Source organism: Pseudomonas sp. BIGb0381 (assembly GCF_024809815.1).
Lineage (GTDB): Bacteria > Pseudomonadota > Gammaproteobacteria > Pseudomonadales > Pseudomonadaceae > Aquipseudomonas.
In genome coordinates this window covers 346,030-396,671 of record NZ_JANUEN010000004.1, presented here as the reverse complement: position 1 = coordinate 396,671, position 50,642 = coordinate 346,030, and the positions used below count along the sequence as shown (strand labels likewise).

Here is a 50,642-nt window from a genome sequence, read left to right as displayed (position 1 = left end):
TACTTTGATCAGGAAAGCGGACTGCACTACAACCGTCATCGCTACTACAATCCGGATGTCGGTCGCTACCTGACGCCTGATCCGGTGAAGTTGGCAGGTGGGATCAACACGTACCAGTACGTGCCCAATCCGACGGGGTGGGTGGATCCGTTAGGGTTAAGCTGTAAGATTGGAAATTGCCCGGATTCAAAAAACGATTTAACAAAAAAAGCACCTCCTGGAGTATTAACTACTCACGAGAAGGCTGGAGGACACCTGATTGAAAAACATGTCGGTCGAACAGACGAACAGTTAGCGGCAAGATTTGAATCTGAACCGCACATTCCAGCCTCATCCACCTTCAAAACTCTAGAAGAGGCTGAGGCTATAGTGTCCAAAAGCTTGACTGCACACCAGCAAGAAATAACTACATTTTTAAGTGGAAACAAGGAAAAACTCCTAATTAAAGACAGCTCAAGTCAACCCGTAGGGGTAAGCATTCTAAATGGAGCAACAAAATCCGTACCTGTTTATAAGTTCCTATTAGTCATAAAACGAGATCCTAAAATGCCAGATGGCTATCTATTGCTAACAGGATACCCAGAAAAATGAATGAACCATTAACAGAGCTACAACAATTTTTTGGTGCTTACTTTAATCAGGATTGGGCGGAAGATCATTCATCGGCCGATGATGTCATCGATACATTTCTACTAGACTCGCCTAGAGAAATAATCATGACAGTAAAACAGGAAATTTTAGAGCTGATAAGTTCGTATACCAACGAGCCAGACCTTCAAGAAAATTTACTGCATATACAGCATTGCTATTACTACTATCCATACCAATGGGCCTCAGGCCCGTTATGGCTAAATCACATAGTTCGAAAGTTTGATGAACACCTACAAAAAAACCAATATTCAACTTAAAAATCAGCCGTATAACGATCTTTGCTATTAATATTTTGGCCTGCTGCGCAGTCCACGCAGGGCAAGCCTGCTCACCACAAGGAATGAAGGCTCAGCCAAGTTGAATGGGTGAGCCTCCCAGGCTGATCAGCGTTTACTCAGCTCCATAATCATCCGACTCAGCAAGTAGATCCGTGGCGCCACGCTCTCCACCTCCGCATACTCCTGCGCCGTATGAATATTCCCCCCTACAATCCCAAACCCATCCAACGTCGGCGTGCCCACTCCGGCTGACAAACTGGCATCCGCCGCGCCGCCGCTGCCTTCAATGGTCAACTTTTTACCCAGCTCCCCATAAATGCCCTGGGCAATCGCCACCAGCTTGTCCGACTCCGGCGTCTGCGGCATGGGCGGCAGGCCGCGTTTGAGGGTGGTGGTCACTTCGGTTTCCGGGATCAATTTGTTGGCGGAGACCCGCACCAAGTCCTTCTCGATCCGATCGAACTCTTCCGGCAACGCTGCACGCACGTCGGCTTTGGCGGTGGCTTGGTCGGGGATGACGTTGGTGCGGTCGCCCGCGTTGATCACGGTGAAGTTAATCGTGGTTTTCTTTTCTTCATCGCCGAGTTTGCCCAACTGCAGAATCTGGTGTGCGGCTTCCATGGCGGCGTTGCGCCCCAGTTCCGGGGCGACGCCGGCGTGGGCGGCTTTGCCTTTGACTTCGACCACGGCGGTGGCACTGCCTTTGCGCCACACCACCAGGCCGTCGGCTGGGCGGCCGGGTTCGAGGTTCAGGGTGACGTCGTGGGCCTTGGCGGTGTTGCGGATCAAGTCAGAGGCGATGTCCGTGCCGGTTTCTTCGCTGGCATCGAGCAGGAAGGTAATCTGTGCGTAATCCTTGAACCCTTGGTTCTTCAGGACTTTGAGCGCGTAGATCCCGGCGACGATGCCACCTTTGTCATCCATCACGCCGGGGCCATAGGCGCGGCCATCCTTGATGTGAAACGGACGTTCGGCAGCAGAGCCTTCCTTGAAGACCGTGTCCATGTGGGCCATCAGCAGGATTTTGGCCTTGCCGTTGCCCTTGAGGGTGGCGATCACATGGCTGCTGTTGGCGGCGGCATCCGGCACCCGTTCAATGGTGAAGCCCAGCTGCTTGAGTTCATCGACGGCGATGTCACTCACCTGGGTCAGGCCTGGCCCATAGCCCGAACCCGAGTCGATATTCACCAGGCGTTCCAGCAGTTGCAGGGCAGGGGCCTTGTACTGCTCGGCGTCCGCCTGGATCTGCTTGTGGGGTTCGGCGCTGTAGGCCGGAAGTGCGAAGGACAAGGCCAGCGTGGCGGCCAGGAGGGAACGCGGGAACGTGAAGAGCATGAACCGATCCTTGTTGTTTGTTGGGGTGCGGCCTCACCCTACCCCACTGAACCGATCGCAACCAAGTGCCTTGCACCGAACTGACCCGGTTGGGCCCGCTGCTCTTGGCTTCATACAGCGCCAGGTCTGCATCGTTGAGCCAACGGGTGGAATCGGCGTGTCCCGGTTGATACGGCGCCAAGCCGATGCTCAAGCTGGAAAGCCCCGGGCCAGCATCCACGCCACCCCCAGCAACAGCACCGCCATGACCCGCTGCAACAACACGCGGCGCCTGGGGTTTTCCAGCACTTGCTTGATGCGCTGGCCGAAGTAGCAATACAGGCAACCGCTGGCAAATTGCAGCACCAGGAAGGTCGCCCCGAGGATGGTGATATCCGCCGCCGAACTGTGCTCCCCTGCCCCGGTGAACTGTGGGAAAACGGCGCTGAACATGATGAGGGTCTTGGGATTGGAAAACCCGGTGAGCAGCCCTTTGCCGAACAGGCTCCGTGTGCCCTCCACGGCAGCCGCCTTGCCGATCGACGCGCCGCTGCTGGTCCACTGCTTGTAGGCCAGGTAAAGGATGTAGGCCACGCCGACACACTGAATGGCCTGGGTAATGGCGAGATTGCCCTTGATCAGTTCCGAAAAACCCACGGCAAAGATCAGGATCGAAATCAGGTACGACACACTGGCACCGAGTTGCGCCGGAATCGAACTGCGCAAGCCGCTCTTCAAGCCCAGGCTCAACAACAGAAGGGTCATGGGGCCGGGGCTGAAGGTCATGGTGGCGCAAAACAGCAGGAAGTAGAGAAACGAAGAGTGCGTCAATGCGCTGGTCATGGCCTTGGACCCGGGGTGAGAAGGCCTGCAGTGTAGGCATGCGACGTTGCACAAGGCAGGTAAAGTAATGCCTAATCCGGCCGAACTTCACCGGTAAAATCACCGGCGAACACAAGGAAGGTTCATGCTTGTATCCGTCATCGCCTTTGTAGACGGCACGCCCAAGGTGCAGCAGATCGTCGAGGCGTTCAGCCAGTTCATCGAGAGCGGCGAATGGGCACCCGGCAGCAAGTTGCCGTCGGTGCGGGAGTTGACCCAGACCCTGGGCGTCAGCAAGTTCACCCTCAACGAAGCCCTCGACCGCCTGCGCGGGCGCAACCTGCTCACCTCCAGCCAGGGGCGTGGCTACTTCGTGGCGATGGACAGCGCGCGCCCGGCCTCGGTGGCGTGGGTCGACCTGCTGCCCCAGGACCTGCTCAGCGTCTTGCGTCGCCCGCTGGTCACCGCCGGCGGCGAGCTGCGCCCCGGCGGCGGCCACCTGCCGGAAGCATGGCTGAGCACCGAGGCTATCCGCCAAGCCATGCGCAGCGTGGTGCGCGCGCCGTCGTTACGCATCGCCGGGCTCGGCACGCCGGCTGGCTTATTGCCGCTGCGCCAGGCCTTGCAACAAAAGCTGCACGGCGAAGGCCTGTCGGTGCCGGTGGAACAGATCATCACCACACCCAACACCGTGCAAGGCCTGGACATGCTGATGCGCCTGCTCGCACGCCCCGGCGACACCGTGCTGCTCGACGCACCGTGCTATTTCAACTTCCACGCCAACCTGGCGCTGCACGGCGTCAAGGTGGTGACCATCCAACGCCGCCCCGACGGTTTCGATTTCGCCGCCCTCGAACAGCTGCTGGCCGAACACCGCCCCAGCCTGTACCTGACCACCAGCGTGCTGCATAACCCCACCGGCCATTCCTTCAGCCCCAGCCAAGCATTTCGCCTGTTGCAACTGACCCAGCAGTACCACTGCCATATCGTCGAGGACGATCTTTACGGCGACCTGCACCCCAACCCGCCGCCGCGCCTGGCCGCTGTCGCCGGCCTGGACCAGGTTACCTACCTGTCGGGCTTCTCGAAGATCCTCAGCGCCAACACCCGGGTCAGCTTCGTGGTGGCCGCGCCGCAACTGGCCGCCAACCTGACCAATATGAAGTTGATGAGCGGTGGCGTGACCTCGGAGCTGTTCGAGCAGATCGTCTATCGCATGCTCAGCGAAGGCAGCTATACCAAGCACCGCAAGCGCATGGTCCAACGCCTGATGGAGGCCGGTGGGCGCGTGGAGCAATGGCTCCGACGCTGCGGGTGCGATTTGACGATGGCCTACGAAGGCGGGATGTTCATCTGGGCACGCCTGCCACCGGGTGTGAACGGCGAGTGGTTGGCCCAGGAAGCGTTGAAACACAGCATGGTATTGGCGCCGGGCACGCTCTTCGGCTACGACCCGGCCCATCGCGATTCGATGCGTTTCAACGTGGCCCACAGTGATGAGCCACGGGTGCAGCAGGTGTTTGAAGCGCTGTTACTGAAGGCCGTGCGCGGGTCCTGAACCGCAGCGGCGGCTCTGCCGTCCCTGCGACGTTCGATCCCTTCTTCTGCGTTGACCAGCTTTGTTACACACCATATAGTGTGCCCACAAACAGAACAGACCACTACATAGTGTGCAGTATCGGTATTGACCGACCACACTCTGCGCAGTATTTCAATGCCTGGCAGCCTGCAAATCAGATTTTTTTGGACGGGTTCACACGCCGTCAAAACAGAACAGAACAGAAGGGAGTATTTCAATGCTGAGTTGGGATGAAGTCGACAACGAGGACACCGGTGCAGCTGTAATCAAGGGCGCCAACGCCGGCCACGCCAGCGAAGCCAACATGGACCGTCTCGACGGTGCCGGCGCCGCCGCCGCCCTGGAAGCACGCAACGTGACCGCCAACGACTCCGCCGCGATCATCCGTGCCAAGGCTGCCCTGGACAAACTCGACGTCGCCGAAGGCCTCGCCGAACTCGAAGGCGCCTCCGCCCGCGTCGCTGTTGACGAAAAGCGCATGATCAACTGCCGCGCCGACCTCAACCAACTCGTGCCCTTCAAGTACGACTGGGCCTGGCAGAAGTACCTCGACGGCTGCGCCAACCACTGGATGCCGCAAGAGGTCAACATGACCGCCGACATCGCCCTGTGGAAAAACCCCGAAGGCCTGACCGACGACGAACGCCGCATCGTCATGCGCAACCTCGGCTTCTTCTCCACTGCGGATTCGTTGGTCGCGAACAACCTGGTCCTGGCCGTGTACCGCCTGATCACCAACCCGGAGTGCCGCCAGTACATCCTGCGCCAGGCCTTCGAAGAAGCGATCCACACCCACGCCTACCAGTACTGCATCGAATCGTTGGCCATGGATGAAGGCGAGATCTTCAACATGTACCACGAGATTCCATCGGTGGCCAAAAAGGCAGCCTGGGGCCTGAAATACACCCGCTCGATCTCCGATCCGAAGTTCGAAACCGGCACCGTCGACACCGACAAGGAACTGCTGCGCAACCTGGTCGCCTACTACTGCGTGCTGGAAGGCATCTTCTTCTACTGCGGCTTCACCCAGATCCTCTCCATGGGCCGCCGCAACAAAATGACCGGCGTGGCGGAACAGTTCCAGTACATCCTGCGCGATGAGTCGATGCACCTGAACTTCGGCATCGACGTGATCAACCAGATCAAGATCGAAAACCCACACCTGTGGGATGCCGAGATGAAGGAAGAAGCGACCCAGATGATCCTGCAGGGGACTCAGCTGGAGATTGAATATGCGCGGGATACCATGCCGCGTGGGGTGCTGGGCATGAACGCGGCGATGATGGAGGATTACCTCAAGTTCATCGCTAACCGTCGTCTGTCGCAGATCGGCTTGAAGGAAGAGTATCCAGGCACGACTAACCCGTTCCCTTGGATGAGTGAAATCATGGACTTGAAGAAAGAGAAGAATTTCTTTGAGACCCGTGTGATCGAGTATCAGACCGGCGGTGCGCTGAGCTGGGATTGATTAAAAACGGCCCCTTTCTGGGGCCGTGTTGTTTCACTTGTCGATGTTTTTTATGCCCAATCAAACCATCAAGACGCCGTGCATAGGCCTGTGTTCCACCGTTTACGGGGACCTGGTCTGCCGGGGTTGCAAGCGTTATCACCATGAAGTGATCCAGTGGAATGGCTACAACGCCGAGGAAAAGCAGGCGGTATGGCTGCGCCTTGAGCAGTTGCTGGTGCAGGTGATGGCCAGCAAGCTGGAAGTGTTCGACCCACAGCGCCTGCGCCAGCAATTGGAAGACCGCAAGATTCGCTTTATGCCGCACCAGTCGCCGTATTGCTGGGCCTACCAGCTGATTGCCCGGGGCGCGCGGGTGATTTCCAAGTTGGATGCCTATGGGTTGGCGTTGTTACCGGAGTTTCGCGAGCGCAGCCTGGCGGATTTGCGCGATGCAATTGACCGGGAGTTTTTCCTGCTGTCCGAGGCGCATTACGAACGGTATATCGCGCCGGGGTTTATCAGGGACGCCTTCGGGCCCGCCCTGATCGCCACGCTTTAAAACTCAGCGCAACACTAAAATGTGGGAGGTCCCACTGCCTCTTCAACGTAGCGCTGTCGCGCAGCAAACTGGAACTTCTGCGGCGAGCGGTCGCCCGACATTGTTCAGGCAAGACTCAAGACTTCAGGGTGAAATTTTAACCTCTTAAAATCAGTCAGTTATTTTAAGGTTGATAAGAGGGAGCTTGCCCCCTCCCACATTCAGACCCAGGAAGCTGCGCGATCCACCTGCACGCCATACCGTTCAATTGCCTGCTGGCATACCTGCCGTTCAAGACTGCCCTGCTCTACCAACGCGGTAAGCGCCGCCAACACGATGTGATGCCGATCCACCTCAAAGAAATCCCGCAGCGCCGCCCGTGTATCACTGCGACCAAACCCGTCGGTGCCGAGCACGGTGTAGCTTGAGTCCAGATAGGACGCAATCATCTGCGGGACCGCGCGTACGTAGTCGGACACGGCAACCACCGGCGCACCCGCCGGTAAGCAATCATGCAGATGACTGAAGCGCTTGCCGGCCTGTGGATGCAAGCGGTTCCAGCGCTCCACTTCCCGTGCCTCCCGTGCCAGTTCGCTGAAACTGGTGACGCTGTACACCTCGCTCGCCACGTGCCAATCCTCAGCCAGTAACCGCGCGGCAGCCTGGGCTTCACGCAGCAAGGTCCCCGAACCGAGCAGGCGTACCTTAGCCTCGGCGGCGCGCTCCAGGCGATACATACCCTTGATAATCGCCGCCTCCACGCCTTCGGGCAGGCTCGGCTGCGGGTAGTTTTCGTTCATCAGGGTCACGTAGTAGAACTCGTCCACGTCATGCTCCAGCATCTGGCGCATGCCGTGGTCGAGAATCACCGCAAACTCCCCGGCAAACGCCGGATCGTAGGCGCGGCAATTGGGCACGGTGGCGGCGGTGAGATGGCTGCTGCCGTCCTGGTGCTGCAAGCCCTCGCCGCCGAGGGTGGTGCGCCCGGCAGTGGCGCCGAGCAGGAAACCACGGGCACGCTGGTCGGCGGCGGCCCAGATCAGGTCGCCGACGCGCTGGAAGCCGAACATCGAGTAGTAGATGTAGAACGGCAACATACGCAGGCCATGCACCGAGTAGCTGGTGGCCGCCGCCACCCAGGAACTGATGGCACTGGCTTCACTGATGCCTTCTTCAAGAATCTGCCCGTCGGTGGCCTCGCGGTAGCTGAGGATCGAGCCGATGTCTTCCGGCTCATAGCGCTGGCCGACGCTGGAATAGATGCCGATCTGCTTGAACAGGTTGGCCATGCCGAAAGTACGCGCCTCATCCGCCACGATGGGCACGATGCGTGGCCCGAGCGCCTTGTCCTTGAGCAGGTTGGTCAGCATGCGCACGAAGGCCATGGTGGTGGACATTTCCTTGCCGTCGGCCGCCGTGGCGAAGCCGGCGTAACCGCTCACGGGCGGTACGTTCACCGGTGCTGCGGCCTGGCTACGGCTGGGCACATAACCGCCCAGGGCCGTGCGCCGCTGATGCAGGTAGCGCAACTCGAGGCTGTCATCCGTGGGTTTGAAGAAACTCAGCGATTCGGCCTGCTCATCGCTCAGCGGCAACTGGAAGCGGTTGCGGAACGCGAGCAACGCCTCGCGATCAAGCTTCTTCTGCTGATGAGTGGTCATCTTGCCCTGCCCGGCCTCGCCCATGCCGAAGCCTTTTTTGGTCTGGGCCAGGATCACCGTAGGCTTGCCCTTGACCCGGCGCGCCGCATGATAGGCGGCGTGGATCTTGACCATGTCGTGGCCACCACGCTTGAGGCGGTCGATTTGCTCATCGCTCAGGCCCTCGACCAGCTTGGCCAGCGCCTCGCTCTGTCCAAAGAAGTGTTCGCGGTTGTAGGCCCCGTCCTTCGCGGCGAAGGTCTGGAATTGGCCGTCCACGGTGTTCGACAACGTGTTGACCAGTAAACCGTCGGCGTCCTTGGCGAGCAAAGCGTCCCAGTCCGAACCCCAGACCAGCTTGATCACGTTCCAGCCAGCGCCTGCGAACAACGCCTCCAGTTCATCGATGATCCGCCCATTGCCACGCACCGGGCCGTCGAGGCGTTGCAGGTTGCAGTTGACCACCCAGGTCAGGTTGTCGAGGCCTTCACGGGCGGCCAGGGTCAGGGCCGACATGCTTTCCGGCTCGTCCATCTCGCCGTCGCCGAAGACACCCCACACGTGGCGCTCAGCAGTGTCCTGCAGGCCGCGATGCTGCAGATAGCGCATGAAGCGCGCCTGGAAAATCGAACTGATGGGGCCAATGCCCATGGAACCGGTGGGGAACTGCCAGAAGTCCGGCATCAACCACGGGTGCGGGTAGCTGGACAGACCGCGGGCGCCGGCCTTGGCGCCGCCGAGTTCCTGGCGATAGTGGGCTAGGTCGTCCGCGCTCAAGCGCCCCTCAAGGAAGGCGCGCGCATAAATGCCGGGGGCCGAATGCGGCTGGTAGAACACCAGGTCGCCGCCAAAGTCGTGGTTGCGAGCGCGGAAAAAGTGGTTGAAGCCCACCTCGAACAAATCCGCAGCACTGGCGTAGCTGGCAATGTGGCCACCGAGTTCGCCATAGGCCTGGTTGGCCCCCACCACCATGGCCAGGGCGTTCCAGCGCACCAGCGAGGCCAGGCGCTCTTCGGTGGCCAGGTCGCCGGGAAACGCCGGCTGCTGCTCGACGCTGATGCTATTGATGTAGGGCGTGCCGTGGCGGGGCTTCCAGTCGATGTGCGGAGCGCTGGCGTCGCGAGCCAGCAGGTCGAGGATCTGGCGTGCGCGCTCAGGGCCCGCATTGGCTACCAGCGAAGCTAACGCGTCACGCCATTCGTCGAGCTCTTGTTGATCCTGGGCTGTGTGATTCACTGCAGTCGCGAAACCGTTCATGGGCACCTCCGGGCTTTTTTTTCCAGTTTATGTCGGTGCCTGAGGATTTTTTGCCTGTTATCAGGCGCAGCTTGCAGCATTTTGAGCATGAATCACTGCCCACAGGCGTTTTCCCAGCACGTTGTGCTCAATCAACCCGAAACCTCACCATTGTGTTTAAAATGCCGCCCGCTCAACGAACGACGCTCAACGATGAACCCAGACGCACTCGCCACCCTGCACGCTCACCTGCTCACCGCCCTGGCCAGCGCCCCGGCTGAAACCCGGCGCCTGTTCCACGGCCGTGGTCGCTGCTGGCCGGGCCTTGAGCAGTTGACCGTGGACTGGCTGCAAGGCGTGGTGCTGGTCGCGCTGTTCAAGGCGCCCGAAGCGACACACCTGGATGCGTTGAAACAACTGTTGATCGACTTCGACTGGGCCCCATTCGGCGCCCACACCGTCGCCCTGCAACACCGCTACCTGCCGCAAAGCACCACCGAATGGCTGGTGGGCGCAGCCGTCGACGAGTTGATCATCACCGAAGGCGGCCTGCGTTACCTGATCGACCTGGGCAAAAAGCAGAACAGCGGGCTGTTCCTCGATATGCGTTACGGGCGCAACTGGGTGCGCGAACAGGCCAAGGGCCAGCGCGTGCTCAACCTGTTTGCCTACACCTGCGGGTTCTCGGTCGCGGCCATCGAGGGCGGCGCCAGCCACGTGGTGAACCTGGACATGGCCCGTGGCGCCCTGAGCCGGGGCCGCGATAACCACCGCCTCAACGGTCATGACCTGAGCAAGGTCACCTTCCTGGGCCACGACCTGTTCAAATCCTGGGCCAAGGTCACCCACAGCGGCCCCTACGACCTGGTGATCATCGACCCGCCGTCCTTCCAGAAAGGCAGCTTCCTGCTGACCAAGGACTACCAGCGCGTGTTGCGCCGCCTGCCGGATTTGCTCACGGCCCAGGGCACTGTCCTGGCGTGCATGAACGATCCGGCCTTTGGCGAAGACTTCCTGATCGACGGCGTCACCCGCGAAGCACCGGGCCTGCGCTTTATTGAACGACTGCAAAACCCGCCGGAATTTCCGGATATCGACGCCCAAAGCGGCCTCAAGGCACTGGTGTTTCGCCAAGGCTGATGCTGAAACTTCCTACGCTTGCTACGCTATGTGATGCGCCGGGTGGTGAACCTTATGCCCCCCTTCCCGGTCGATACCTGCATTCCCCGGCCAGACTCGACAGCGTCACGTTGTCGGCTGCCCCGTTTCACCTTTTGGAGAACCGCCCGTGATATCGACCCTGCATGTAGCCAGAATCAAAGCCTGGGGCGCCCACGGCTTCACCGCCACCGGTGTGGTATTGGCCTTCCTGGCCACCCTGGCGCTGCTGGAAAACTCACCCAAGGCCTGCCTGCTCTGGCTGGGCCTGGCCTTGGTAGTAGACGGCGTCGATGGTTCCCTGGCGCGGCGGGTGAATGTCAGCACGGTATTGCCTAGCTTTGACGGCTCGGTACTGGACCTGGTGATCGATTACCTCACCTATGTGTTTATCCCGGCACTGTTTATCTACCGCTATATCGACCTGCCGGATTTTACCCACCTGTTCACGGTGTCGGTGATCCTGGTGTCATCGCTGTTCTGCTTCTGCAACGTGAACATGAAGAGCAAGGACAACTACTTCGTCGGTTTCCCCGCCGCCTGGAACGTAGTGGCCTTGTGCGTGTACATCATCCAGCCGGCCGCCTGGGTCACCTTGCTGACGGTGATCGGCCTGGCCCTGCTGACCGTGACGCCGATGAAGTTCTTGCACCCATTTCGGGTCAAGCGCTTCATGCCGATCAATATCGCAGTGACCACCATCTGGTTGCTGTGCAGCTTTTTGATGGTGGTGGATTATCCCAACACCAACCCGTGGACGTTTGGGTTGTGGTCAGTGATGTCGGCGTATTTCCTCGGGATTTGCGTGTGGCGCACGGCGCTGGAGTGGATGGGAACCCACAAATAGCCAGATGAACACAGTTCAACTGTGGGAGGGGGCTTGCTTCCGATTGCGGTGTGTCAGTCAGCTTATCTGTCACTGATACACCGCAATCGGGGGCAAGCCACCTCCCACATTTGGTTCTGCGTACATCAGGCAGGTAAGATGGCAGCCCTTCGCACAGCGCTTTGCTGCGCACTGCCAACCATAAGCCCTGCCCAATGCCCTTCGAACTCAGCGTAGACCTCACCACCCTCGCCATTCTCGCCGTCGTGGCCTTTATTGCCGGCTTTATCGATGCCATCGCCGGCGGCGGCGGCCTGCTTACCACCCCGGCGCTGCTCACCGCCGGGATGCCGCCCCATCTGGTACTGGGCACCAACAAGCTCAGCTCCACCTTCGGCTCGGCCACGGCCAGCTTCACCTTCTATCGCCGCAAGCTGTTCCACCCGCGCCAGTGGGTGCATGCGATCGTCGGCACGCTGATCGGTGCGTTGGCCGGTGCGGTGGTTGCCCACTACCTGCCCGCCGAAACCCTGAACAAGATGCTCCCGGTGATCGTATTCGGTTGCGGCGTGTATTTGCTGTTCGGTGGCACGCCCAAGGCGCCGCTGGACGCCGACGCGCCGATCAAGAAGAAATGGCAAGGCGCCCAGGGTTTTGGCCTGGGCTTTTACGACGGCGTGGCCGGCCCCGGTACTGGTGCGTTCTGGACCGTGAGCACGATGCTGCTGCACCCCATCGACCTGGTGAAGGCCAGCGGCGTGGCGCGCAGCATGAACTTCGTCAGCAACGCGGCGGCGCTGTCGGTGTTTATCATCAACGGCTCGGTGGATTGGATTGTCGGCCTGGCAATGGGGATTTCGGTGATGTGTGGCGCATTCTTTGGCGCCCGCAGCGCGATCAGCGGCGGCGCCAAGTTCATTCGCCCGGTGTTCATCACCGTGGTCCTCGGCCTGACCGTGCGCCTAGCCTGGCAGCACTGGTTCAGCGTGGCCTAGGCGACGGGCCAGGTAGAGGTCGATCAGGTAACGCGCAATCGAGCGTGATGCCGGCAACGGCGGCAGGTCGTGGATGCTGAACCACTGCGCGTCCTCGATCTCGTCAGCCTGGGGCACGATGTCGCCACCGGCGTACTCGGCATGGAAGCCCAGCATCATCGAATGGGGGAACGGCCAGCACTGGCTGCCCATGTACTGGATGTTCTTGACCTCCACCTGCACTTCTTCGCGCACCTCGCGGATCAGGCAGTCTTCGGCCGACTCACCCGGCTCGGCAAAGCCGGCCAAGGTACTGTAGACCCCGGTGACAAAACGCGGCGAGCGCGCCAGCAGGATCTCGTCGCCACGGGTCACCAGCACGATCATGCTCGGCGAAATCCGTGGGTAGCTGCGCAGGTCGCAGGCCTGGCAGTACATCGCCCGCTCCCGCGGCACCTGGACCATCGCCTGGCCGCAACTGCCGCAGAACCGATGCTCGCGCGCCCAGGTGCCGATCTGCGCGGCGTAGCCCAGCACTTTGTACAGGGTGTGATCACCTTGCAGCATGAAGCCGCGCAGGCCCTGCCAACTGCAACCTTGCACCTCGCCCGCCGAGTCGAGTTCCAGCAGGTACACCGGCTCACCGTCGAGGTGGCCGATGCCGTGCTCGGCAAACACCGAAAGGTCCTGGCGCTTGAGCCATTCCCGAGGGAACAGCGGGCCATTGGCGTCATGCAAAAAGCCGTCGCGGCTGCGGGCGACAGCCCAGCCGCCGGGGGCGTCGTTGTCCAGCAGCGTTGTGGTAATCCAGCCTGGGGTCATGTCAGTCAATCCACGAATTCGGGTTTCTGCTTACTCATATGGGCCGCGATGGCCACGCGCAGGTCGTTGGATTGCAACATAGCCGAGTTCCAGGTGGCAACGTATTCCAGACCGTCATTGACCGTATGGTCACGCATATAGCTGATCATGGCTTTGGTGCCGGTGACCGCAATCGGCGACTTGGCGGCGATTTCATGGGCGATTTCAAACACGCCGGCCAACAGGCTTTCCTGGTCGGCATACACGCGATTGACCAGGCCGATGCTGCGCGCTTCCTCGGCACCGAACTGTCGGCCGGTGTAGGCCAGCTCACGCAGCATGCCGTCGCCGATGATGCGTGGCAGGCGTTGCAGGGTGCCGACGTCGGCGGCCATGCCGATGTCGATTTCCTTGATCGAGAATTGCGCGTCTTCAGCGGCGTAGCGCATGTCGCAGGCGCTGATCAGGTCGATGGCGCCACCGATGCAGTACCCCTGGATCGCCGCCAGTACCGGCTTGCGGCAGTTGTCGACGGCATTGAACGAGGCTTGCAGCTCGAGGATCTTGCGGCGCAGCAAGCGTGCATTGCGGCCCACGTCCTTGCCGAAGTCATTGGCCACCGAGGCCAGCATCATCAGGTCGATGCCGGAGGAAAAATGCTTGCCGGCACCGCTGAGCACCACGGCGCGTACGGCATCGGTGTCTTCGACCCATTGGAAGATGTCGATGATCTCGGTCCAGAACGCAGCGTTCATCGCGTTGATCTTTTCCGGGCGGTTGATCTGCACATGGGCAACGTTGCCGGTGAGTTCGACGACGAAAGCTTGGTATTCGGACATGGCAGTGATCCCTGGCTGGCGAGTGATGAGGCCCGAACTATAACAAGGCTACGTGACGGCGCATCGGCCAAAAGCGGGACTGGCAACGGCGATGGAAAAGACGCTGGATAAAAGCCCCGGCACACGCCATCCTTCGCGCTTTGAGCCGCCCCATCAGCGGCGTTCGACGTTTAAAGGATATGCCCATGCACGCCCAACCCCTCGCCCCCGCCGATTTCGAATTCATCGAAGAAACCCTGTTGAAGTACGGCGACGACCATTCGGTGCTGAACCTGGCCGAGCTCGACGGCTACTTCACCGCATTGGTGTCCAGCCCCGCACAGGTGGATATTGCAGAGTGGTTCCCGGCGATCTGGGGTGGGCAGAACCCGGAATGGGAAAGCGCCGAAGAGGCCAAGCAGTTCCTGGACCTGTGCGTGCGTCATATCAACCTGCTCGCCGGGCAACTGGCGACTGACGCCGAGGGCTTCAAGGCGCGCTTCGATGAAATCGAACACCAGGGCCAGGACGTGACCCTCGCCGAAGAATGGTGCTTTGGCTATATCCGTGGCGCGGCGATCGGCAACTGGCCGGAACTGCCGGCCGAGCAGGCCGCACAGCTGGAGAAAATCTCCTGGTGCGCCGAACAGGACAACTTCGAGTTGCCCGCCGACCTGGATGTGAAGCTGCATCAGCAACGGGTCAGCGCTATCGAACCGGCGGCACGGGCACTGCACGATTACTGGTTGAGCAAGCGCTAGACCTCGACAAGCACCGCACCTTTGGCCGATTATTCGGGTCCGCCCGTCGGCCACTCCGTACCACCTTGCCTTGATCAGGAGCCTTGTACCTTGAGTTCGCAGAAAACCGTGACCGTTACACCGCCCAACTTCCCCCTGAATGGCAAGGTCGCGCCCCCCGGCTCCAAATCCATTACCAACCGCGCCCTGCTGCTGGCCGCCCTGGCCAAGGGCACCAGCCGCCTGAGCGGCGCCTTGAAGAGCGATGACACCCGGCATATGTCGGTGGCCCTGCGCCAGATGGGCGTGACCATCGACGAGCCGGACGACACTACCTTCGTGGTCACCGGCACCGGCAAGCTGCAATTGCCGACGCAGCCACTGTTCCTCGGCAATGCCGGCACCGCGATGCGCTTCCTGACAGCCGCTGTGGCTACCGTGCAAGGTACCGTGGTATTGGACGGCGACGACTATATGCAAAAACGCCCGATCGGCCCGCTGCTGGCCACCCTCGGCCAGAACGGTATCCAGGTCGACAGCCCGACCGGTTGCCCACCGGTGACGGTGCACGGCGTGGGCAAGGTCCAGGCCAAGCGCTTTGAGATCGACGGTGGCTTGTCCAGCCAGTATGTCTCGGCCCTGTTGATGCTGGCCGCGTGCGGCGAAGCGCCGATTGAAGTGGCCCTGACCGGCAAGGACATCGGCGCCCGTGGCTACGTGGACCTGACCCTGGACTGCATGCGTGCCTTCGGCGCCCAGGTCGATGTGGTCGACGACACCACCTGGCGCGTGGCTCCCACCGGCTACACCGCCCATGATTACCTGATCGAACCCGACGCTTCCGCCGCCACCTACTTGTGGGCTGCCGAAGTGTTGACCGGTGGCCGCATCGACATCGGCGTCGCCGCGCAGGCCTTCACCCAACCGGACGCCAAGGCGCAGGCCGTGATCGCCCAGTTCCCGAACATGCAGGCCACCGTGGTGGGTTCGCAGATGCAGGACGCGATCCCGACCCTCGCCGTGCTGGCCGCGTTCAACAACACCCCGGTGCGTTTTACCGAACTGGCCAACCTGCGGGTCAAGGAATGTGATCGCGTACAGGCACTGCATGACGGTCTCAATGAGATCCGTCCGGGCCTCGCCAGCATTGAAGGCGATGATCTGCTGGTCGCGGCCGACCCTGCGCTGGCCGGCACGTCGTGCAACGCCCTGATCGATACCCACGCCGACCACCGCATCGCCATGTGCTTTGCGCTGGCGGGCTTGAAAGTCGCAGGGATCCGCATTCAGGACCCCGACTGCGTGGCCAAGACCTATCCTGGGTACTGGAAGGCCTTGGGCAGCCTCGGGGTCGCGTTGAGCTACTGACTCACCGGCGTCGGAATGGGGAGGTAAGGATCATGATAATTCGCCAACCCTGCCCACCCGGCGCCTGTGTCTGCGACCGTGAACAACTGCTGGACGCCCCCGGCGCCGACCTGCGTATCCTCAGCCTGACGCGTCAGGAAGAGAAACGCCTGATCGAGCGCCTGGAAAACCTGCAAAGCCTGCAAGACCTGGAGCGCATGCAACAGCGGATGCATGAGCTATTGGGCATTCGCGTGCATGTCGCACCGGGGCACACCGAGGTCAAAAGCATGCGCGGCATCCAGATCGTCATCGACGAACTGCCGGGCATGTGCCGCAAGACCCGGCAAGCGATCCCGGCGGCGATTCGTCGGGGCCTGGAAAAAAAACCGGAAATTGCCTATCGCCTGCTGGACGCCCACGACCTGTTTCGCGAAGGTTGAATCAACCGGCGACCGTCTCGGCCTCGAACAGTCTCTGGCCTACCGCCCTGGCCGTCTTCAGATGCGCCGGGGCTGCGCCGCCTTCAGAGTCCAGCAACAACTCGGACGTGACCACCTTCGCCCCGCAGTAATCGAAGATGCCGTAGTCGATCTGCGTGCGCATCGCCTTGGCATAGCCATGACGGTCAAATGCACTGTCATCCGCACCGCCGAGGGCCAGCACGTGCACCTGCAAGTGCCGCAGTTTTTTCACCACGGGCGTGTCCGGGCCGTAATCGATCGCCCAGCCGTTGACGAACACGCGGTCGACCCAGCCCTTGAGCAGGCCTGGCAGCGACCACCAGTAGATCGGGAACGCCAGCACCAGGGCATCGGCGCGATCCAGCCGCGCCTGTTCGGCCAGCACGTCGGCCGGGGGCGTGGCGTGGGTGCGGTGTACCCGATGGTCGGCGGCGGTGTAGCGCGGGTCGAAGCCTTCGGCCGCAAGGTCGGCGATTTCGAAAGTGTGGCCCGCAGCCGTAAGGCCGGCAGCCACCTGCGCGGCCACGGCGTGGGTGAGGGATTGTGGGTCGTGATGGGCAACGACGATGAGTGCGTGCATGACTTTGACTCCCTTTGGGCTTAAGCTACGTTTAGTAAGTTACGCCCATTAAGTTACTTTTGGTATATAAGCATGTCAAGCAGTGAGTCCCCTGCCCCGCGTCGGCGCTTGTCCCGTGAAGACCGACTGCGTCAATTACTCGATGCGGCCTGGCAACTGGTACGTGATGAGGGCACCGAAGCCCTGACCCTCGGCCGCCTGGCGGAACTGGCCGGTGTCACCAAGCCGGTGGTCTATGACCATTTCGTCACCCGTGCCGGGTTGCTCGCCGCGCTGTATGAAGACTTCGACGGACGTCAGAACCAGGTGTTTGCCGAGGCCCTCGACGCCAGCAGCGCGACGCTGGAAGAGCGCGCAGGCGTGATCGCCTCGTGCTATGTCGATTGCGTGTTATTGCAGGGCCGGGAAATTCCGGGCGTGATAGCGGCACTGAGCAGCTCGCCGGAACTGGAAACGCTCAAGCGCAAGTACGAGGCGATCTTCCTCGACAAATGCCGCGACGCATTGGCGCCCTTTGGCCAGGTATCACAGGCAGGATTAAGGGCGATGCTGGGTGCAGCGGAAGCGTTGTCCTACGCCGCAGCCAGTGACGAGATCAGCCGTGAAGAGGCGCAAGAGGAACTATTGGCAACCATCCTGGCAATGGTCAACCGCGCACGGCGCTGAAGACTGAAGACTGAAGAAGCTTCTGTGGCGAGCGGGCTTGCCCCGCGTTGGAGTGCGCAGCGCTCCCGTTTTTTTTGGGGCCGCTACGCAGCCCAACGCGGGGCAAGCCCGCTCACCACAAAAAACCCACCTACCAGGCCCAGGCTAACGCCCTGCCACGAACAGCTGCACCTTGCGCGCCAGTTGATCGAGGTGCCGGTCCCGCTGTTTCTCGGCATCCACCATCGCCCGCTTGCCGTGCTTTTGCAGCAGGTAGGTGTGGATCTGGCGTACCTCCAGCGAGCTGTAGATCGCCGCCACGTCCAACACCCCCATCAAGCCGTCGGTACCGTAGTCCCGCGTATTCATCAGCACTTGGGTGCCCCGCGCACCCCGCACTTGAAAGCCCATGGCCTCGAAGGCCGGTACCTTCTCCACGGCACACGCCAACTCGGCATGGGGATAGCGCACCAGCACGTCCGCCATCATCCCGCGCGCCACGCCCTGGCGCCTGAAGCCGGCCTGCACCGCCATAAAAGCGATGCCACAGGCTTCGGGATCATCTTTCACCGGCAGATACAGGCAAAAGCCAATCACCTGTTCCTCAACCATCGCCACGATCAGCTCAACGGCAATCCCCTTCGACCCGCCCACCGCCTCCAGGTACAGGTGCACCTCAAAACCGACGGCGTATTGGTAGATGTTGTAGAGCAAGTTGCTCGGCGGCAGCGCGACGCTGCTGATGTCGGTGAGGTTATCCACCACCATCTGCAGGATCTGGGCATTGATGGGCTCGGGGCACGGTGTGGTGTAGCGGGTAAGGCTGAACATGCAGATTCCTGGGGTTTCGCGTCAAGGCAGTGGCGATTGTACCTGTTGCAGGCCGTTCAGTGCCCGCACACCTCACGCACACACCCGCGTAACCAGCGGTGGGCCAGGTCGGCATCCAGCCTCGGATGCCAGAGCATCGCCACGGTGAACGGTGCCAGCGTCAACGGCAACGCAAAGCTGTGCAGGCCTTCGCGCTGATGGGTGGTGTAGCGTTCGGGCACGCTGGCAATCAGGTCGGTGTCGCGGGCCAAGGCGATGGCCGTGGCGAATCCGGCGACGATAGTGCTGATCTGCCGGGTGAGGCCCAACGCTTGCAAGGCATCGTCGACCTGGCCGCGCGCCTGTCCACGGCGGGACACGTAGACGTGCCGACCTTCGGCGAATCGCTGGGCACTGACCTCGCCCTGGCTCAGCTGATGGCCGCTGCGCACCACACCCACCAGGCGGTCACGGAACAGCGCCTGGGTCAGCACTTCGGGGCTGGCGGTGGGATCAACCACGCCGGTTTCCAGGTCGACGCTGCCTTCGCGCAGCAACGTGCTGTCCTTGTCGGTCTTGCTGACGAAACGCAGGCGTACACCGGGAGCCTCCCGTGCGATGCGCGCCAGCAACGCGGGACCGAAGTTTTCGACGAACTCTTCGCTGGTGCGCAAGGTGAAGGTGCGCTCCACCTGGGCCAGGTCCAGGGAGCAGGCCGGGCGCAGCACCGCGTGGGCGTCCTGCACCAGGCGGCTGACCTGCTCACGCAACGCCAGCGCCCGCGGCGTCGGCACCAGCCCGCGCCCCGCGCGCACCAGCAGCGGGTCGCCGGTGGTTTCGCGCAGGCGCGCCAGCGCACGGCTCATGGCCGAGGGGCTTAACTGCAAGCGTTTGGCCGCTCGGGCGACACTGCCTTCGGCCAGCAAGACATCCAGGGTGATCAGCAAATTGAGATCGGGCATCGGCGCTCCTCATCAGGCGTTTGACGCACGTATTAACTGCAAACCCTGCGTCTTCCGCCATGTTAGGCGACGTCGTAGATTTATGACAGTTGCGTCCACTCAAGGAATCTCCCATGCACACCTCTTCACGCGGCGGCCTTGCCAGCCTGTCGCTGTCCATGTTGCTCGCCTCCCTCGGCACCAGCATTGCCAATGTCGGCCTGCCCAGCCTGGTCCAGGCGTTCGATGCGTCGTTTCACGCAGTGCAGTGGGTGGTGCTCGCTTACCTGATGGCGATCACGGCGGTGATTGTCATGGCGGGCCGACTGGGGGATCGCCTGGGCCGTCGCCGGCTGCTGCTCGGCGGGCTGCTGTTGTTTGCGCTGGGCAGTGGGTTGTGTGCGGGCGCGCCCTCGCTGGGCTGGCTGATTGCTGCACGCCTCCTGCAGGGCTTGGGTGCGGCGAGCATGATGGCGATGGCGCTGGGGATGGTCGGCGATACGGTGCCCAAGGAGCGCACCGGCCGGGTGATGGGTCTGCTGGGCACGATGTCAGCCGTCGGTACCGCCATGGGCCCCGCCGCTGGCGGGTTATTGCTCAGTGTGTGGGGCTGGCGCGCGCTGTTTCTGGTGGGCATGCCCTTGGGGGTACTCACGGCCTGCCTCGCGTGGCGCTATTTGCCGGTTGATCGTCGCCCAGTGGGATTACCTTCCAGCTTCTGGTTGCCCTTGAAGGACGCGCCATTGCGCACGGGGCTGGCGATGAGTGCCTTGGTGGCGGCGGTGATCATGGCGACCTTTGTGGTCGGCCCGTTCTACCTGTCCCAGGGGCTGGGGCTTGACCCGCAATGGATGGGCCTGGCCATGGCCGTCGGGCCGTGTGTGGCGGCGCTCAGCGGTGTACCGGCGGGTCGCCTCACCGACCGCCAGGGCTGGCGACCGATGACGTTCGCCGGGTTGGGCATCCTGTTTTGCGGTGCCTTGCTGTTGTCGGTGGCCTCGGGGTTGATCGCCTACCTGGCGGGGCTGGTGATTCTGACGACGGGCTATAGCCTGTTCCAGGCCGCCAACAACACGGCGGTGATGTGCGACGTAGACAGTGCGCGCCGAGGCACGGTCGCAGGCTTGCTCAACCTGTCACGCAATATCGGGCTGATCTTCGGTACCTCGGCCCTGGGGGCGGTGTTTGCCTGGGCAACCCCGGATGTCACCCACGCCACCGCGCAATCCGTGGCGGGCGGCCTGCATGCAACGTTCGCCGTCGCCGTGGGCCTGATCCTGCTGGCTATCGCGATGGCAACGGGCCGCATCCGCGCCTGGAATGCCCCGCAGAATACCCGTTGAGGCAAAAAAACAAAAAAGGCGTTGCGCCAGACGGGGTTACATCGCGCATCATGGGCACTTTCAAGCTCAAGGGTAACGTCCATGCGCGTTCTGTCATTGATGATGGGCCTCACGACGCTGGCCGCCAGTACGGTGTTCTGCGCCAGCGCGATGGCGAATGAAGAAAGTCAGTTGGTGCAACAGATCAACGAGTACCGCAGCCAGGTGCAGCGCTGCGGCGACCAGGGTTCCCAGGAACTGCCACCGTTGGCCAGCGATACACGGCTGGTGCTGCCGGCCAATAACGTCGGCGACCTGCAGCAGGCGCTGGCCCGCGCGGCCTACCCGATGGTCAACGTGCAGGCCATCAGTCTGTCCGGCCCCAAGGACGCCCAGGCGGCCATGAAAGCCGTGCGCGAGAGTTTCTGCCGCGTGGTGCTGGACCCGCAGTTCGTCGACATCGGTGTAAGCAACAACGGCCAGGACTGGCGCATCGTGCTTGCTCGCCCGTTGCTGTCCAGCGGCCTGGGCGATTGGCAAACCGAGGGCCGCAAACTGCTCGACCTGATCAATGCTGCCCGTACCCAACCGCGCCAGTGCGGTACCCAGGCGTTTACCGCAACCACGCCATTGTCGTGGAACGAGGAGCTGGCCGGAGCCGCCAACAGCCACACGCGCAACATGGCGAACGGCAATTTCTTCGACCATCTGGACCACGACGGCCGCACGCCTGGCGACCGCGCCGAACTGGCCGGGTATATCGCGAAGAACATCGGCGAAAATATCGCCGCCGGCCTGGACACCCCGCGCAAGGTGGTCGACGGCTGGCTCGCGAGCCCAGGCCATTGTGCGAACCTGATGAACCCGCAGTTTCGCGAATTGGGCGCGGCTTATGCCATGGACCCGAAGAGTGATGCGGGCATTTACTGGACCGGTTTATTCGGCACGCAATAAGGATTGGGCCACCGGCCAATGGCGCTGAATTCTACCGCTTCAAACGAATGAAGCATCAAATTGCCATCTAGCCGATAATTACGCTGAACTGGCAGCGTTCAACCGGGTCTGTAGCTCTGCGCCACACACTGGAATACGCGCTGAGACTCTGGAAAACAAGGTGTTCCCTCAATGATGAATTGGCTGCAAAGCAGCAGCGACATGGCTGAACGGGTGCGCCAGCATCACTGGGCCGATACACCTCTCGGTCCGTTGGAGCAGTGGCCGGACGTTTTGAAGACCACGGTCGCGCTGTGTTTCGCCTCAAGCTTTCCCCAAGCCATTGTCTGGGGGCCGCAGTTGATCACGATCTACAACGACGCGTTCATTCCGATCCTGGGCAATAAGCCCTATGCCCTCGGACGCCCCTTCAGCGACATATGGAGCGAGGTGTGGCCCCAGGTCAGCCCCATCGCCGATGCGGCTTTCCAAGGGCACGCCACCTATATTGAAAACTTCCCCCTGGTGATTGAACGCGGCCAGGCACGGGAACAGGCGTACTTCACCTTCTGCTACAGCCCGATTCGCGACCCCCAAGGCAAGGTGGTCGGTATGCTCGACACCGTCACCGAGACCACCGCGACGGTGTTCCTGGCACGCCGCCTGGCGGTGCTGGACACCATCGGCAACGCGGTGGTCAACGCCGCCGATGCCGAAGCCGTCATGACCGGCACCACCCGGTTGCTGGCCGAGCACCTGCAGGTGAGCAATTGCGCCTACGCCGACATGGACGCCGATGAAGACGGCTTTACCATCCGCGACAATTGGACCGCACCCGGTTCTCCCAGCATCATCGGCCGCTACAGCCTGGCGGCGTTCGGAGCGATGGCCGTCAAATGCCTGCGGGCCGGCGAGCCCCTGGTAATTCATGACAATGTGCGTGAGCTGCCGCCAGAAGAATCCGCCACCTTCCAGGCCCTGGGGGTGACGGCGACGATCTGCATGCCACTGATCAAGAACGGTCGCCTGACCGCCCTGATGGCCGTACATGACAAAAATCCACGCACCTGGTCACCCTACGACCTGGCCCTGTTGCGGGAAGTCACCGAGCGCTCCTGGGCGCATATCGAACGCGTGCGTGCCGATGCCGATGTGCGCAAGGGGCTGGCGGCCTATGCCGAACTGAACACCACCCTGGAACAGCGCGTTGAAGAACGCACCCTGGCGCTGGCCAAGGCCGAAGCCGCGCTGCGCCAGTCGCAGAAACTCGAAGCCATCGGCCAACTGACCGGCGGCGTGGCCCATGACTTCAACAACCTGCTGACGATCATTCGCTCATCGGTGGACTTCTTGCGTCAGCCAGACCTGTCGGAACAGCGTCGCCAGCGCTATATGGGCGCGGTGGCGGATACCGTAGAGCGTGCCAGCAAGTTGACCAGCCAATTGCTCGCCTTTGCCCGTCGCCAACCGCTGAACCCGGAAGTCTTCGACGTGGGCCAGCGGGTACAGAACATCGGCGAGATGCTGGAGAGCGTGACAGGCGCGCGCATTCATGTGCGCGTCGAGATGCCTTCGCAGCCGTGTTTTGCGCGCATCGATGCCAGCCAGTTTGAAACCGCGCTGATCAACATCGCCCTCAATGCACGGGACGCAATGGATGGCCAGGGCACTCTGATCCTGAGGGTCATCGGGGAACAGCCGTTGCCCCGCATTCGCGGCGACGCCGGGTCGGGTAAGGCGTATGTCGCCATTTCGCTCGCCGATACCGGCCCCGGCATTCCCGAAGAGACCGTCGAACGCATTTTCGAGCCGTTCTTCACGACCAAGGCAGTGGGTAAAGGCACCGGCCTGGGCCTGTCGCAAGTCTTCGGCTTCGCCAAGCAGTCGGGGGGCAATATCGATGTGACCAGCAAGCCTGGCCAAGGCAGCGTATTCACCTTGTATCTGCCCCAGGTCGAAGCCGAAGCAGCGCTGCCACCCCCCTGCGAGGAAACGCTGGCTTCGTCCCACGACGCATCACAATGCCGGGTGCTGATTGTGGAGGACAACCTGGAGGTCGGGCGGTTTGCCAGCCAGATTCTTCAAGACCTGGGCTACCAGGCCACCTGGGTAACCGATGCCGAACAGGCCCTGACCCTTGCAGGGCACGATGGGAGGGCCTTCGATGTGATCTTCTCCGACGTGGTCATGCCCGGTATCACCGGCGTTGCCATGGCCAAGCTGCTGCGCCAGCGCCGGGCGGACCTGCCCGTGGTACTGACCTCGGGCTACAGCGAAGAGCTGGCAGACAGCGGCTATGACGGTTTCGAGTTCCTGCCCAAGCCTTACTCTGCCGAGCAGGTTTCGCGGGTATTGATCAAGGCCATGCACAAGGATTGAGCCTCGCCCTACTCCGCCACGGCCACCTGGTTGCGGCCCAGCGCCTTGGCCCGGTAAAGCGCCTTGTCCGCGGTATTCATCAGGGTGTGCAGGTCCTCATCCACGGCATGGGTGAACGCCACTCCAAGGCTGGCTGAAAGTCCTTTGACCGGCTCGGCGGCCAAACCAGCTATAGCCTTGATCAGATCCTCGGCAATATTCCGAGCGGTTTCCAACGACGTATTGGGCAACAACACGGCAAACTCTTCGCCGCCCAAGCGCCCATACACATCGGCCTTACGGAACGACGCACTGATCACCCCGCCAATCTGGCGCAATACCTGATCGCCGGCCTGATGGCCGTAGGTGTCATTGATTTGCTTGAAGTGGTCCATGTCCATCATCAGCACGCACAGCGGCTGCTGGTTGTGACGGCATTGCGTGTACAGCAATTGGGCATGTTCGAAAAACGCCCGGCGGTTCATCAGGCCGGTCAGCTCATCGGTCTGTGCGACACGGGTCGAGATATTGTGGGCGAGTTCCATTTGCCGGGTCAGGCGAAAGGCCTTTTCCAGAGCACCGGACAACTTGCGCGTGGCGCTGGCCACATACGTGGAAAACACCAGGACCGCGATGGCAATGCCCACTTGCATCGATGACGGCTGGAACAGCAGCCACAGCGTGCACGGCAGCAACACCAGGCCCATGGAAACCAGGGTCATGTAGCGATAGGCCGAATAACACGACACGGCACTGACCGACATCCCCACGGTGAACAGCATCACGAGCGCCTGGGACAGCCGATCATCGGTGGGCATCAGCGCGAACGCCCCAGCCCCCCAAATGCTCGCGGACAGCACCAGCGTGATCCAGTAACGGCGCTCCCAGCGGTCCGGCGTGCGTTCGCTGTGGGGGCAGCGGAACCAGTCCAAGAACATCTTGACCCGCAGCAGCGACGAGGCGCCCAGCAGCACCAGCCATACCAGCATAAACGTGTGATCGAAGCGCTCCCAGCACAGCCAGCAGAGCATGGCGGCTGCCATGTAGCTGCCGAAAATGGCTGCAAATGACTGGCGAAACAACTGGTGCAAACGGTCGGTTCGCACCTGTGCCTCTATAAAACAATCCTGGTCCTGCCCATGCCCAAGGCCATTCATGAAATTCGCCTGATTCGACTGCCATGACAAAGGCGCCATTGTGGCACCCTGCCACTAGCGTGGACAACTGAATCCAGCAAGGTAGAGCCTTTAACTTGCTTCAGGCAGCAAAATCAGCACCCCCAACGGCGGCAGATTCAACGACAGCGACACCGGTTGCCCATGGCGTGGCTCATCCTCGGTGAACACGCCACCGCCATTGCCATAATTGGAACCCGCGTAGGTATCGGCGTCACTGTTGATCACCTCGCTCCAACGCCCGCCGAACGGTACCCCCACCTTGTAGGCCTCACGGGGCACCGGGGTGAAATTGGCCACCACCAGCACCGGCTTGCCGTCCTTGCTCCAGCGCAGCCAGGCGTAGACGCTGTTGATCGCGTCGTCGCCGATCAGCCACTGGAAACCCTGGGGCGCATCGTCCTGCTCGTGCAGGGCCGGTTCTTCGCGATACAGGCGGTTCAAGTCACCCACCAGCTTTTGCACGCCTTTGTGCTCGGCGTACTGCAGCAAGTACCAGTCCAGTTGCTGATCGTGGTTCCACTCGCGCCACTGACCGAACTCGCAGCCCATGAACAGCAGCTTCTTACCCGGATGCATCCACATGAACGCCAGGTAGGCGCGCAGGTTGGCGAACTTCTGCCAGCGGTCGCCGGGCATCTTGTCGATCAGCGAGTGCTTGCCGTGCACCACTTCATCGTGGGAAATCGGCAGGATGAAACGCTCGGACCAGGCATACACCAGGCCGAAGCTCAGCTCGTTATGGTGGTGGGCGCGGTACACCGGATCCTGCTGGATGTAATGCAGCGAATCGTGCATCCAGCCCATGTTCCATTTGTAGTTGAAGCCCAGGCCGCCCTGTTGGGTGGGTTGGCTGACGCCGGGCCAGGCGGTGGACTCTTCGGCGATCACCAGCGCGCCGGGGGCTTCCAGCGCCACCACGTCGTTCAAGTGGCGCAGGAAGTCGATGGCTTCCAGGTTCTCGCGCCCGCCATGGCGGTTCGGCACCCATTCGCCGGCCTTGCGCGAATAGTCGCGGTACAGCATCGACGCCACGGCATCTACGCGCAGACCGTCAATGTGGAAGTGTTTGAGCCAATGCAGCGCCGAGGCCAGCATGAAACCGTGGACTTCAGTACGGCCCAGGTTGTAGATCAGCGTGTCCCAATCCTGATGGAAGCCTTCCAGCGGGTTGGCATATTCGTACAGCGCGGTGCCGTCGAATTGCGCCAGGCCGTGGGTATCGGTGGGAAAATGCGCCGGCACCCAATCGAGGATCACGCCGATATCGGCCTGGTGAAGTGCGTTGATGAAGTAGGCGAAATCTTCCGGCGAGCCAAAGCGCGCGGTCGGGGCGAACTGTGACAGCGCCTGGTAACCCCACGAACCGCCGAACGGGTGTTCCATGATCGGCATCAGTTCAACGTGGGTGAAGCCCAGTTGCTGCACATAGGGCACCAGTCGCTCCGCCAGCTCGCGCCAGTTGTATTGGCGCGCCACTTCGCCCGCCTCGTCCAGCTCGCACTGCCAGGAGCCCACATGCAACTCGTAGATCGACAGCGGCGCCGTGGCCTTCTGCCGCTCGACTCGCGATTGCATCCACTCGTGGTCCTGCCAGTCCACCTGCAATGGCGCGGCGACTTTCGAGGCGGTGTCGGGCGGCAACTGGGTCGCGAGCGCCATCGGGTCAGCCTTGAGCGGCAGAATGCCGTTGGCGCCGAGAATTTCGTACTTGTAGGCGGCGCCAGCTTGCAGGCGTGGAATGAAGATTTCCCACACGCCCGACGGATGCCGCAGGCGCATCGGATGGCGGCGGCCGTCCCAGATATTGAAGTCACCCACCACCGAGACCCGGCGCGCATTCGGCGCCCACACGGCAAAGCGCACGCCGTCGACGCCATCGACGCTGGTCACCTGGGCACCCAGGCAGCTGCTGAGGTCACGGTGATTGCCTTCGGCAAACAGGTAAAGGTCCATCTCCCCCAGTAACAGTTGCTGGAAGCTGTAAGGGTCTTCGGTGATCTGCTCACCGCCAGCCCACTGAATTTTCAGCACGTACGCCTGGCGAGTGTTGAACTGCCCGACGAACAGACCCGGCACCTGGGTCGCATCCAGGCTGCCGAGCTGTTCGCCGCCATCGCGGCTCAGCACCTGGACGCTCAAGGCTTCCGGCAGGAACGCGCGGATAAATTGCCCGCCCTGCTCGTCATCGTGTGGCCCGAGAATGGAAAACGGGTCGTGGTGCTCGGCGCGCACCAGCGCTTCGACGTCCTTGGACGCCGGCATGGCTGTCAACTTCGGTTGCAGCGGTTCTTTATTCGTAAAGCTCATGACGTCTCCCCACCGCGTGCAGTGTTCGATTTAGATGTAAGCCCGCTCAACAACCCGTGCAAGCCCTGTAGAGGCACCGGCAACCAGGTTGGGCGGTTTTCCGCTTCGTAAGCCACTTCATACGCGGCCTTCTCCAGGCTGAACAACGTCAGCGCGGCGTCCTGGCCCTTGGCATCCTGCCAGTCATGCGCCAGTGTAGACGCAGCGGCCTGATAAGCCTGGATAAATGCCTGGCGGGCCTCTTTCAGGTAGCGATCCGTCACGCGTCTGCGCGCATGGTCCGCTTCGGGCGAGTGGTCCACCCCTTGTACGTTCAAGGCCATGGCCGCCGCGTAATCAAAGGAGCGCAGCACACCACTCACATCTTTATACGGGCTGTGCTTGCCGCGCCGTTCATGCAGCGGCCGCGCCGGTTCGCCTTCAAAGTCGATCAGGTAGGCATCACCTTTGACCACCAGCACCTGGCCCAGGTGCAAGTCACCATGGACACGAATGCGCAACCCGCCCAACGTGGCTTTCGCCAGGGCCTGGACATGCGCGCCGATGGCTTTTTTCTGGCCCAGCAATTCACTGACCAATGCCTGATCGGCAGGGTTCAATTGGCTTTGATGAAGCTTGAGCAATTGCAGGGCACGGTCGATCTGTGCCCCAACGTCCTTGGCCCAGGCCTGGGTGTCCTTGGCCGTGGTGAGCTCGGGTTTGAAGTCTTTGTTGGTGGTTTTGGCGCCCAGCACCCCGTGCATTTCACCCAGGCGCTGGCCGAGCAACCCGGCGAAGTCCGCCAGCTCGCCCAGGGCGTTGTAATGCTGTTCCTGTTCGGAGATGGCCTCGGCCAGCTCATCGCGAATGGCACGCTCCAGGTTGTTCTGGGTCCACGCCCAGGCGTCGCCCTGGTTGCTCAGATAGCCCTGGGCAATCATCAGCAGGTTGTCCTGGCCTGCGGCATCATGGCGAATCACCGAGCCCATCAGCGGCGAGATATTCGGGTAACCCGCCTCCGTCAGGTAGGCGCTCATTTCCAGCTCCGGGTGCACCCCGGCGCTGACTTTGCGGATCAGCTTGAGCACCAGACTCTCGCCCACCACCACCGAGCTGTTGGACTGCTCGGCAGACAAGTAGCGCACGGGCGACTCATCCGTCAGTTGCAGCTTGGCCAGGTGCGCCGTCGCTTCAAAACGCAGGTCGCCGTCCTGGCTGTTCAATACGGTACCGGCCTGCAAGCCCTGGATCACCGCGCGAATAAAGTGCTCGAGGCTGAAGGCATCGGTCACCAACCCCACCTGACGCACGCGTCGCACGCGGGCCATGGCCAATTGCTGCGGCAAGGCACTGGTGAACTGGTCCTCGCCAAGGAAACCGAACGGCAACTGATAACGGCTCACCTGGCCACCGGCGGTGACCTCAAGTTCGCTGAGCAATACCGGGTGCTGCGGGTCGCCAAAGCGTACGCCGTAAGCGATGCGCACACTGTCGATGGCCGTGTCCTTGCCGGCAAACCAACGCCGCTTGGGCAGCCAGGCCGGGAGCGAAGTCTGCTCCAGGGTGCTGCGACATGGCTCATCGAGCAGCTCTTCCATGCGTTTCTTCAGGACCAGGGTGGTGAAGTCCGGCATGCTTTGCGCCGGTTCCACGTGCCAGCTGGGCATCTGGTTTTCCGCCGCCAGCACGAACCAATAGAAGCCATACGGCGCCAGGGTCAGCAGGAAATTCAGCTGGCCAATGGGCGGGAACGCATTGCCGCCGAGCATCTCGACCGGGACCATGCCGGCAAAGGCCGACAGGTCCAGTTCGGCGGCCTGGGCACTGCGCGAGACGTTGGCCACGCACAGGATGATCTCGGTACGCCCGTCTTCACCGGTGAATTCACGGGTATACGCCAGGATGCGACGGTTGCTCGGCGAGAGCATCTTCAGGCTGCCACGCCCAAACGCCTTGGACTGTTTGCGCACCGCCAGCATGCGGCGGGTCCAGTTCAGCAGCGAGTGCGGGTCCTGGGCCTGGGTTTCGACGTTGACCGACAGGTAGCCATATTGCGGGTCCATGATCGGTGGCAGCACCAGGCTGGCCGGGTCGGCGCGGGAGAAACCGCCGTTGCGGTCGATGGACCACTGCATCGGCGTGCGCACCCCATCGCGGTCGCCGAGGTAGATGTTGTCGCCCATGCCGATTTCGTCGCCGTAATACAGGGTCGGCGTGCCGGGCATAGACAGCAGCAGGCTGTTGAGCAACTCGACCCGGCGGCGGTCACGCTCCATCAAGGGCGCCAGGCGCCGGCGAATACCCAGGTTGATGCGTGCACGGCGGTCAGCGGCGTAGTAGTTCCACAGGTAGTCACGCTCTTTGTCGGTGACCATTTCCAGGGTCAATTCATCGTGGTTGCGCAGGAAGATCGCCCATTGGCAATTGGCGGGGATTTCCGGGGTCTGGCGCAGGATATCGGTGATGGGGAAGCGATCCTCCTGGGCCAGCGCCATGTACATGCGCGGCATCAGCGGGAAGTGGAACGCCATGTGGCATTCATCGCCGTCATCGCCCTTGCGGTCACCGAAATACAGCTGCGTGTCTTCCGGCCATTGGTTGGCCTCGGCGAGCAGCATGCGGTCGGGGTAATGGGCGTCGATCTCGGCGCGGATCTGTTTGAGGACGTCGTGGGTCTCCGGCAGGTTTTCGTTGTTGGTGCCATCGCGCTCGATCAGGTACGGGATGGCGTCCAGGCGCAGGCCGTCGATGCCCATGTCCAGCCAATAGCGCATCACCGACAGCACGGCTTTCATTACCTGCGGGTTGTCGAAGTTGAGGTCCGGCTGGTGGGAATAGAAGCGGTGCCAGAAGTACTGGCCGGCGACCGGGTCCCAGGTCCAGTTGGACTTTTCGGTGTCGAGGAAAATGATGCGGGTACCGTCGTATTTCTGGTCGTCATCGGACCACACGTAGAAGTCCCGCGCCGCCGAGCCCGGCTTGGCCTTGCGCGCGCGCTGAAACCAGGGGTGCTGGTCGGAGGTGTGGTTGATCACCAACTCAGTGATGACCCGCAGCCCGCGCTTGTGGGCTTCGGCGATAAAGCGCCGGGCATCGGCCATGGTCCCGTAGTCGCTGTGCACGCCACGGTATTCGGCGATGTCGTAGCCGTCATCGCGGCGTGGCGAAGGGTAGAACGGCAACAGCCAGATGGTGTTCACACCCAGGTCGGCGATGTAGTCGAGTTTGGCGATGAGGCCGGGAAAGTCACCGATACCGTCGTTATTGGAGTCGAAATAGGATTTGACATGAACCTGGTAGATCACCGCGTCCTTGTACCAGAGCGGGTCTTTGATAAAGGTGGCAGCCTTGGGTTTCTTCGCCATTGGAGGCTCCTGAAATACTCGAAAAATCTTGCAGACTGAACCGGGTCAATGTGGGAGGGGGCAAGCCCCCTCCCACATGTTGATCTTCACCAGGCTCAGGAGGTGCTGATGCGCCAGATCCCGAACGGCATCTGCGGCTCCAGCCGCGTCCACTGGGTCTTGCCATACCAGGTCCAGCGATGACCGTTCATCAGGTCTTCGCCCTGGGTTTGCGCATCGTCCGGCAGGCCCAGTTCCCACAATGGCAACTCGAAGTTGGCTTCCTGGGCATTGAACGGGTCGAGATTGACCGCCACCAGGATGAAGTTGCTGCCATCCTCGCTGCGCTTGCCGAAGTAGAGGATGTTGTCGTTCCAGGCGTTATAGAGTTTCAGGCCCAGGTGTGTCTGCAACGCCGGGTTCTGGCGGCGGATGCGGTTGAGCTGGGCGATTTCGGCGATGATGTTGCCGGGCGCGGTGAAGTCCCGAGGGCGGATCTCGTATTTCTCCGAGTCCAGGTATTCTTCCTTGCCGGGCACAGGTGCCGCTTCGCACAGTTCAAAGCCCGAATACATGCCCCACAGGCCTGAGCCCATGGTGGCCAGCGCCGCGCGGATCAAGAAACCCGGGCGGCCGGATTGGTGCAGGAAGCCTGGGTTGATATCCGGTGTATTGACGAAAAAATTCGGCCGGTAGCATTCGCGCCACGGCGACTCGTTCAATTGCGTCAGGTACTCACCCAACTCGGCCTTGCTGTTGCGCCAGGTGAAATAGGTATAGCTCTGGGAGTAACCGACCTTGCCCAGGCGCGCCATCATCGCCGGGGTGGTGAATGCTTCGGCGAGGAAGATCACCTCGGGATGCTTTGCCCGTACATCGGCGATCAGCCACTGCCAAAAGGGCAGTGGCTTGGTGTGGGGGTTGTCGACGCGAAAGGTCTTCACGCCCTCTTCCACCCAGCCGACCACGATGTCGCGCAGTTCAGTCCACAGGCCCGGGATCGCATCCGCCGCATAGAAGTCGACGTTGACGATGTCCTGATACTTCTTCGGTGGGTTCTCGGCGTATTTGATCGTGCCGTCCGGGCGCCAGTTGAACCAGCCCGGGTGCTCTTTGAGCCACGGGTGGTCCTGGGAGCACTGGATGGCAAAATCCAGGGCGATCTCCAGGCCATGCTCGGCGGCGGCCTTGACCAGGCGACGGAAGTCCTCGCGGCTGCCCAACTGCGGGTGAATGGCTTCGTGGCCGCCCTCCTCGCTGCCGATGGCATACGGGCTGCCCGGATCATCGGGGCCTGCGGTCAGGGAATTGTTCTTGCCCTTGCGGTGGCTGCGGCCGATCGGGTGGATCGGCGGGAAGTACAGCACGTCGAAACCCATGTCATGAATCATCGGCAACCGCGTGTGCACGTCATTAAACGTACCGTGACGTGCAGGATCGTCGGTGATCGAGCGGGGAAACAGTTCGTACCAACTGGCAAACTGCGCCGCCTCGCGCTCCACATCAATCGGGTAGACGGTACTGATGCTCAAGTAGGCGCGGTGGTCGGCCTGGGTCATCAAGTGTGCACTGTCTTCGTGCAAAAACAGCGCGACCTGCTCGGTTTCCAGCAGGCCTGAGAGTTCGTGATGCAACAGCATCAGGCGGTCGCGCAGTTCGTTGTCGCTGCGTTCGGCGGCCTGCAGCACCAGGCTGCGGCCTTCCTGCAATTCCAGGCTGACCGGCACGCCGGCTTCATGCTTTTTACGCAGTTCGTAGCAGAAGCTGGTGAAGGTATCGATCCAGGCCTCGATGCAGTATTCGTGAGGGCCTTGGACGGTGACGGTAAACCCACCTTCCCAGCCATTGTTGCCCACGTCGTTCATGACCACGCTGTGCCAGCTTTCTTCATGCAGGGGGCGCCAGCGGATCAATACGGCCAGCTTGTCGTGGCCGTCGGCGAATACCTTGCTGGTGACGTTGACCCGCTGGCCCACTACCGCCTTGACGGCAAATTCGCCGCCGTCGATCACGGGTGAGGTGCTTTCGATCGCGATCCTGGGCAGCAACAGCGCCTGGGACAGCGGCAATATGGAGTCTTCTGTAGCCAGTGTTTCAGCAGTCATCGAGCATCTTCCCCTTACGCCCTGTGGACGCTCTTTGCTTGATCCAAATTCTGATACGGCAGCGCTCTCCCTGAGCAGGGCCGCTATAGGTCCGAGCTTGGGCCGAGGTTAAAAGTTCAGCTGGATGTAACTCCATCGGGCGGGGGAATCAATTGGCCCCTGCGAATGTCCACCGCTAGAGCAAAGCACAAAGGAGGCCACACCGATGAATATCCCGATCCCCGCGGAAACCCCAGACCCGAATATCGACAACCCGACCCTGCCGCCTACCGAGCCGCAACCGATTCCCGAGAAAGAACCGCCGGAAAATGAGCCGCCGCCGGTGGAGGAACCGCCGACAACCATGCCGCCGGTGATCGTCAGTCCTTTTCAAACTGCTTGACGATTTTTGGCATCACACTGAACACCGCCAACGCCAGTAAGGTACTCAGCACCGCTGTCGATTCCCGACCCAATCCGGCCGAGACCCCAATCGCAGCGGTCATCCACAAACCGGCGGCCGTAGTCAGGCCCTTCACATGCCCCTCGTCATCATCCTTGCCCTTGATGATGGTGCCGGCGCCCAGGAAACCAATCCCGGCAATCACGCCCTGCACCACGCGGCTCATGGCATCTGCCTGATTGCCGGACATCTGCGGCACCAGCACAAATAATGCGGCGCCCATTGCGACCAGCATATGGGTGCGCACACCGGCAGCTTTGCCCTTGTGCTCGCGCTCAAACCCGAGGATGCCCCCCAACAGCGCCGCGATCAGCAGGCGAACGGTAATTTGAGTGAGCTGTTTTGCGTCGCCCAGGTCGGCGAATTCGGCCTGCAGGGTTTGCCACACTTCATGCCACCAAGCGTCCATGAACACTGTCCTTTGTCTTTATTGATAAAGAATGGACAGCCGCGACCGCCAGTCAGTTGCCTTGAACCCACGCACATTGCCGACCCCTAAACTTCATAGCCCAAGAGAAAGGAGATCGGCATGCCCCTACGTATCGAAAACCAACTGTGCTACTTCATGCTTGATGACAACGGCCAGGAACAGAGTGTGCCGGCGACAAGGGTCAATATCGTTACCGACACCGACAAATCCATGTCTTACGTGGAACTGGCAGCTGAGCGGATCTATATCACCGAAGCCGAGGCCGACGCCCTGACGGTGGCAGGTGCCCACGATGGCCGCCAACATGTAAAGGCTGAAGAACCTGGTTCGCTGATTTAATTGATCTGTATCAGTACTGCTTTGACAGGGCTGCACCCCTTCAGCCACGGGGTGCAGCACATTGACGCAGGCGCCTGTACAAAACCCATCTGATCCGCTTTTTATCGACACACCTGAGTCTGTTATGCAAACAGACCGGCGCCCATAGTTCATCGGCCTGATGGAGGCTGATGAGCGAACGACATGAGCGAACGAATCCCAACCGTGGAAACCTTTGAGCCGATGCACCCAAAGAAGGTGAAGGCCAAATCCAGCGACAACCTGATCCATACCCGCAGTTTCACCGGCCTGTTCCGCACCTTGCGCGTGGGCGGCGCGGGCTTTCTGTTCCTGGCGTTCTTCGGCACCGTGTGGCTGAACTGGGGTGGAAGGCAAGCCGTGCTGTGGGACTTGGCCGAAAGCAAATTTCATATTTTTGGCGCCACCTTCTGGCCCCAGGACTTCATCCTGTTATCGGCTTTGCTGATCATCTGCGCCTTCGGCCTGTTTGCGATCACGGTGTTCGCCGGTCGCGTGTGGTGTGGCTACACCTGCCCGCAAAGCTCGTTTACCTGGCTGTTCATGTGGTGCGAAAAGGTCACCGAGGGCGAGCGCAACCAGCGCATCAAGCTGCAAGCGGCGCCCTGGAACCTGAACAAGCTCGCGCGGCGCTCGGCCAAACACACGTTGTGGCTGAGCATCAGCGTGCTCACCGGGCTGACCTTTGTCGGCTACTTCACGCCGATCCGCCCACTGACCGCCGAACTGCTGACCTGGCAAATGGGTGGCGTGAGTCTGTTCTGGGTGCTGTTTTTCACCGGTGCTACCTACATCAACGCCGGTTGGCTGCGCGAAGCGGTGTGCATGCACATGTGTCCGTATGCGCGATTCCAGAGCGTGATGTTCGATAAAGACACGCTGACTATTTCCTACGACAGCGCCCGTGGCGAGCATCGCGGCCCGCGTAAACGCGAGGTCACGCCGGCCGATGTCGGCCTCGGCGACTGCATTGATTGCCAGCTGTGCGTGCAGGTCTGCCCCACCGGCATCGACATTCGCGACGGCCTGCAAATGGAATGCATCGGCTGTGCGGCGTGCATCGACGCCTGTGATTCGATCATGGACAAGATGGGCTATGCCCGTGGTCTGGTGAGCTACACCAGCGAGCATCAATTGCAAGGCGGCAAGACCCATCTGCTCAGGCCACGCCTGATCGGCTACAGTGCCGTGTTGCTGGTGATGATTGCCGCGCTGGTGGTGGCACTGGTGGAGCGGCCAATGGTCTCGCTGGACGTGACCAAGGACCGTGGCATGTTCCGCGAGAACGCCCAGGGTCAGATCGAAAACATCTACAGCCTCAAGGTCATTAACAAGACCCAGCAGCGCCAGGAATACCGCCTGGAACTGGTGGATGCCGAAGACTTCCAGTTGCAGGGCAAGACCGAGATCAGCCTGGCGCCTGGTGAAATCAGTGACGTTCCGGTCTCGGTGGCGTTGCTGGCCGACAAGCCGGCGAGCAGTTCGCAGACGTTGCGGTTCAAGGTGACAGACGTGGATGCACCGAGCATTTACAGCCTTGCCGATAGCCGATTCGTGGCGCCGCTCAACCGCTGAGACCTCGGTATCGAAAAATGATGAAGGTCACATGTGGGAGAGGCAAGCCCCCTCCCACAGTGGGATCTCCACTCATACAAAACATCTGTTTAAGGCCAAAATGAAACGCTACGAAAAATTCGCCGACGACATCGCAGAACTGATCCGCTCCGGCGTGCTCGGCCCCGGCCAGCGTGTGCCCTCGGTGCGCTATGCCAGCCAGACCTATGGCGTCAGCCCGTCCACGGTGTTCCAGGCCTACTACCTGTTAGAGCGGCGCGGGTTGATCCGTGCACGGCCGCGCTCCGGCTACTTCGTCAACACCCATGCCCCCAGCCCGTTCTCCGAGCCGGTGGTGAGCGAGCAGGTGCATGAGTCCACCGAAGTCGATGTCAGCGAGTTGGTGTTCTCAGTACTCGACTCAATCAAAGACCCCAATACCGTGCCCTTCGGCTCGGCCTTCCCCAGCCCCATGTTGTTCCCGTTGCCACGCCTGGCCCGTTCCCTGGCCAGTGCCAGCCGCGAAATGGACCCGCGCCTGGTGGTCACCGACATGTCGCCGGGCAACCCACAACTGCGTAGGCAGATTGCCCTGCGCTATATGGTCGGCGGCCTGATGCTGCCCATGGAGGAGTTGCTGATCACCAACGGCGCCCTGGAAGCGTTGAATCTGTGCCTGCAAGCGGTCACCGAGCCGGGTGACCTCGTGGCCATCGAGGCCCCGGCGTTCTACGCCTGCCTGCAAGTGCTGGAACGCCTGAAGCTCAAGGCGGTGGAAATCCCCGTACACCCGCGCGACGGCATTGACCTGGGTGCCCTGGCGCAAACCCTGGAGCGCTACCCGATCAAGGCCTGCTGGACCATGACCAGTTTCCAGAACCCCATGGGCGCGACACTGCCGGAAGCGAAAAAACAGGCGCTGGTGGAACTGCTGCGTAGCCACCAGGTGCCGCTGATCGAGGACGATGTGTACGCCGAGTTGTACTACGGGCAGCAGGCCCCCAAACCGGCCAAAGCCTTCGACACTGAAGGCCTGGTGATGCACTGCGGTTCCTTCGCCAAGAGCCTCGCGCCGGGCTATCGCGTCGGCTGGGTGGCCGCTGGGCGCTATGCGCAGAAAGTCGAGCGCTTGAAGTTGATGACCTCGCTGTGCCCCTCGATGCCGGCACAAGCGGCGATTGCCGACTACCTGCAGCACGGCGGTTATGACCGGCATCTACGCAAGCTGCGTTATGCCCTGGAAGAACAGCAAAGCGCCATGCTGGCCGCCATCGCCCGCTACTTCCCGGCCCAGACGCGGGTGAGCCAACCGGCCGGCGGGTATTTCCTGTGGCTGGAATTGCCGGAGCAGACCGATTCGTTGAAGTTGTTCCAGATGGCGCTGGCGCAAGGCATCAGCATTGCACCCGGGCCGATTTTCTCGGCGACGCAACGCTTCAGAAACTGTATTCGCCTGAACTACGGCAGCCCATGGACCGAGGCCTCGGAGAAGGCGATGGAGACGTTGGGGCGGATTGTGCGGTCGTTTTAAGTTGTGGCGTTGCGCTTTCTGACGCTATCGGGGGCAAGCCCCCTCCCACATTTTGAGCTGTGAATACTCTCAAGTGTGGGAGAGGGCTTGCCCCCGATGGCGCCGGTGCAGGCACTGCGTCACTAGCGACCGCCACCCAAATCCAAAAAAGTCCCCGTGGCATACGACGCCTTGTCCGACAGCAACCAGATAATCGCTTCCGCCACTTCATCCGGCCGACCGCCACGCGCCATGGGAATCCCGGACTCCAGCTTGCTGACCCGGTCCGGGTCGCCGCTCAGGGCGTGGAAGTCGGTGAAGATGTAGCCGGGGCGTACCGCGTTGACGCGAATGCCCTCGCCGGCCACTTCTTTGGACAGGCCCAGGGTGAAGGTGTCGAGCGCACCCTTGGATGCGGCGTAGTCGACGTATTCACCCGGCGAACCCAGGCGCGCGGCCACCGAAGACACGTTGACGATACTGCCGCCCTGCCCGCCATGCTTGGGCGACATGCGCAGCACCGCGTGCTTGGCACACAGGATCGGGCCGAGCACATTGGTCTTGAGGATATTCAGGATGCGGAACTCGGACATCTCGTCCACCCGCGACTTGTGCCCCACGGTGCCGGCGTTGTTCACCAATGCCGTGACGCGGCCCAGCTCGGCGTCGACACGGTGGAACAATGCAATCACTTCATCTTCGATGCTGACATCCGCGCGCACCGCAATGGCCTGGGCACCCAGGCCGCGCACCTGTTCCAGGACGCTATGGGCGGCTTTTTCGTCGGAGTGGTAGTTGATGCAGATGCGATAGCCCTCGCGCGCCGCCAGCAAGGCCGTTTCGGCGCCAATGCCGCGACTGCCCCCAGTGATGATGACAACTTTGTCCATGCGTGCGGTCTCCTGATCGAAGCGGGTGTACGGGGTGGATCCAATACTAACCGTCACGCAAGGCTTTTGTCAGGCATCGCTGCGTCTTCGGCGCGCTGGATATCGGCCATGAAGCTGTCCGCCGGCAGCGGGTGGCCGAGCAGGTAACCTTGCAGGGAGTTGCAGCCCAGCCGCGTGAGGAAGCTCTGCTGCACATTCGTCTCCACCCCTTCAGCGACAATCCGCAGCCCCAGGGCCTGGCCGAGGGCAACGATGGCCGAGACGATGGCCGCGTCGTCGCTGTCGTGCTCCAGGTCACGCACAAACCCACGGTCGATCTTCAGCTCGTTGGCGGGCAGGCGCTTGAGGTACATCAGGCTCGAATAGCCGGTACCGAAGTCGTCGATGGACAGGTCCACGCCCATGTCCGACAGCTGCTGCAACACCGTCATGCTTGCATCAGCATCGCTCATGGCCGTGGTCTCGGTAATTTCCAGGGTCAGGCTGTTAGCCGGCAACCGGTGCCGGGCAAGTGCGCCGGCGACGCTGTTGACCAACCCGGCGTGGCAGAACTGCAACGCCGACAAGTTCACCGCGATACGCCAGTGCTCATAACCCTGGGCGTACCATACGCTCATTTGGCGACAGGCCTCATTGAGCACCCATTCGCCGATGGGGATGATCAAGCCGGTTTTTTCCGCCAACTCGATAAAAGTGGCCGGCAACAACAGGCCTTGTTGCGGATGCTCCCAGCGCACCAGCGCTTCAGCCCCCACCGGGATGCCACTGAGCGCATCAAACTTGGGCTGGTAGTACAGACGAAATTGCTCTTGCTCAAGGGCATTGCGCAGGTCTTGCAGCAACTGCAATTGCTTGCGCGCATTGGTGTTCATCGACACATCAAAAAAGCTGTAGCCGTTCTTGCCCATGCCCTTGGCGTGGTACATGGCGGCGTCGGCGTTCATCAACAGCTCCTGGGGGTTGTTACCGTTGCCCGGGAACATCGCGATGCCGAGGCTGGCGGAAATTTTCAACTCATGCTCGGCCACCTGGAACGCGCGGTTGATCAGCATCACCTGGCGTTCGGCGAGGCCAAGGGCATCGTCGGACTGCGTCAACTGCACCAGCAAGACAAACTCGTCACCGCCGATACGCGCCAGGGTGTCATGGCTGCGCAGGTCTTCGCGCAGGCGCAGGCCGACTTCGCGCAACAACTGGTCACCCATGTGATGACCAAAAGCATCGTTGACCGGCTTGAAGCCGTCCAGGTCGATAAACATCAAGGCGAAGCAACCGCCCTGCTCTTTTACCGCTTCAATGGCCTGTTGAATGCGATCCGCCAACAACGTGCGGTTGGGCAGGCCTGTGAGCATGTCGTGCAGGGCCAAGTGAGTCAGTTCCTGGTTGGCCAGGGACAACGAGTCGGCGAGCACGGCGGTGCGTGCTTCCAGACGGGCATCGAGCAACGAGGTGAGCAATGCAATCGCCAGCACCGCCAGTGTCGTGACCAATACCAGGTTATCCAGGCCCTTGCCGCTCAAGCCGTCCAATGCCGCACCGCAGAAGCTTTCATCGGCAAAACGTGCCGCCGCCATACCGGTGTAATGCATGCCGACAATGGCGAACCCCATCACCATCGACGCCCCGCCTCGGGCCAGGCGCACAAACGGGGTATTACGGCGCAGGTTAAATGCGATCCACAATGCGGCACCGGAAGCCGCCACCGCGATCAGTAACGAAGCGCCGAACAACGTGGGGTCGTAATCGATACCCGGGGTCATGCGCATCGCGGCCATGCCGGTGTAGTGCATGCTGGCAATACCGCTGCCCATGACCAGCGCGCCGAACGCCAGTTGCCAGGCGGGCAAACGGGCTTGGCTGACCAGCCATAACGCAAAGCCGCTGGACAGTACAGCGATCAACAACGACAGGCCGGTGATACCCACGTCAAAGCCCAGCGCGAACGGCAAGCGCAACGCCAGCATGCCAATGAAGTGCATGGACCACACCCCCACGCCCATCGCCAGGGCACCGCCGGCTATCCATAAATAAACAGCGCGCCCTTTGGCCGTCGCGATGCGGCCGCTGAGGTCCAGCGCGGTGTAGGAAGCCAAGATCGCGACAAACAGGGAGATCACGACCAACGAGGGTGAATAACTACCGATGAGCATGGGACTTCTCGTGGGCATCGGACCTGAAACGCCCGTGCCAAGTGGCAAAGCGCGCGATTGTAGCGAGAATAATTATTGGATAGTTGATTAATTATCAGAAGGCCATTAATGGCAATTTGACGCCAATCTACTGGCTCGAAGACCCACATGATTTAGGGCCATGGCTCGAAGGCACGTGCGTTTTCAGGTACGCCCAAGCGCTATCCCACTTCGGATAACTGAGCAAAAAGAAGCGAACCATGCGCCTTTAGCAGGCCTTCATCTTTGCTACAACCGGGAAGAGTATGAGGTGTGCGGGGAGAATAGATGGCTTTGAAAACAAGGTCGTAACCTATCGTTCTCGAGCCGGAAAAGAGTACGAAATTAAAGACTCGGACACTCGATTTTTAAAATTCAGAGTCTCCGGTGAGATAGGAGAAATTCTAAAATACGTCCCTTTGAAATCTAATCTTCTTATATATGCCAATACAACCGCCCTTCCTCCGGGAGGGGAGCTAGTAGCATTTGATAGCAGCAGAGGTACGGATTTAGGTCGGCGGCCTGTATTGGGGAGCTGCTATATAAGCAAGCTCCCCGCCAAGGAACCCCCGTCCTCCTCAAGATCAATCCTTCTCGGCAATCGGCGTCTGCCCATCCCAGCCACCGCCCAGTGCGGCGATCAGTTGCACGCTGGCCACCAGGCGGCTCTGCAGCAGGGTCAGCACGGTACGCTCGTTGCTCAGCGCAGTGGCCTGGACAGTCACCACGTCGAGGTAGGCAATCAACCCGGCCTTGTACTGGTTCTGGGTCAAGCGCAGCGATTCTCGGGCGGCCTCAAGCGCTTCGTTGCTGACTACCGCCTCGTCTTCCAGCACCTTGAGCTGCACCATGTAGTTTTCCACTTCACGGAAGCCGTCGAGCACGGTCTGGCGGTACTTGGCCACGGTCTCGTCGTAGGACGCCACGGTGCGGTCGACTTCCGCCGAGCGCTGGCCGCCGTCGAACAGGGTCATGGCGAGTTTCGGCCCTACCGACCAGAAGCGGTTCGGCAGGCTGATCCAGTCGGCATAGGTGCTGCTGGAATACCCACCGGCCAGGCTCAGCGTCAGGTCCGGGTAATAGGCGGCCTTGGCCACGCCGATATTGGCGTTGGCAGCGATCACCGAGCGTTCGGCCGAAGCAATGTCCGGGCGACGTTCAAGCAACTGCGACGGCAGGCTGACCGGAATCTGCGGCAGCGCCGGAATGTCCTTGCTCACCGCCAGGTTGAAGTTGGCCGGTGCCTCGCCAATCAATACGGCGATGGCGTTTTCCAGTTGGGCGCGCTGCCAGATCAGGTCGATCAGGCTGGCCTGGGTGGTCTTGAGCTGGGTTTGCGCCTGGGCCACCGCGTCCTTGCCGGAGACGCCGGCACGGTATTGGTTTTCGGTCATTTGCAGGGAGCGCTGGTAGGTCTCCAGGGTCGCTTGCAGCAGGCGTGTCTGCTCGTCCATGACCCGCAGTTGCAGGTAGCTTTGCACCAGTTCCGACTGTTGGCTCAGGCGCATCGCGGCCAAGTCCGCCGAGCTGGCTTCGGCGCTGGCCTCGTTGGCCTCCAGGCCACGGCGCAATTTGCCCCAGATGTCCGCTTCCCAGCTCACGCCCAACTGTGCGTTGAGCGTGTCGCGAATCCCGCTGCTGGAACTGCTGAGGCTGGCGCTGCTGCTGCCGGTGCCCTGGCTGGCACGGGTTTTACCGGCGCTCAGGTCGACGCTCGGGTAAAACGCCCCGCGTGAACTGCGCACCAGCGCCTGGGCCTGGCGAAAGCGCGCTTCGGCCTGGGCCACGGTCTGGTTGGAATTATTCAGGCGCAGCACCAGGTCGTTGAGCTGGCGATCACCATACAGCTCCCACCAGGCGCCACGGGCCAGCGAGTCGCTGGGGGTGGCCTGGCGCCAGCCCTGGGCTTCCTTGAATTGCGCGGGCTCGACGACTTCCGGACGCTTGTAATCCGGGCCGACGGCGCAGGCGCTGAGCAGTGCGCCGCAAAGCACCAGACTCGCAACACGGGAACCACGGATCATGGCCAATTTGGCAAAGGTTGAATCGGTCATAGCGCAGTGTCCAGGGCAGCATCGGTACGCACGCCGCGCCAGGCGTTGAAGCGGTGGCGCGCGCGGTCGAGATAGAGGTAGACCACCGGGGTGGTGTAGAGGGTCAGGACCTGACTGAAGATCAGGCCACCGATAATGGTCAGGCCCAAAGGACGACGCATTTCCGCGCCATCGCCAGCGCCGAGCAGCAACGGCAAGGCACCGAGGATGGCCGCCAGGGTGGTCATCAGGATCGGCCGCAAACGCAGCAGGCAAGCACTGCGGATCGACTCCAGCGGGCCCATGCCGTCGTTACGCTCCAGTTGCAGGGCCAGGTCGATCATCAGGATCGCGTTCTTCTTCACCACGCCGATCAGCAGGAACAGACCCAGCAACGAGATCAGGCTGAACTCGCCGCCCGTCAGGTAGATCGCGAGCATGGCGCCGACACCGGCCGACGGCAGGGTCGAGAGGATCGTCAGCGGATGAATGTAGCTCTCATACAGAATGCCCAGCACCAGGTACACCGCCACCAAAGCGCCGAGGATCATGAACGGCTGGCCCTTCTGCGTGGCGGCAAATGCATCGGCGGTGCCGGCCATCTTGGCGATCACGTCTTCCGGCAGGCCGACCTTGGCAATCGCCCGCTCGATCGCGGCCGTGCCCTGCTCCACCGTAACCCCAGGCGCCATGTCGAAGGCGATGTTTTCCGAGGCGAACTGGCCTTCGTGGCTGACGCGGTCGTTCGCCAGGCTGTTCTCGTAATGGGCAATGGTCGACAACGGCACCCGCGCGCCGCTGGAGGTAATCACCTGCATCTGGTTGAGGGTGATCGGGTCCTGGGCGTATTTGGGGTTGACCTCCATCACCACCTGATACTGGTTGAGGCTGTCATAGATGGTGGAAATCTGCCGCTGGCTGTAGGCGTTGTTGAGCACTGCCGTGACCATGTCCATGTCGATGCCCAGGCGCTTGGCCTGGTCGCGGTCGACAATCAGCGTGACCTGGGCCGCGCCGCGCCCTTCACGGGCGTCAATGGCCGTCAGTTCCGGCAGCTCACGCAAGGCGGCCACGACTTTCGGGTACCACAGGCGCAGCGCTGCGAGATCACCGCTTTGCAGGATGTAGGAATACTGCGCGCTGGTCTGGTCACGGCTGCCGCCAAATTGCAGGTCCTGGTCGGCCATCAGGAACAGACGCCCGCCCGGTACCAGCGGTACGTCCTTGCGCAGCCGCTCGATCACCGCCTGGGCAGAAATCCTGCGTTCGCTGATGGGCTTGAGGCGCACCAGCATCACCGCATTGTTGGTGCCGTTGTTGCCACCGATAAAGCCGGCCACGCTGAGCACCGCCGGGTCCTTGAGCACCGCCTTGCGGAAGATTTCCATCTTCGGCTGCATGACGCTGAACGACAGGCCGTCATCGCCGCGCACAAAGCCGATCAATTGGCCGGTGTCCTGTTGCGGCATAAAGGTCTTCGGCACCACCACGTAGAGCGCCACGTTCAAACCAATGGTCAGCAACAGGCTGAGCAGGGTCAGGCGGCGGTGGCGCAGCACCCAGTCCAGGCTGGTGGCGTAGCCGGCGACCATGCGGTCGTTGATCTTCTGGCTCCAGCGCTGCAGGCCGGTCATCTGCCCTTTCACGTGGGGCTTGAGCCAACGGGCGCAGAGCATCGGCGTCAACGTCAGCGAGACGATCAGCGACACGATGATCGCCGCCGACAAGGTGATGGAAAACTCGCGGAACAGGTTGGTGACGATCCCGCCCATGAATAGGATGGAGAGGAACACCGCCACCAGCGACACGTTCATCGACAGCAGGGTAAAGCCGACTTCCTCGGCGCCCAGGTAGGCGGCTTTCATCGGCGGCACACCCGCGTCGATGTGCCGGGAAATGTTCTCCAGCACCACGATGGCATCGTCCACCACCAGGCCGGTGGCCAGGATCAGCGCCATCAGCGAAAAGTTGTTCAGCGAGAAACCGTACAGGTACATCACCGCGAAGGTGCCCACCAGTGACACCGGCACCGCCAGGGTTGGAATCAGCGAGGCGCGGAAGTTGCCGAGGAACAGGTACACCACCAGGATCACCAGCCCCACCGCAATCAGCAGGGTCATCTCGGCTTCATGCAGGGTCGCGGTGATCACCGGCGAGCGGTCCATGGCCAGGCTGAGCTTGACGCTGGACGGCAGCACCGCCTGCAACGCCGGCAGTTGTGCCTTGATCTGCCTGACGGTCTCGATGATGTTGGCACCGGACTGGCGGTTGATCACCAGCAGCACCGCCGCATCATTGTTGAAGAAGCCACTGTTGTAGCGGTCTTCCACGCCGTCGCTGATCTTTGCCACGTCCTTCAGGCGCAAGGCAGCGCCGTCCTGGTAGCGAATCAGCAGCGGCTCGTAGTCCTTAGCCTTTTCCAACTGGTCGTTGGCCTGGATCTGCCAGTTGCGCTCATTGTCTTCCAGGGAACCCTTGGGCCGGCGCTGGTTGGCATTGGCGATGGTGTTGCGCACGTCGTCCAGGGCCACGCCGTACTGGTCGAGGGCCTTGGGTTCCAGCTCGATACGCACCGCCGGCAGGGAGCTGCCGCCGATCTGCACTTCGCCCACGCCCGGCACCTGGGACAGGCTTTGGGAGAGGATGGTCGAGGCCAGGTCGTACAACTGGCCCTTCTGCAACACGTCCGAGGTCAGCGACAGCACCATGATCGGTGCCTGGGACGGGTTGATCTTCTTGTAGGTGGGCATGCTGCGCATGCCGCTGGGCAGCAGGTTGCGCGAGGCATTGATGGCTGCCTGCACTTCCCGCGCGGCACCGTTGATATCACGGTCGGAGTCGAACGCCAGGATCACCCGGGTGGAGCCCTGGCTCGACGAACTGCTCATGGTGGTGATGCCGGCAATCGCGCCGAAGGAGCGCTCCAGCGGCGTCGCCACGGTGGACGCCATCACCTCGGGGCTGGCGCCGGGCAAGCTGGCCGAGACCACGATCACCGGGAAATCGATCTGTGGCAGCGGCGACACCGGCAGCAGGTTGAAGCTGACACCGCCCAGCAACATGATCGCCAGGCTCAGCAGCATGGTGGCCACCGGTCGGCGGATGAAAGGTCCGGACAGGTTCATGACTCAACCGGCTCCAGGCTTTGCGGCTCTTTACGCCAGCGGCGGCCGAGGCGATCGAAGTACAGGTAGATCACCGGCGTGGTGAACAGCGTCAACACCTGGCTCACCAGCAAGCCGCCGACCATCACCAGGCCGAGGGGCTGGCGCAATTCAGCGCCGGAGCCGGTGGCCAGCATCAACGGCACTGCACCGAACAGCGCAGCCAGGGTGGTCATCAGGATCGGCCGGAAACGCAGCAGCGCCGCCTGGTAGATCGCGGTCTGCGGGTCCAGGCCCTGATTGCGTTCGGCGTCGAGGGCGAAGTCGATCATCATGATCGCGTTCTTTTTCACGATACCGATCAGCAGGATGATGCCGATGATCGCGATCATGCCCAGGTCGTTGCCACTGAGCAGCAAGGCCAGCAAGGCCCCTACCGCTGCCGACGGCAAGGTCGAGAGAATGGTGATCGGGTGAATGTAGCTCTCGTAGAGCACACCGAGCACGATGTACATGGTGACCACCGCCGCCAGGATCAGCAGCAAAGTGCTCGACAGCGACGCTTCGAAAGCCTGTGCCGCGCCCTGGAACTGGGTCTGCACGCCCACCGGCATGCCGATGTCCTTCTGCGCCTGGTTGATCAGCTCCACGCCTTTGCCCAGCGCAACGCCGGGGGCCAGGTTGAACGACATCATCACCGCCGGGAACTGGCCGATATGCGCAATTGCCAACTGCGCCTGGCGCTGTTCCACATGGGCCAGGCTGGACAAGCGCACCTGACCGCCGTCGGTGGTTTTCACGTGGATCTGGTTCAGCGCCGCCGGGCCCAGGGTTTCTCCCGACTGGGCCTGCAAGACCACGCGGTACTGGCTGGCCTGGGTGTAGATGGTGGAAATCTGCCGCTGGCCGAACGCATCATAGAGGGCATCGGTGATGGTCGACACACTGACGCCCAGGCGCGAGGCCGCATCGCGGTCGATCACCAGGTACACCTGCAGGCCTTTGTCCTGCAGGTCGCTGGCGACGTCGGTGAGTTCCGGCATCTGGCTCAGCGCATGCACCAGCTTGCCGCTCCACAGGGCCAACAGGTCGGCGTCCGGCGAGGACATGCTGAACTGGTACTGGGTGCGGCTGACACGGTCTTCGATGGTCAGGTCCTGCACCGGCTGCATGAACAGGCGGATGCCCACCAGCTTGTCGATCTGCGGTTGCAGGCGGGTGATCACCTGGGCCGCGCTCAAGTCGCGCTGGCCGTGGGGCTTGAGGTTGATCAGCAAACGGCCGCTGTTAAGGGTGGCGTTGTCACCATCCACACCGATATAGGACGACAGGCTTTCCACCGCCGGGTCGGTGAGGATGATTTTCGCCAGTTCCTGCTGGCGCTGGCTCATGGCGGCGAATGAAATCGACTGCGACGCCTCGGAGATCCCCTGGATCACCCCGGTGTCCTGCACCGGGAAGAAGCCCTTGGGCACAACCAGGTACAACACCACCGTAAGGCCCAGGGTCGCGATGGCCACCAACAGGGTCAGCGGCTGGTGCTTGAGCACCCATTGCAACTTGCGCCCATAGGCTTCGATCAGCCAGTCGATCCAGGCACCGCTGGCCTTGTAGAAACGGCTCTGCTCTTCTTCCTTGGGCTCGCGCTTGAGCAAACGCGCGCACATCATCGGCGTGAGCGTCAGGGACACCACCAGGGAAATCAGGATCGCCACCGCCAGGGTGATGGCAAATTCGCGGAACAGCCGCCCGACCACGTCAGCCATGAACAGCAGCGGGATCAATACGGCGATCAGTGACAGGGTCAGGGAAATCAGGGTGAAGCCGATCTGCTTGGCGCCCTTGAGCGCGGCGGCCAGCGGCGTCTCGCCTTCCTCGATATAGCGCGAGATGTTCTCCAGCATCACGATGGCATCGTCCACCACAAACCCCGTGGCGATGGTCAGGGCCATCAGCGTCAGGTTGTTGATGGAGAACCCGGCCAGGTACATCACGCCAAAGGTGCCCACCAGCGACAGCGGCACGGCAATCGACGGAATGATCGTCGCGCTGACCCGGCGCAGGAACAGGAACGTCACCATCACCACCAGGGCGATGGCGATCAGCAATTCGTGCTGCACATCGGTGACCGAGGCGCGGATGGTCTGGGTGCGGTCGGTGAGGACGGTCACGTCGAGGCCGGCCGGCAGGTTGTCGGTGATGCTCGGCAGCAGCGCCTTGATGCGGTCGACCACCTCGATCACGTTGGCACCCGGCTGGCGCTGGATATTAAGGAGCACGGCCTGGTTTTCGTTGGCCCAGGCGGCGAGGCGTTCGTTTTCCGCGCCGTCGACGATCTGTGCCACATCTTTAAGGCGCAGAGGCGCGCCATTGTTGTAGGCCAGGATCAGTTCGGCGTATTGCTGCGGCGACACCAACTGGTCGTTGGCATCGAGCATCGACACCCGCGTGGGGCCGTCAAAGTTGCCCTTGGGCTGGTTGACGTTGGACGCGGCGATCAGGGTGCGCACGTCGGACAGGTTCAAGCCGTTGGCCGCCAGGGCTTCGGGATTGACCTTGATGCGCACGGCCTGGCGCTGGCCACCGGCGATGCTGACCATGCCGACGCCGCTGATCTGCGCGATCTTTTGCGCCATGCGCGTATCGACCAGGTCATTGAGCTTGGGCAACAGCATGGTCTTGGACGTAATGGCCAGGGTCAGCACCGGGGTATCCGCCGGGTTGACCTTGTTGTACACCGGCGGCGCCGGCAAATCCTTGGGCAGCAGGTTGGTGGCGGCGTTGATCGCAGCCTGCACCTGTTGCTCGGCGACATCCATATTGACATCGAGGTTGAAACGCAGGGTCAGCACCGACGCACCGCCGGAACTGGTGGACGCCATCTGGGTCAGGCCGGGCATCTGCCCGAATTGGCGCTCAAGCGGCGCGGTGACCGCGCTGGTCATCACATCGGGGCTGGCGCCGGGGTACAGGGTCATCACCCGGATTGTCGGGTAATCCACCTGGGGCAGCGCCGAGACCGGCAACAAACGGTAGGAAATAATGCCGGCCAAAACAATCGCCAGCATGCTCAGCGTGGTGGCGACCGGGCGAAGGATAAACAGCCGCGACAGGTTCATGAACCGACCTTTTGCGCCTTGCCGGCGGTGGTGCCGGTCTCCCCTTTAGCAGCTGGCTTGCCTTGCAGGTGTTCGGTTGGCGTCGTCGGCACTTCGCTGCTGTCGTTGACCACTTCGATCTCGCTGCCGTCCTTGAGGCGGTCGGTGCCTTCAAGCACCACGCGGTCGCCGGCGACCAGGCCTTCCTTGATCACGGTGTTGTCGCCATCGGTGTCCCCCACCACCAGCGGCTGGACCTTGACCTTCTTGTCGCCATCGAGCTTATAGACAAAGGTGCCGGTGTTGCCGAACTGAATCGCGGCGGACGGCGCCAGCACCACGTTGTGCAAGGTATCGGCAAGCAAATGCACGTTGACGAACTGGTTGGGGAACAGCGCCTGGTCCTTGTTATCGAAACGCGCCTTGAATTTCAGGGTGCCGGTGGTGACGTCGATCTGGTTGTCCAGGCTCTGCAGCACGCCGGTGGCCTGCTGTTTCACGTCGCCACGGTCCCAGGCTTCCACGGGCAGCTTGTTGCCGGCGCGATAACGGGCGAGCACGGTTTCGAGGGTGTTTTCCGGCAGGGTGAAGGCCACGCTGATCGGTTGGGTCTGGGTGATCACGGCCAGGAAGGTGGTGTCGTTGGCCGCCACCAGGTTACCCACGTCGACCTGGCGCAAGCCGACGCGACCGCTGATAGGCGCGCGGATCCTGGTGAACTCGAGGTTGAGCTTGGCGTCGTCCACCGCGCCCTGGTTGGTTTTGACCGTGCCCTGGTATTGCAGGACCAGCGCTTCGGCGGTGTCCAGGGTTTGCTTGGCGATACTGTCCTGGGCATATAGGCCACGATAACGCTCGACATCGACCTGGGCGTTTTTCAGCAGGGCCTGGTTCTGCATCAGCGTGCCCTGGGCCTGGAGCAAGGCGTTCTGGTAGCTGCGCGGGTCGATCTCGGCCAGCAGGTCGCCGGCCTTGACCATCTGCCCTTCTTCAAAAGCGATCTTGACCAGCTCGCCGCCCACCCGACTGCGCACATTGATGGTATTGAGCGCGGTGACCGTGCCCAAGGCCTTGTAGTACACCGGGAACTCCCCCAGCACCGCCGGCGCCACACGCACCGGCACCGGGCCGGTGGACCCGCCGAAGCCCGGGCGCGCCATGCCGGTTTTGCCGGTGTGCCCGGCTGGTGCGTCTTTGTGGGCGGCGCCGCTTGGCCAGAATTTCCAGCACAGGCCGGCGATAACCAGCAGCACGAGCAGGCCGAACAGCCAGCGGCGGGAGTTGCGGGGGGAGGATTGCATGGAGTGATCAACCATTGGGCGCGAGAGCTTCTTCTTCGGGAGGCTGAAAGATAAGCACTGGAGCGCTTTAAGAAAAGCGCCTTTACCGGCTATTTACCTTGGGCTTACAACTTTTAACTTCTGCGGCTTAGTCCGACAGCTATTTCGCTAAGCGCCTGACATGCAAATAAAAACGGCCTGGACTAGGCCAGGCCGCAATCATGTATCGAACGTGTTACTGCAAAACGACAGTAATGCGCCGAAACAGTTACTTCAAAACAGCCAGGGCCGCTTCGTAGTTCGGCTCTTGGCCGATTTCCGAAACCAGTTCGCTGTGCAGCACATTGTTGTTTTCGTCCAGTACCACGACAGCACGGGCGGTCAGGCCTTTGAGTGGGCCATCAGTAATTGCCACGCCGTAATCGACTGCGAAACCAGGGTCACGGAAGTCCGACAGGTTCTTCACGTTTTCCAGGCCTTCGGCGCCGCAGAAACGCGCCTGAGCGAATGGCAGGTCAGTGGAGATGCACAGCACAACGGCGTTGTTCAGCTCGTTGGCCTGGGCGTTGAACTTGCGTACCGAAGTCGCGCAGGTCGGGGTGTCGACGCTTGGGAAGATATTCAGCACTTTGCGCTTG

39 protein-coding genes and 1 pseudogene (1 of these 40 running past the window's edge) are annotated in these 50,642 nt (G+C 61.6%); 19 read left to right on the top strand and 21 right to left on the bottom strand.

The annotated features are described in order from the left end of the window. Positions 1 to 591, top strand: a 591-nt coding sequence (locus tag M2397_RS15150; RefSeq protein WP_310521930.1) for an RNase A-like domain-containing protein, incomplete at its 5' end; no start/stop codon positions are given. Continuing rightward, a complete protein-coding gene (locus M2397_RS15145; protein WP_131696527.1) occupies positions 588 to 908 on the top strand; it encodes a contact-dependent growth inhibition system immunity protein in 321 nt (106 codons plus the stop codon). The genes M2397_RS15150 and M2397_RS15145, both read left to right, overlap by 4 nt. Positions 909 to 1,034: 126 nt before the next feature. Here the strand turns inward: M2397_RS15145 and M2397_RS15140 are convergent, their stop codons facing one another. The 3 genes and pseudogenes from M2397_RS15140 to M2397_RS15130 all read right to left on the bottom strand — a co-directional run bounded on the left by M2397_RS15140 (position 1,035) and on the right by M2397_RS15130 (position 3,086). Next, a complete protein-coding gene (locus M2397_RS15140) occupies positions 1,035 to 2,264 on the bottom strand; it encodes a M20/M25/M40 family metallo-hydrolase (RefSeq protein WP_259243870.1) in 1,230 nt (409 codons plus the stop codon). Positions 2,265 to 2,313: 49 nt separating this feature from the next. Further along, a pseudogene (locus M2397_RS15135) lies at positions 2,314 to 2,463 on the bottom strand (diguanylate cyclase AdrA); the annotation flags it as partial. Then, complete coding sequence (locus M2397_RS15130; RefSeq protein ID WP_145338889.1) at positions 2,454 to 3,086, bottom strand: LysE family translocator; 633 nt, start codon at positions 3,084 to 3,086, stop codon at positions 2,454 to 2,456. The pseudogene M2397_RS15135 and the gene M2397_RS15130, both read right to left, overlap by 10 nt. A gap of 124 nt (positions 3,087 to 3,210) precedes the next feature. On the opposite strand from M2397_RS15130, the gene M2397_RS15125 reads away from it, so the two are divergent. From M2397_RS15125 to M2397_RS15115, 3 genes are all read left to right on the top strand, one after another. Next, a complete protein-coding gene (locus M2397_RS15125; protein ID WP_259243865.1) occupies positions 3,211 to 4,623 on the top strand; it encodes a PLP-dependent aminotransferase family protein in 1,413 nt (470 codons plus the stop codon). Positions 4,624 to 4,861: 238 nt separating this feature from the next. After that, positions 4,862 to 6,112, top strand: a complete 1,251-nt coding sequence (locus M2397_RS15120; protein ID WP_003173711.1) for a ribonucleotide-diphosphate reductase subunit beta — start codon at positions 4,862 to 4,864, stop codon at positions 6,110 to 6,112. A gap of 52 nt (positions 6,113 to 6,164) precedes the next feature. Further along, a complete protein-coding gene (locus M2397_RS15115) occupies positions 6,165 to 6,653 on the top strand; it encodes a DUF1289 domain-containing protein (RefSeq protein WP_167655518.1) in 489 nt (162 codons plus the stop codon). A 200-nt stretch (positions 6,654 to 6,853) separates the two neighbouring features. Here M2397_RS15115 and mdeB read toward each other — a convergent pair whose 3' ends face one another. Next, positions 6,854 to 9,529: an alpha-ketoglutarate dehydrogenase gene (gene mdeB, locus M2397_RS15110; protein ID WP_259243862.1), complete on the bottom strand. Its 2,676-nt coding sequence runs from the start codon at positions 9,527 to 9,529 to the stop codon at positions 6,854 to 6,856. 192 nt (positions 9,530 to 9,721) lie between these two features. Between mdeB and M2397_RS15105 the strand changes: the two genes are divergently transcribed. The 3 genes from M2397_RS15105 (at position 9,722) to M2397_RS15095 (ending at position 12,487) form a co-directional block, all read left to right on the top strand. Continuing rightward, on the top strand, positions 9,722 to 10,648 hold the full coding sequence (locus tag M2397_RS15105) for a class I SAM-dependent methyltransferase (RefSeq protein ID WP_131696533.1): 927 nt from the start codon (positions 9,722 to 9,724) through the stop codon (positions 10,646 to 10,648). Between the two features lie 148 nt (positions 10,649 to 10,796). Beyond that, positions 10,797 to 11,513 carry a phosphatidylcholine synthase gene (pcsA, locus tag M2397_RS15100; protein ID WP_090404995.1) on the top strand — a complete coding sequence of 239 codons (717 nt, stop codon included), beginning with the start codon at positions 10,797 to 10,799 and terminating at the stop codon, positions 11,511 to 11,513. A gap of 194 nt (positions 11,514 to 11,707) precedes the next feature. Continuing rightward, a complete protein-coding gene (locus M2397_RS15095) occupies positions 11,708 to 12,487 on the top strand; it encodes a TSUP family transporter (protein WP_131696534.1) in 780 nt (259 codons plus the stop codon). Here M2397_RS15095 and nudC read toward each other — a convergent pair. Next, positions 12,455 to 13,288, bottom strand: coding sequence for an NAD(+) diphosphatase (gene nudC / locus M2397_RS15090; protein WP_131696535.1), 834 nt, complete (start codon positions 13,286 to 13,288; stop codon positions 12,455 to 12,457). The two genes, M2397_RS15095 and nudC, sit on opposite strands and share 33 nt — an antisense overlap. A gap of 5 nt (positions 13,289 to 13,293) precedes the next feature. Further along, positions 13,294 to 14,106 (bottom strand): crotonase/enoyl-CoA hydratase family protein, encoded by an 813-nt coding sequence (locus tag M2397_RS15085; RefSeq protein WP_131696536.1) that lies wholly within the window; start codon positions 14,104 to 14,106, stop codon positions 13,294 to 13,296. A 185-nt stretch (positions 14,107 to 14,291) separates the two neighbouring features. Between M2397_RS15085 and M2397_RS15080 the strand changes: the two genes are divergently transcribed. The 3 genes from M2397_RS15080 to M2397_RS15070 all read left to right on the top strand — a co-directional run bounded on the left by M2397_RS15080 (position 14,292) and on the right by M2397_RS15070 (position 16,615). Beyond that, entirely contained in the window at positions 14,292 to 14,846 is a 555-nt protein-coding gene (locus tag M2397_RS15080) for a UPF0149 family protein (RefSeq protein ID WP_259243858.1), read from the top strand. 90 nt (positions 14,847 to 14,936) lie between these two features. Beyond that, on the top strand, positions 14,937 to 16,193 hold the full coding sequence (gene aroA / locus M2397_RS15075; RefSeq protein WP_131696538.1) for a 3-phosphoshikimate 1-carboxyvinyltransferase: 1,257 nt from the start codon (positions 14,937 to 14,939) through the stop codon (positions 16,191 to 16,193). A gap of 32 nt (positions 16,194 to 16,225) precedes the next feature. Continuing rightward, on the top strand, positions 16,226 to 16,615 hold the full coding sequence (locus M2397_RS15070) for a hypothetical protein (protein ID WP_259243856.1): 390 nt from the start codon (positions 16,226 to 16,228) through the stop codon (positions 16,613 to 16,615). A gap of 1 nt (position 16,616) precedes the next feature. Here the strand turns inward: M2397_RS15070 and M2397_RS15065 are convergent, their stop codons facing one another. Beyond that, positions 16,617 to 17,216: an NAD(P)H-dependent oxidoreductase gene (locus tag M2397_RS15065; RefSeq protein WP_259243855.1), complete on the bottom strand. Its 600-nt coding sequence runs from the start codon at positions 17,214 to 17,216 to the stop codon at positions 16,617 to 16,619. 72 nt (positions 17,217 to 17,288) lie between these two features. Here M2397_RS15065 and M2397_RS15060 point away from each other — a divergent pair, with 72 nt between their 5' ends. Continuing rightward, complete coding sequence (locus M2397_RS15060; protein WP_145337332.1) at positions 17,289 to 17,882, top strand: TetR/AcrR family transcriptional regulator; 594 nt, start codon at positions 17,289 to 17,291, stop codon at positions 17,880 to 17,882. Between the two features lie 144 nt (positions 17,883 to 18,026). Here the strand turns inward: M2397_RS15060 and M2397_RS15055 are convergent, their stop codons facing one another. Next, positions 18,027 to 18,692: a GNAT family N-acetyltransferase gene (locus M2397_RS15055; protein ID WP_259243853.1), complete on the bottom strand. Its 666-nt coding sequence runs from the start codon at positions 18,690 to 18,692 to the stop codon at positions 18,027 to 18,029. 56 nt (positions 18,693 to 18,748) lie between these two features. Further along, positions 18,749 to 19,633, bottom strand: coding sequence for a LysR family transcriptional regulator (locus M2397_RS15050; protein WP_259243851.1), 885 nt, complete (start codon positions 19,631 to 19,633; stop codon positions 18,749 to 18,751). A 113-nt stretch (positions 19,634 to 19,746) separates the two neighbouring features. Between M2397_RS15050 and M2397_RS15045 the strand changes: the two genes are divergently transcribed. From M2397_RS15045 to M2397_RS15035, 3 genes are all read left to right on the top strand, one after another. Further along, positions 19,747 to 20,955 (top strand): MFS transporter, encoded by a 1,209-nt coding sequence (locus tag M2397_RS15045; protein ID WP_131696544.1) that lies wholly within the window; start codon positions 19,747 to 19,749, stop codon positions 20,953 to 20,955. An 81-nt stretch (positions 20,956 to 21,036) separates the two neighbouring features. Next, positions 21,037 to 21,888 carry a CAP domain-containing protein gene (locus M2397_RS15040; protein ID WP_131696545.1) on the top strand — a complete coding sequence of 284 codons (852 nt, stop codon included), beginning with the start codon at positions 21,037 to 21,039 and terminating at the stop codon, positions 21,886 to 21,888. Positions 21,889 to 22,059: 171 nt separating this feature from the next. Next, positions 22,060 to 24,246, top strand: coding sequence for an ATP-binding protein (locus M2397_RS15035; RefSeq protein ID WP_145337329.1), 2,187 nt, complete (start codon positions 22,060 to 22,062; stop codon positions 24,244 to 24,246). An 8-nt stretch (positions 24,247 to 24,254) separates the two neighbouring features. Here the strand turns inward: M2397_RS15035 and M2397_RS15030 are convergent, their stop codons facing one another. The 4 genes from M2397_RS15030 to M2397_RS15015 form a co-directional block, all read right to left on the bottom strand. After that, the gene (locus M2397_RS15030; protein WP_145337328.1) at positions 24,255 to 25,421 is read right to left on the bottom strand and encodes a diguanylate cyclase; all 1,167 of its coding nucleotides are present in this window, start codon (positions 25,419 to 25,421) and stop codon (positions 24,255 to 24,257) included. A gap of 51 nt (positions 25,422 to 25,472) precedes the next feature. Next, positions 25,473 to 27,710: a 1,4-alpha-glucan branching protein GlgB gene (glgB, locus tag M2397_RS15025; RefSeq protein WP_259243847.1), complete on the bottom strand. Its 2,238-nt coding sequence runs from the start codon at positions 27,708 to 27,710 to the stop codon at positions 25,473 to 25,475. Next, a complete protein-coding gene (treS, locus tag M2397_RS15020) occupies positions 27,707 to 31,054 on the bottom strand; it encodes a maltose alpha-D-glucosyltransferase (RefSeq protein ID WP_259243845.1) in 3,348 nt (1,115 codons plus the stop codon). The genes glgB and treS overlap by 4 nt, the downstream gene beginning before the upstream one ends. A 95-nt stretch (positions 31,055 to 31,149) precedes the next feature. Continuing rightward, on the bottom strand, positions 31,150 to 33,138 hold the full coding sequence (locus tag M2397_RS15015; protein ID WP_259243843.1) for an alpha-1,4-glucan--maltose-1-phosphate maltosyltransferase: 1,989 nt from the start codon (positions 33,136 to 33,138) through the stop codon (positions 31,150 to 31,152). Positions 33,139 to 33,343: 205 nt separating this feature from the next. On the opposite strand from M2397_RS15015, the gene M2397_RS15010 reads away from it, so the two are divergent. Then, on the top strand, positions 33,344 to 33,520 hold the full coding sequence (locus tag M2397_RS15010) for a hypothetical protein (protein WP_167655506.1): 177 nt from the start codon (positions 33,344 to 33,346) through the stop codon (positions 33,518 to 33,520). On the opposite strand, the gene M2397_RS15005 is transcribed toward M2397_RS15010, so the two are convergent. After that, positions 33,498 to 33,989, bottom strand: coding sequence for an MgtC/SapB family protein (locus tag M2397_RS15005; protein WP_131696551.1), 492 nt, complete (start codon positions 33,987 to 33,989; stop codon positions 33,498 to 33,500). The two genes, M2397_RS15010 and M2397_RS15005, sit on opposite strands and share 23 nt — an antisense overlap. Positions 33,990 to 34,109: 120 nt before the next feature. On the opposite strand from M2397_RS15005, the gene M2397_RS15000 reads away from it, so the two are divergent. The 3 genes from M2397_RS15000 (at position 34,110) to mapR (ending at position 37,452) form a co-directional block, all read left to right on the top strand. Further along, positions 34,110 to 34,349 (top strand): DUF3203 family protein, encoded by a 240-nt coding sequence (locus M2397_RS15000; RefSeq protein ID WP_092488595.1) that lies wholly within the window; start codon positions 34,110 to 34,112, stop codon positions 34,347 to 34,349. A 183-nt stretch (positions 34,350 to 34,532) separates the two neighbouring features. Beyond that, entirely contained in the window at positions 34,533 to 35,942 is a 1,410-nt protein-coding gene (gene ccoG, locus M2397_RS14995) for a cytochrome c oxidase accessory protein CcoG (protein ID WP_131696553.1), read from the top strand. Positions 35,943 to 36,042: 100 nt separating this feature from the next. Continuing rightward, positions 36,043 to 37,452 carry a GntR family transcriptional regulator MpaR gene (mapR, locus tag M2397_RS14990; protein WP_027606390.1) on the top strand — a complete coding sequence of 470 codons (1,410 nt, stop codon included), beginning with the start codon at positions 36,043 to 36,045 and terminating at the stop codon, positions 37,450 to 37,452. 122 nt (positions 37,453 to 37,574) lie between these two features. On the opposite strand, the gene M2397_RS14985 is transcribed toward mapR, so the two are convergent. The 7 genes from M2397_RS14985 to tpx all read right to left on the bottom strand — a co-directional run. Then, positions 37,575 to 38,321, bottom strand: a complete 747-nt coding sequence (locus tag M2397_RS14985; protein WP_184745760.1) for an SDR family oxidoreductase — start codon at positions 38,319 to 38,321, stop codon at positions 37,575 to 37,577. A gap of 53 nt (positions 38,322 to 38,374) precedes the next feature. After that, positions 38,375 to 40,471: a bifunctional diguanylate cyclase/phosphodiesterase gene (locus M2397_RS14980; RefSeq protein WP_145337324.1), complete on the bottom strand. Its 2,097-nt coding sequence runs from the start codon at positions 40,469 to 40,471 to the stop codon at positions 38,375 to 38,377. Positions 40,472 to 41,073: 602 nt separating this feature from the next. Then, complete coding sequence (locus M2397_RS14975) at positions 41,074 to 42,543, bottom strand: efflux transporter outer membrane subunit (protein WP_131696558.1); 1,470 nt, start codon at positions 42,541 to 42,543, stop codon at positions 41,074 to 41,076. Beyond that, positions 42,540 to 45,647, bottom strand: coding sequence for an efflux RND transporter permease subunit (locus M2397_RS14970; protein ID WP_259243839.1), 3,108 nt, complete (start codon positions 45,645 to 45,647; stop codon positions 42,540 to 42,542). Before M2397_RS14970 ends, M2397_RS14975 begins: the two co-directional genes overlap by 4 nt. Continuing rightward, positions 45,644 to 48,745, bottom strand: a complete 3,102-nt coding sequence (locus tag M2397_RS14965; protein ID WP_259243838.1) for an MdtB/MuxB family multidrug efflux RND transporter permease subunit — start codon at positions 48,743 to 48,745, stop codon at positions 45,644 to 45,646. Before M2397_RS14965 ends, M2397_RS14970 begins: the two co-directional genes overlap by 4 nt. Continuing rightward, positions 48,742 to 50,040 carry an MdtA/MuxA family multidrug efflux RND transporter periplasmic adaptor subunit gene (locus M2397_RS14960; protein ID WP_145337321.1) on the bottom strand — a complete coding sequence of 433 codons (1,299 nt, stop codon included), beginning with the start codon at positions 50,038 to 50,040 and terminating at the stop codon, positions 48,742 to 48,744. The genes M2397_RS14965 and M2397_RS14960 overlap by 4 nt, the downstream gene beginning before the upstream one ends. 232 nt (positions 50,041 to 50,272) lie before the next feature. Next, positions 50,273 to 50,642: the 3' portion of a thiol peroxidase gene (tpx, locus tag M2397_RS14955; RefSeq protein ID WP_259243836.1), read on the bottom strand. 131 nt of this gene lie beyond the right edge of the window; only the last 370 of its 501 coding nucleotides appear in the window; its start codon lies off the right edge, out of view — the gene reads right to left on this strand; its stop codon occupies positions 50,273 to 50,275.

Coding starts and splice junctions, on each gene's coding strand:
- M2397_RS15095 (WP_131696534.1), top strand. CDS start 11,708: ATGCCCTTCGAACTCAGCGTAGACCTCACCACCCTCGCCATTCTCGCC.
- M2397_RS14960 (WP_145337321.1), bottom strand. CDS start 50,040: ATGGTTGATCACTCCATGCAATCCTCCCCCCGCAACTCCCGCCGCTGG.
- nudC (WP_131696535.1), bottom strand. CDS start 13,288: ATGACCCCAGGCTGGATTACCACAACGCTGCTGGACAACGACGCCCCC.
- mdeB (WP_259243862.1), bottom strand. CDS start 9,529: ATGAACGGTTTCGCGACTGCAGTGAATCACACAGCCCAGGATCAACAA.
- M2397_RS14970 (WP_259243839.1), bottom strand. CDS start 45,647: ATGAACCTGTCCGGACCTTTCATCCGCCGACCGGTGGCCACCATGCTG.
- M2397_RS15105 (WP_131696533.1), top strand. CDS start 9,722: ATGAACCCAGACGCACTCGCCACCCTGCACGCTCACCTGCTCACCGCC.
- M2397_RS15010 (WP_167655506.1), top strand. CDS start 33,344: ATGAATATCCCGATCCCCGCGGAAACCCCAGACCCGAATATCGACAAC.
- M2397_RS15040 (WP_131696545.1), top strand. CDS start 21,037: ATGCGCGTTCTGTCATTGATGATGGGCCTCACGACGCTGGCCGCCAGT.
- M2397_RS15130 (WP_145338889.1), bottom strand. CDS start 3,086: ATGACCAGCGCATTGACGCACTCTTCGTTTCTCTACTTCCTGCTGTTT.
- M2397_RS15145 (WP_131696527.1), top strand. CDS start 588: ATGAATGAACCATTAACAGAGCTACAACAATTTTTTGGTGCTTACTTT.
- treS (WP_259243845.1), bottom strand. CDS start 31,054: ATGGCGAAGAAACCCAAGGCTGCCACCTTTATCAAAGACCCGCTCTGG.
- M2397_RS15120 (WP_003173711.1), top strand. CDS start 4,862: ATGCTGAGTTGGGATGAAGTCGACAACGAGGACACCGGTGCAGCTGTA.
- M2397_RS14985 (WP_184745760.1), bottom strand. CDS start 38,321: ATGGACAAAGTTGTCATCATCACTGGGGGCAGTCGCGGCATTGGCGCC.
- M2397_RS15035 (WP_145337329.1), top strand. CDS start 22,060: ATGATGAATTGGCTGCAAAGCAGCAGCGACATGGCTGAACGGGTGCGC.
- M2397_RS15080 (WP_259243858.1), top strand. CDS start 14,292: ATGCACGCCCAACCCCTCGCCCCCGCCGATTTCGAATTCATCGAAGAA.
- M2397_RS15050 (WP_259243851.1), bottom strand. CDS start 19,633: ATGCCCGATCTCAATTTGCTGATCACCCTGGATGTCTTGCTGGCCGAA.
- M2397_RS15140 (WP_259243870.1), bottom strand. CDS start 2,264: ATGCTCTTCACGTTCCCGCGTTCCCTCCTGGCCGCCACGCTGGCCTTG.
- M2397_RS15060 (WP_145337332.1), top strand. CDS start 17,289: ATGTCAAGCAGTGAGTCCCCTGCCCCGCGTCGGCGCTTGTCCCGTGAA.
- M2397_RS14980 (WP_145337324.1), bottom strand. CDS start 40,471: ATGCTCATCGGTAGTTATTCACCCTCGTTGGTCGTGATCTCCCTGTTT.
- M2397_RS14975 (WP_131696558.1), bottom strand. CDS start 42,543: ATGACCGATTCAACCTTTGCCAAATTGGCCATGATCCGTGGTTCCCGT.
- M2397_RS15045 (WP_131696544.1), top strand. CDS start 19,747: ATGCACACCTCTTCACGCGGCGGCCTTGCCAGCCTGTCGCTGTCCATG.
- M2397_RS15030 (WP_145337328.1), bottom strand. CDS start 25,421: ATGGCGCCTTTGTCATGGCAGTCGAATCAGGCGAATTTCATGAATGGC.
- ccoG (WP_131696553.1), top strand. CDS start 34,533: ATGAGCGAACGAATCCCAACCGTGGAAACCTTTGAGCCGATGCACCCA.
- M2397_RS15015 (WP_259243843.1), bottom strand. CDS start 33,138: ATGACTGCTGAAACACTGGCTACAGAAGACTCCATATTGCCGCTGTCC.
- mapR (WP_027606390.1), top strand. CDS start 36,043: ATGAAACGCTACGAAAAATTCGCCGACGACATCGCAGAACTGATCCGC.
- glgB (WP_259243847.1), bottom strand. CDS start 27,710: ATGAGCTTTACGAATAAAGAACCGCTGCAACCGAAGTTGACAGCCATG.
- M2397_RS15000 (WP_092488595.1), top strand. CDS start 34,110: ATGCCCCTACGTATCGAAAACCAACTGTGCTACTTCATGCTTGATGAC.
- M2397_RS15085 (WP_131696536.1), bottom strand. CDS start 14,106: ATGTCCGAATACCAAGCTTTCGTCGTCGAACTCACCGGCAACGTTGCC.
- M2397_RS15065 (WP_259243855.1), bottom strand. CDS start 17,216: ATGCACGCACTCATCGTCGTTGCCCATCACGACCCACAATCCCTCACC.
- M2397_RS15055 (WP_259243853.1), bottom strand. CDS start 18,692: ATGTTCAGCCTTACCCGCTACACCACACCGTGCCCCGAGCCCATCAAT.
- M2397_RS15070 (WP_259243856.1), top strand. CDS start 16,226: ATGATAATTCGCCAACCCTGCCCACCCGGCGCCTGTGTCTGCGACCGT.
- M2397_RS15115 (WP_167655518.1), top strand. CDS start 6,165: ATGCCCAATCAAACCATCAAGACGCCGTGCATAGGCCTGTGTTCCACC.
- M2397_RS14965 (WP_259243838.1), bottom strand. CDS start 48,745: ATGAACCTGTCGCGGCTGTTTATCCTTCGCCCGGTCGCCACCACGCTG.
- M2397_RS15125 (WP_259243865.1), top strand. CDS start 3,211: ATGCTTGTATCCGTCATCGCCTTTGTAGACGGCACGCCCAAGGTGCAG.
- M2397_RS15005 (WP_131696551.1), bottom strand. CDS start 33,989: ATGGACGCTTGGTGGCATGAAGTGTGGCAAACCCTGCAGGCCGAATTC.